A 57,671-nucleotide genomic window follows, 5' to 3' on the forward strand; every position below is an offset into this window, starting at 1 on the left:
CGCGCGGATCAATCGAGACAGCTGCTCCCCATCTATCGCCGCGTCCGTCCGCACGACGACGTCGCCAATCGCAATCTCGAGCTTGACTGCCGGAACGTGACGCTCCTCTAACGGCCCGTCCACGACCAGCGGCGCGAACGGCGGCTGCGGAGCCTCGCACGACGGTAATTCGCCGCGCTGTCGGAAGCGTCGTCGCCAATCGTAAATTTGCCAGCGCGTCGCTCCGTGCTTGCGCGCTACCTCCGCCACCTGAGCGCCGGGCAGCAGACTTTCGCCGACGATCCGAGCCCACTCGGCATCTGAACGCACACGACGCCCGGACGGTCCCTCAAGCACTTCAAGCCGACTGACTGCTCCAGACCCAACTGTTGAGCTGTCCAAATGGGCGTCTTTTTTGCCGTCCAAACCCATCCCAAACCTCCGTTCAAGCCGGAGGCTTCTTCGCACATCTAATCCAATCCCGAAGCCAGGGTATTGGCTGAGCGCTTACCGTCCTCAATAACCGAAGGATTTTTCGGAGAAGCCCGGTTCAGCCGTTTCCTGCCGACTCGCAGGATGCCGCGAGCTAGGACCTCGTCCCGTCGCCCACCTTGACCGCAGGCGATGGCGGCCCCTCAATTTGGTCACTGCGATATTCCTCCCCGTCAATCGGGGACGACCGGCCGCCTGCACGGCCGGCCTGTGCCCAGTGGGGGCCTAGGTGGACCTGAGCACGCCGTTCATTCCGTTCGGATAGAAGCCGCCTTTGCTGACGCCCTGCTTCTCGGTCAAATAGACGATATGCAGCACCTCCTGCGGTGTGCGGCGGAAGGCAATGGCATCGGGTGTTGACGGAACGACGTTGGCTTTGCCGTTCATCCGGATGCCCTGGTCCTTGTCCTGACCACCATCGAGCTGGTCGCGGGCGTCGGAAATGCCGTTGGCCGCATTCCAGGCCTTTTCACCCATCAAATACAGCTGCGAGCGCGCCATCCCCATGTGGTACGCCTCGACAGCCAAAATGCCCGCCGCAGCTTCGACGAACTCCTTGCTCTTAATCAGCGGCGCTGCCCCGGCATACGCCGTCACGCCGACGTCCTCAAACAGCATGCCGCCCAGCAGGACACTCATGTCATCGGCAAACGGATCGAAGTCGGCGGGGAGACCGGCTGCCTGGGCGGCTGCCTTGATACCCGCATCGAAATCGATGGCCGGGCGCGATACCGCCGTCCTGCCCAGCGTCTTGCGATAGAAGCGCACATGGGCAAGCTCGTTTTCGGCTAGTCGCGGGACCGCAGCGGGCGGATCCAGTTTGTAGCCGGGCGGAAGCGGCGGCAATGGTGGTTGCGCAGGCACTCCGTAATGCTTTCGAAGCGCCGTTGTCATCTCCTCGTGCGAGGTGCCGGCCGGAAATTCGACGATCGCGCCATCGGGCCCTTGCACTTGAATTGGTCCGTCCACGCCTGATACGCGAGGCATTGACCTCAACGCGCGCTGGATTTCCGCTTGCGTGAAATCGTCCGGAAACCATGGCGCTTCCCTCCGAACTCGGATGAATCCTACCCCGCATTGGCCTTTAATCCCGCAGCCTGGATGCCCCCGACCGCGCAGGCCTCGTCATTGTCGGAGGTGTCACCGGAGACGCCGACGGCGCCGAGCAGCGTCGTGCCATCCATGATCAGCACGCCGCCGGGGACCGGCACCAGCGCGCCCTTGGCGATGGTGTTCACGGCGTCGATGAAAAAGGCCTGCTCCTGCGCGCGCTGGAATAGAGCGCGCGAGCCCATGCCCATCGCAAGTGCGCCATAGGCCTTGCCGTGCGCGATCTCGGCGCGCATCAGGCTGGTGCCGTCCTGCGCGGCTGCGAGCTTGAGCACGCCGCGCGTGTCCAGGATGGTGACGACCAGCGGCTTCAGCTTGAGCTCGCCGGCCTTTGCGAAGGCGGCGTCGAGGATCTTGCGAGCGGTGTCGAGCGTGACGTCAGCCATGGCTGGTTTCCTTTGCAGCTGGAGAAGCGGAATTGGTTTCGGCGCGATCGAGGCTCATCGTCAGCACGCGCGCGACGTGAAGGGCCTCGCGCTCGGTGCAGTCGTGGATCTGGTGCCGGCAGGAGGTGCCGTCGGCAACGACCAGTGTCGTCTGGTCCGCGCGCCGCACGGCGGGCAGCAGCGACAGCTCGGCCATCTCGATTGAGGCATCGTAGGTGTCGGCGCCATAGCCGAAGGCGCCGGCCATGCCGCAGCAGCTCGATTCGATGGTCTCTACCCTGAGGCCAGGGACGAGGCGCAGCACCTGCTCGACCGGCTTGAACGCGCCGAAGGATTTTTGATGACAATGGCCGTGCACAATGGCTTTGTCGGCGACGGTACCGAGCGGCAATTGCAGCCGGCCGGCCTCGGCCTCGCGCACCAGGAATTCCTCGAAAGTCAGCGCGTGGGCGCCGACGGCCTTGGCATTGTTGTCCTTGCGCAGCGAGGTGAGCTCGTCGCGCAGCGTCAAGAGGCAGCTCGGCTCGAGACTTATGATCGACACACCACGCGCGGCGAAGGATGCGAAGGTGGCCACGAGACGATCGAGCTCGGCCCTGGCCTCGTCGACGAGGCCGGCTGATAGGAACGTGCGGCCGCAGCAGAGCGGCCGGCTGCCGCTCGCAGGCTTCGGCAGATGGACGCGATAGCCGCCGGCCGCGAGCACGCGCAGAGCGGCCTCGAGATTTTCGCGCTCATAGATGCGGTTGAACGTATCAGTGAAGAGAACGACCTCGCGGCCACTCTCCGGTCCCACGCTTGCGGCCGGCGGCACGAAGACATCGTTGCGGAAGGCGGGCAGGGCGCGGCGCGCGCTGATGCCGGCAATGCGCTCGAACAGCTTTCGCAACAGCAGGCTGCGGTTGCGCAAATTCGCCAGCGGCGCGAAGCGTGAAGCAAGGCCGGCATAGCGCGGGAGGTAGCCGACCAAGCGATCGCGCAACGTGAGGCCATGGGACTCTGCGCGCGCGGCCAGCACTTCGATCTTCATCTTGGCCATGTCGACGCCGGTCGGGCACTCGTGGCGGCATGCCTTGCAGGAGACGCAGAGTTTCAGCGTCTCCATCATCTCGTCGGAGGAGAGCGCGTCAGGACCGAGCTGGCCGGAGATCGCGAGCCGCAGCGTGTTGGCACGGCCGCGCGTGACATCCTTCTCGTTGCGCGTCGCGCGATAGGACGGGCACATCACGCCGCCCTCGAGCTTGCGGCAAGCGCCGTTGTTGTTGCACATCTCGACTGCGCCCTGGAAGCCGCCGCCGGCGCCGGGATAAGCGGACCAGTCGAGCCTGGTCTTCAGCTCGGTGACGCGGTAGCCGGGCCGGTAACGGAACAGCGAGCGGTCGTCCATGTCAGGCGCATCAACGATCTTGCCGGGATTGAGCACGCCGTCGGGATCGAAGCGCTGCTTCACTTCCTTGAAGTCGGCGACGAGGCGTTCACCGAACATGGTTTCGTGGAATTCGGAGCGCACAAGGCCATCGCCATGCTCGCCGGAGTGCGAGCCCTTGTACTCGCGCACCAGCGCAAACGCCTCTTCGGCGATGGCGCGCATCGCCTTGACGTCCTTCTCGAGCTTGAGGTTCAGCACGGGCCGCACATGCAGGCAGCCTTCGGATGCATGCGCATACATGGTGCCGCTGGTGCCGTGCTTGGCAAACACCTCGTTTAGCCGCGCGGTGTAGTCGGCGAGGTGCGGCAGCGGCACGGCGCAGTCCTCGACGAAGGAGACGGGCTTCCCCTCCTGCTTCATCGACATCATGACGTTGAGGCCGGCGGCGCGGAAATCGGCGATGCCGCTCTGGAGCGCCGGCTCAGTGATCTCGACCACGCCGCCCCATTTGCGCTTGTCGTTGGTCCAGCCGAAGCCGAGATCGCCCATGAGCTGGCCGAGCTGCTTCAGACGCGCCAGATTGTCGGTCTGGTCTTCCTCGGCGAACTCGACCACCAGCACGGCGTCTGGATCGCCCTTGATCGCGGCGGAGATGATCGGCTTGAACATCGCGATGTCGCGGCCGAGCGCGATCATGGTGCGGTCGACCAGCTCGACGGCAATCGGCTTGAGCTTGACCAGATGCTGGGCCGCGTCCATCGCCTCATAGAAGCTGCCGAAATGGCAGACGCCGAGCGCCTTGTTGCGGATGACAGGCCACAGCTTCAGCTCGACCTTGGTGGTGAAGGCGAGGGTACCTTCGGAGCCGACCAAGAGATGCGCCATGTTGTTCGGCGCATTGCGCGGCACCAGCGCATCGAGATTGTAGCCGCCGACGCGGCGCTGCACTTTTGGAAAGCGCGCGGCGATCTCGTCGGCCTCGCGCGTGCCGAGATCGAGCATGTCGCGGAAGAGGGCGCGGGTGCTGTCGCCGGCCTCAACATCGGAGAGATCGCGGGAGACCTCGCCGAAGCGGCTCAGCGTGCCGTCGGCGAGCGATGCCTCCATCGACAGCGTGTTGTCCCGCATGGTGCCGTAGCGCAAGCTACGGCCGCCGCAGGAATTGTTGCCGGCCATGCCGCCGATGGTGGCGCGCGAGGCCGTGGAGACGTCGACCGGAAACCACAGGCCGTGCTTGTTGAGCTGGCGGTTGAGGTCGTCCAGCACGATGCCGGGTTCGACCACGCAGGTCCGGCCCTCGACGTCGAGCGACAGGATCCGGTTCAGATGCTTGGAGAGATCGACCACGAGCCCGCCATTGACGGTCTGGCCGCATTGCGAGGTGCCGCCGCCACGCGGAGTGACCTTCAGCCCCTCGTCGCGGGCGATGGCGAGCGACAGCAAGGCCTCATCCATGCTCTTGGGCACGACCACGCCGGCCGGCATGATCTGATAGAACGAGGCGTCGGTGGCATAGCGACCGCGGCTAAAACCGTCGAACAGGACGTCGCCGGTCATTTCCGCGCGCAGGCGCCGTTCGAGCGAGGAGGCGTTTGTCATCCCTGATCCCGGACCGATCCAGCGAGGTGGTCCAGCCTTGCTGAGTTATTCACTATGTTTCGCATTCGATTATATTGTGAATTCAAAATGAGCAGTCCGGCCGCCGTCAGGACGAGACCGGCGCGTCCTCTTGAGGCTCGGTCAGATGCTCGATCGCGGCCGCCCGCTTGTTGCGCAGGTGCTGGAACAGGATGTCGCTGAGCTCGCTTGCGGCCCGGCGGCGCAGCGCATCGAGGATGGCCTCGTGCTCGCGCATCGCCTCGGCCCAGCGCTGCCGCTTGCGGGCGAAATTGGCGGAGTAGCGGACGCGGCGGATCCGGCCGGCGAAGTTGGCGTAAGCCGTCTTCAGCGCCTCGTTGCGCGCGGCCGCGACGATGCTTTCATGGATGCGCTGGTTGGCCTGGAAATAGCCGTGCATGTCGCGATGCAGGTAGTGGCCGTACATCTCGTAATGCAACTGCTCGATCGCGGTAATTTCCGCGTCGGTAATGGCCTCGCAGGCGAGGCGCCCGGCGAGGCTCTCCAGTCCCGCCATCACGTCGAACAGCTCTTCGAGGTCGCGCTGGCTGAGCTGGCGCACCCGCGCGCCGCGGTTCGGTAGAAGTTCGATCAATCCCTCGGCAGCGAGCACCTTCAAGGCTTCGCGCAGGGGTGTGCGCGAGATGCCGAGCATTTCGCAGAGCTGCCGCTCGGGAACGCGTCCGCCTTCCGGAATGTTGCCCTCGACCACGTAGTCGCGCAGCCGCAGCAGGATCTCGCGATGAAGCGAGGCCTCCTGGCGGTCGCCGCCATTTGCGGCGGGCGGGGCAATCGGAACCCCGGTGTCGGGAATCGTGGATTTCATTTGCAGCACAGTAATTTGCTCATTCGGTCGCGTCGACGACCACAATCGAATACCAAATTTCGATTGAAAGGACAAAAAATGAATGCAAAATAGCCGACAAGGCCGGCCAGAATCCCACCGAGAGGGAGGTTTTCATGCATCAGGGACGCCATTTCCTCCAGATTCCGGGCCCGAGCCCGGTCCCCGAACGTATCCTGCGCGCCATGGACATGCCGGTTATCGACCACCGCAGCCCGGAATTCGCCGAGCTCGGCCGAACCGTGCTGGAAGGCAGCCAGAAGATTTTCCAGACCAAAGCTCCCGTCGTGATCTTCCCCTCGTCGGGGACCGGCGCCTGGGAGGCCGCGATCGTCAACACGCTGTCGCCGGGCGACAAGGTGCTGATGGTCGAGACCGGCCATTTCGCCACGCTGTGGCGGCAGATGGCCGGGCGCTTCGGCATCGAGGTCGATTTCGTTCCGGGCGACTGGCGCCGCGGCGCCGATCCCGCCGTGATCGAGGCCAGGCTCACCGATGACACCGCGCGCGCGATCAAGGCTGTCATGGTCGTGCACAACGAGACCTCGACCGGTGCGACCAGCCGCATCGCCGACATCCGCGCCGCGATCGATCGTGCCTCGCATCCGGCCCTCTTGATGGTCGACACCATCTCCTCGCTCGGCTCGGTCGATTACCGCCACGACGAATGGAAGGTCGACGTCAGCGTCAGCTGCTCGCAGAAGGGGTTCATGCTGCCGCCCGGACTCGGCTTCAACGCAATCTCGGACAAGGCCCGCGCCGCATCGAAGACCAACAGGATGCCGCGGTCCTATTTCGACTGGGAGGAGATGCTCAAGCCCAACGCAAAAGGCTTCTTCCCCTACACGCCCGCGACCAATCTGCTCTACGGCCTGCGCGAGGCGATCGCGATGCTGCTGGAAGAGGGCCTCGACAACGTCTTTGCCAGGCACCAACGGCTCGCGGCCGCGACGCGTGCTGCCGTCAACCATTGGGGCCTCGAGGTCCTCTGCCAGGAGCCGGCCGAGTTCTCGCCGGTGCTCACGGCGGTGCTGATGCCGCCGGGGTATGACGCCGACGAGTTCCGGAAAGTGGTGCTCGACAATTACAACATGTCGCTCGGCTCGGGCCTGTCGAAGGTCGCCGGAAAGGTCTTCCGCATCGGCCATCTCGGCGAATGCAACGCGCTGACGCTGCTCGGCGCGCTGACCGGCGTCGAGATGGGCCTGTCGGTCGCCGGCGTGCCGCATCGCGCCGGCGGCGTCGATGTCGCGATGAAGCTGTTGGAGCAGCGTCTGCCGGGCAATGCATCGCCGCATCTGAAGGTCGTCGGCACGTAAGGGTGGGCGCGATGGAGGGGGGCGGCAGCCGAGGGCAGGCCGGCCCGTTATGCACGGACGGGCCCTCTTGGAGGAGGGGACAAGCCGGTCAAATGGTGCTATTCGGCGCCCACCAAACCAAGGCTAGACCGGGAAGGACGCCGATGACCGTGCATACTGGAAGGCATTTCTTACAGATTCCAGGACCGACCAATGTGCCCGACCGGGTGCTGCGGGCGATGGACATGCCGACGCTGGACCATCGCGGTCCGGAGTTCGCCGAGCTCGGTTTTGCCGTCCTCGCCTCGATGCAGCGGGTGTTCCGCACCAAGCAGCCCGTGATCATCTTCCCCTCGTCCGGCACCGGCGCCTGGGAAGCGGCGATGGTCAACGTGTTCGCACCCGGCGACAAGGTTTTGATGTGCGAGACCGGCCAGTTCGCCGTGCTCTGGCGCGGCATCGCCGACAAGTTCAAGCTCGACGTCGACTTCATCCCGAGCGACTGGCGCCATGGCGCCGACCTTGCCGAGATCGAGAAGCGCCTTGCCGCCGACGAGCAGCACGCGATCAAGGCGGTCTGCGTCGTCCACAACGAGACCTCGACCGGCTGCGTGACGCCGCCGCTCGACGTGCGCAAGCTGCTCGACCGCGTCAAGCATCCGGCGCTGCTGATGGTCGACACCATCTCCGGCCTCGGCTCGATGGAATACGAGCACGATGCCTGGGGCGTCGACGTCTCGGTCGCCGGCTCGCAGAAGGGCCTGATGCTGCCGCCGGGGCTCGGCTTCAACGCCGTCTCGGAGAAGGCGCTCGCTGTTGCCAAGGCCAACCCCGGCATGCGCTCCTACTGGGACTGGCAGGAGGTCATCAGCTTCAACAAGCTCGGCACCTTCCCCTATACGCCCGCGACCAACCTGCTCTACGGCCTGCGCGAAGCGGTCAAGATGCTGGAGGAGGAGGGGCTGGAGAACGTCTGGTCCCGCCACAAGCGCCACAGCGCGGCGACACGTGCCGCGGTGAAGGTCTGGGGCCTGGAGACGCAATGCGCCGACCCCGCCGCGCATTCGCCGGCGCTGACAGGCGTGCGCGTGCCAGAAGGACACGACGCCGACGCTTTCCGCAAGGTGGTGCTGGAAAACTTCGACATGTCGCTCGGCACCGGCTTGAACAAGGTCAAGGGCAAGGTGTTCCGCATCGGCCATATCGGCCATTTCAATGATCTGATGCTGATGGGCACGCTCGCCGGCGTCGAGATGGGCCTTGATCTGGCAAAGATCCCGCACCGGAGCGGCGGCGTGTTGGCGGCCATGGACGTCCTGAAGGGACGCGACATGATGCCGATGGCGAAGGCCCAGGTGGCTTGAACTAACTCTAAGAAGAAGTGAGCGCGCGATGAACGCACCGACTGCCAACGAAGACCTGCTCTACTCCGTCCAGGACGGCATCGCGCGGATCACCTTCAACCGCCCGCAGGCGCGCAACGCAATGACCTTCGCCATGTATGACCGCATGGCGGAGATCTGCCAGGAGATCAACGCCGATCGCTCGATCAAGGCGCTGATCCTGACCGGCGCCGGCGACAAGGCGTTCGCCTCCGGCACCGACATCTCGCAGTTCCGCGCCTTCAAGTCCGCGCAGGACGCGCTCGACTACGAGGCCCGCATCGACCGCGTGCTCGGCACGCTCGAGCAGTGCCGCGTGCCCGTGATCGCGGCCATCGCCGGTGCCTGCACCGGCGGCGGTGCCGGCATCGCGGCCTGCTGCGACCTCCGCATCGGCACCGAGACGACGCGGATGGGCTTTCCGATCGCGCGCACGCTCGGCAACTGCCTGTCGATGTCGAATATCAGCCGCGTCGTCGCGCTGGTTGGTCCCGCCCGCACCAAGGATTTGATCTTCAGGGCGCGCCTGGTCGAGGCGCCCGAAGCCCTCGCGCTCGGCCTGCTCAACGAGGTCGTGCCCGACGTCGAGACGTTGCAGCGCCGCGCCGAGGAGACCGCAAAGCTCGTCGCCAGCCACGCGCCGCTGACGCTGGAAGCGACCAAGGAAGCGGTGCGCCGTATCCGCCGCACGCTGTCGCGCGAAGAGGGCGAGGACCTGATCCTGAAGGCCTATATGAGCGAGGATTTCCGCGAGGGCATGGACGCCTTCCTCAACAAGCGCACGCCGAACTGGAAGGGCAGGTAAAGTCTCATGAGCTCTCGGCTTCGTCAGTCGAAAGTCATATGCGCTGAATTGCCCGTCTGCTTGAACTCGTCGGTATTAGTCCGCACAATGCAGGGATAGAATTTTCCGCACTACAACTCAAAAAAACATCAGGGGATGAAACTCGTGCGAATTCCAGTAAAAGCCGTCGGCGCTGCGACGGCGCTGTTGTTGAGCACGCCGGCCTTCGCCGGCTGGGAACCGGCAAAGCCCGTCGAGATCGTGGTGGCGGCGGGCGCGGGTGGCGCCTCCGACCAGATGGCGCGGATGATGCAGGCCGCGATCCAGAAGAACAATCTGATGAAGCAGCCGATGGTCGTCTCGCTCAAGGGCGGCGCATCGGGTGCGGAAGCGCTGATGTACATGAAGTCCAGCGAGGGCGATCCGAACAAGGTGCTGATTGCCTATTCGCTGATCTACATGCTGCCGCTGTCGGCGAAGATCCCGTTCAACTGGCGCGAGCTGACCCCGGTCTCGGTGATCGCGCTCGACCAGTTCGTGCTGTGGGACAACAGCGCAGGTCCCAAGACGGTGAAGGAGTTCGTCGCGGCCGCGAAGGCGGCGAGCTCGCCGTTCAAGATGGGCGGCACCGGCTCCAAGCGTGAGGATCACGTGCTGACCGTCTTCCTCGAGCAGAAGACCGGCGCGAAATTCTCCTATCTGCCCTACAAGTCCGGCGGCGAGGCCGCGACCCAGCTGGTCGGCCAGCACACCGAAGCCAACGTCAACAATCCATCCGAGAATCTCGAAGTCTGGCGCGCAGGCCAAGTGCGACCGCTCTGCGTGTTCGACAAGGAGCGCATCGCCTACACCAGCAAGGTGACAGAGACGCAGTCCTGGGCCGACATCCCGACCTGCAAGGAGGAGGGCGTCGACGTCCAGTACCTGATGCTGCGCGCGATGTTCCTGCCCGGCAAAGTCACGCCGGAGCAGCAGGCGTTCTACGTCGATCTCTTCCACAAGGTGACGCAGACCGCCGAGTACAAGGACTACATGGAGAAGCAGGCGTTGAAGCCGATCTTCCTCACCGGCAAGGACATGGTGCAGTTCCTCGAGGAGGACGACGCCATCAACAAGTCGCTGATGACCGAAGCCGGCTTCGTTGCGAAGTAGCTGCTCGTCACCTCGCCCCGCTTGCGGGGAGAGGTAGGATTGCATCGAAGATGCGATCCGGGTGAGGGGGACTCTCCGCGAGTCCAACTCTCACCGGCCTCGCGGAGACTCCCCTCACCCCGACCCTCTCCCCGCAAGCGGGGAGAGGGGGAATTGAACGCACTCCGTCCCTGACAGCTGATGTCCCAAACCGATCTTGAAATCGTCGTCGACGATCCGACCGCGCCCGAGGACGACTCCCCCTCCGTCGTTTCCTCCGGCACGATCGAGATCGTCGTCTGCCTCCTGCTGCTGGCCCTTGCCGTCACGCTCGGCTACGACAATTGGCGCACCGGCGCGTCCTGGGATGCGACCGGGCCCGAGCCCGGCTATTTCCCGTTCTATCTCTGCGTCATTCTCGGCGGCGGCAGCCTCTACGGCCTGATCGTGGCGCTCCTCGCGCACCACGCGGCGCGCGAGACCTTCGTCACGCGGGCGCAAGCTCGCCGCGTGATGGCGGTATTCGTGCCGACGCTGCTGTTCTGCCTGGTGACCCAGTTCCTCGGCCTCTATGTCGCGAGCTTCCTCCTGATCTCGGGCTTCATGCGCCTCGTCGGCAAGATCGCGCTGTGGAAGTCGCTGCTCACCGCCTTCGTGTTCACGGCGATCATGTTCGTCACCTTCGATATCGCCTTCGACGTCATCCTGCCGAAAGGGCCGCTCGAAGCGGCCCTCGGCCGCTAGGACGGATCGCGATGGAAGCGTTTGGTCTCCTGCTTCACGGCTTCGCGGTCCTGCTGACGTGGAAGACGCTCGTGCTGATGATGGTCGGGCTGGTGCTCGGCATCTTCGTCGGTGTGCTGCCGGGGCTCGGCGGCCCCAACGGCGTTGCGATCCTGTTGCCGCTCACCTTCACGATGGACCCGACCTCGGCGATCGTGATGCTGTCCTGCATCTATTGGGGCGCGCTGTTCGGCGGTGCGATCACCTCGATCCTGTTCAACATTCCCGGCGAGGCCTGGTCGGTCGCGACCACCTTCGACGGCTATCCGATGGCGCAGCAAGGCAGGGCGGCGGAGGCGCTGACCGCGGCGTTCACGTCCTCCTTCATCGGCTCGCTGGTCGCGGTGATGCTGATCACCTTCCTCGCGCCGATGATCTCGTCCTTCGCGCTGAAGTTCGGCCCGCCCGAGTTCTTCGCGGTGTATCTGCTCACCTTCTGCTCCTTCGTCGGATTGGGGCGCGAGGCCAAGCACAAGACCGTCATCTCGATGTCGCTGGGGCTGCTCCTAGCCGGCATCGGCATGGATACCGTCTCGGGCAATCTCCGCATGACCTTCGGGTCGCCGGAGCTGCTGCGCGGCATCAACTTCCTGGTCGCGGTGATCGGCCTGTTCGGCATCAGCGAGATATTGCTGACGATGGAGGAGCGACTGGCGCTGCGCGGACATGCGGCGAGCATTTCGCTGCGCGTCGTGCTCAGCGTCTGGAAGGACCTGCCGAAATATTGGGTGACGCTGCTGCGCTCCTCCTTCATCGGCTGCTGGCTCGGCATCACCCCGGGCGGCGCGATCGCGGCGTCCTTCATGGGCTACAATCTGGCCAAGCGCTTCGCCAAGGAGCCCGAGAGCTTCGGCAAGGGCCGCATCGAGGGCGTGTTCGCGCCTGAGACGGCGGCGCATGCCTCCGGCACCTCGGCGCTGCTGCCGATGCTGGCGCTCGGCATTCCCGGCTCCGGCACCGCGGCGATCCTGCTCGGCGGCCTGATGGTATGGGGGCTCAATCCGGGGCCGCTGCTGTTCGTCGAGCATAAGGATTTCGTCTGGGGCCTGATCGCCTCGATGTATCTCGGCAACGTCGTCGGTCTCGCGCTGGTGCTGACGACGGTACCGATCTTCGCCTCGATCCTGCGCGTGCCGTTTGCGGCAGTGGCGCCGATGATCGTGGTGTCCTGCGCGATCGGTGCCTATGCGATCCAGAACGCGATGTTCGACATCTGGCTGATGCTCGGCTTCGGAATCGTCGGCTACGTCTTCAAGAAGATCGGCATTCCCCTGGCGCCGTTCACGCTCGCGCTCGTGCTCGGCAACCGCGCCGAGGATGCCTTCCGTCTGTCCATGATCGGCTCCGGCGGGACCTTGAAGGTGTTCTGGTCGAACGGGTTGGTCGGCTCGATCACGACGCTGGCGATCGTGCTGCTGTTTTGGCCCTTGATCGATGGTTTGCTGGGCCGTCTCTGTTGGAGGCAGCGGGGCAGAACGGCGACACCATGAGAAATGAATTAGATCAGTGCCTTAGTTCTATGATGTCGCGGTAGTCCTACCCGGGCGCCTAGTCATTGTTTCCAAATGTTGCCGTTGCGCGACAGCCTAGGCCGGGCCCTGGCGCGTATGTTCCTCGTGGAACTTTTTTATTTTTCACGAGGGATTTGCAATGAAGCGGGTTGTGATGGGAATTGTGGCAGCGTCGCTGGTCGCGAGCAACGCACTGGCCGCTGATCTGGCGTCCAAGCCCTACGTGAAGGCGCCGGTCGTCGTCGATCCGGTCTGGAGTTGGACAGGCTTTTATGCCGGATTGAACGCTGGGTACAGCTGGGGCCGGGCGAACACGACCGTGGCGCCGATCGCGCTGCCATTCCCGGCCGTACAATTCGGTTCGTTTGGTCAGAATGTCGATGGTTGGCTGGCCGGCGGTCAGCTGGGCTACAACTGGCAGGTCGATCCCAAATGGGTCGTTGGCCTCGAGGGTGACATTCAGGCGACCGGCGAGCGGTCGTCGCGGACGGTGACCACGACGAGCGCGCGTTACGGTTCGAATCTCATCGGCCTCCCAATCGGCAATGACTTCAACTCCATTGCGACGCTCACTGCAAATCTGTCCTACGACCTGCAGTGGTTCGCGACGTTCCGCGGGCGCGTCGGCGTCCTGTCGGATCCGCAGACTCTCTGGTATGCGACCGGTGGTCTGGCTGTTGGTGAGTTCAAGTATTCGTCCGCGACCGCTCTCGGAATTCAAGTCTTCGGGCCGGGTCTCGGCGGCACGACTCCACTCGGCGCATTCAACTTTCCGATCGGTGCGGGGGCGAGCAGCACCGATACCCGAGTCGGCTGGACGGTGGGGGCGGGCGTCGAACGCAAGTTCACCCGGAATTGGTCGGCGAAGCTCGAATACCTCTACATGGATTTCGGAAGTAAGACTTACTTCGTCGGAACCGCTAACCAGGCGGACGTTAGCTTCCACGATCATATTCTGCGTGCCGGCTTCAACTATGCGTTCACGCCAACGCCGGTCGTTGCAAAATACTGAGCTGCGTTCGCGCGAACTCCCTTCGATGCCCGGCAAACTTGCCGGGCATCGTCGATTCTGACCTGGCTCACACCACCTTGGCGTCCCTGAGCTTGGCAATCTCGTCGGCGCCGAAGCCGAATTCCTTCAGCACCTCCTCGGTCTGCTCGCCGAATTCCGGCGGCCGCGCCACCATCTTGCTCGGCGTGCGCGAGAGCGTCACGGGCTGGCCGACCAGGCGGATGTGGCGGTCCTGGTCGTTCGGCACATCCTGCGCGATGCCGAGATGCTTGACCTGCGCGTCCTCGAACATCTGGTCGATGGCATAGATCGGCCCGCAGGGCACGCCGGCCTCGTTGAGCTCACGGACCCAGGTCTCGGTCGACTTCGTCACGGTGCGCTTCTCGATCTCGGCGTTGAGCGCGTCGCGGTTCTTGGAGCGGGCAGGGGCCGTCGCGTAGTCGGGATGGCCAAAGAGCTCGGGCGCGCCGATCGCCTGGGCGCAGCGCTCCCAGATCCGCCCGCCCGTGGTGGCGATGTTGATGTAGCCGTCCGAGGTCTTGAACACGCCGGTCGGGATGCTGGTCGGGTGGTTGTTGCCGGCCTGCTTGGCCACCTCCTTCTCCATTAGCCAGCGCGCGGCCTGGAAGTCGAGCATGAAGATCTGGGCCTGGAGCAGCGAGGTCTGCACCCATTGGCCCTTGCCCGAGACCTCGCGCTCGAGCAGCGCGGTGAGAATGCCCATGGCGCAGAACAGGCCCGCCGTGAGGTCGGCGACGGGAATGCCGACCCGCATCGGTCCTCCGCCCCGCGCGCCGGTGATCGACATCAGCCCGCCCATGCCCTGCGCGATCTGATCGAAGCCCGGACGCTTGTGATAGGGACCGTCCTGGCCGAAGCCGGAGATGCTGCCATAGACGATGCGTGGGTTGATCGCGGCGAGGCTCTCATAGTCGATGCCGAGCTTCTTCTTCACGTCGGGGCGGAAATTCTCGACCACGACGTCGGCCTTGGCGGCAAGGCGCTTGAACACGGCGAGCCCGCGCTCGTCTTTCAGGTTGAGCGTCATGGCCCGCTTGTTGCGGTGCAAATTCTGGAAGTCGGAACCCCGCCTAGGTCCGCCCGGCTGCTCGCCACCAGCATCCTCGGTCAGCGCGTCGATCTTGATGACATTGGCGCCCCAATCCGCGAGCTGCCGCACGCAGGTCGGCCCGGATCGGACCCGGGTCAGATCGAGCACGGTGAAGCGCGACAGGGCTTCCGAGGCATGCGGAAAGGGCATCGTGAAAGGCTCCGGGACAGATTGCGGGCCCACCATAGTGCCGAAAGGCCCCGCGACAAGTCTGGGCCGGCGCGCATGCCGCCTGTCGAAATGCAATGGCTGGCGCGGTTTGCCGCGCTGCATAAAGGAATCAGCGCGACAGGCGCTTAAGTTCCGCGCGCGCCTTCTCGGCCAGGGGATCATCGCCGTGGCGCGCAATGAAGAGTTCGAACGCCTCCCGCGTTCCCTTCTGTCGGGCCGCTTCGTATTCCTCGGCCACGGCAACGGCAGGATCGCGGGCCATTGGCATGGTGGGCGAGCGTCCCGCCTTGCCGCCGTCATCCGCATTGGCCTTCTCCACCATGACGGGCAGTCCTCCGAAGGGCGTCCGATCGAATCCAGCGAGCGCCGCAAGGGCGCCAAACAGGCCGGCAGCGAGTGAACGTCGTTTCATGAAACCCTGCAAATCACGGGCGCTGCGGGAACCGAGGTTCCTTGCTCGCGCCCGTATGAGTACTGGATCTCATAGCTAAACAGCGCATTATGGCATAGGTCCGAACGGTCTCGCCCCTTTTAAACCAAACGCTTAACCCTCTAGCTAGAATAATCTGTTAACGCCTCGAATTGGATGAGGCCAACTGCTTCGGAGATTCGCTTTGGCAACCGCAGTTACGGTCACCAAGACCAACAACGCCGACATCGATGGTCTGCTGTCAGGCTACAAATGGTCTGGCGCGATCACCTACAGTTTCCCGGATTCGTCCAGCGACTACGCCAATCCGTACACTGGCGGCAGCAGCGAGCCGACCACGTCGGGCTTCGCCTCGGCGCCGACCCAGATGCAGGTGGCGATCAACTACGCCATCGGATTGATCAACGGCTACACCAACGCCAACATCCAATACGCAGGCACGAACGGCGCCGACATCATGATCGCGCAGTCGCCGTCGGCCAACCCGACCTCCTACGCGTACTATCCCGGCAACTATGCCTCCGGCGGCGACGTCTGGTTCGGGACTCAATACAATTACTCGCTGGCCAAGCTCGGCAATTATTACTTCGTGACCGCGCTTCACGAGCTTGGCCACGCCATAGGCCTCAAGCACAGCCAGGAGACCGGTGGGCCGGCCAACGTCGCAGTGCCGACCGCGCACGACGACAGCGAATATACCGTCATGAGCTATCGCAGCTATGTCGGCGCTTCGACCACGAGCGGATACACCAATGAGGCCTACGGATATCCGCAGACCTATATGGCCAACGATATCCTCGCGCTGCAGACGATGTACGGTGCGAACTTCACGACCCAGAGCAGCAACACGGTCTACACCTGGAATCCGACCACGGGGCAGGAGTTCATCAATGGCGTAGGGCAGCCCGCGCCCGGCGGTGGCGTCGGCGGCTCGGCCAATCGAATCTACGAGACGGTCTGGGACGGCGGCGGCGTCGATACTTACGACCTGTCGGCCTACACGACGAACCTGAGCATCAACCTCAACCCCGGCGCGTCGTCGGTATTCTCCTCCATTCAACTGGCCTATCTTGGCGACGGCCATTACGCATCCGGCAACGTCTACAACGCCTATCTCTATAACGGTGACGCGCGTTCCTATATCGACAACGCCATCGGCGGATCCGGCAACGACACCATCCTCGGCAACGCCATCGCCAACACGCTGAACGGCGGCTCGGGCAACGATACGCTCACCGGCGGCGGCGGCAACGACACCATAATCGGCGGTTCGGGCACCGACATCGCGCTGTTTTCGGGCAACCAGTCCAACTACGCCGTTTCGTACAATTCGGCGACGCAGACCTTTACACTCGTCGATCAGCGCTCCGGTTCGCCCGACGGGACTGATACGGTAACGGGCGTGGAGAGTTTCCAGTTCGCAGACGGCACGGTGACGAGTGCGGCCTTGATCAGTCTGATTGGCCCAATCGTGATCGAAGCAATGGGAACGACGACGCTGACGCAACAAGGCGCCAATTATTTCCTCAATCCGGTCGGTGGGGGGACGGGACCCCAACTCAAGTATGGAGGTTCAGCAGTCGTTGCGGGTCAATTCAGCCCCTGGACGCTGATCGGTGCGGAGCAGACCGCAACGGGTTATGAGATCGCCTTCAAGCAGCCCGGCACTGACTATTTTACCATCTGGAACACGGACAGCTTTGGAAATTACCTGGGCAACCCGACTGGCATCGTGCTTGGCACAAGTTCTACTCTTGAAAGTCTTGAGGCTAGCTTTCATCAGGATTTGAACGGAGACGGCGTCCTTGGAATTCCGACCACCGTCATCGAAGCGTTTGGTTCAACAAGCTTGGTGCAGATCGGAAGCAACTACTACCTGAATCCAACTGCTGGCGGTTCGGGTCCGGAACTCATGTATCACGGCGCGGCGGTCGTAACAGGTCAGTTTAATCCGTGGAGTTTGATTGGCGCGGAGCAAACGTCCACTGGATATGAGATCGCCTTCAAGCAGCCCGGCACTGACTATTTTACCATCTGGAACACGGACAGCTTTGGAAATTACCTGGGCAACCCGACTGGCATCGTGCTTGGCACGAGTTCTACTCTTGAAAGTCTTGAGGCTAGCTTTCATCAGGATTTGAACGGAGACGGCGTCCTTGGAATTCCGACCACCGTCATCGAAGCGTTTGGTTCAACAAGCTTGGTGCAGATCGGAAGCAACTACTACCTGAATCCAACTGCTGGCGGTTCGGGTCCGGAACTCATGTATCACGGCGCGGCGGTCGTAACAGGTCAGTTTAATCCGTGGAATTTGATTGGCGCGGAGCAAACGTCCACTGGATATGAGATCGCCTTCAAGCAGCCCGGTACTAGCTATTTCACGATCTGGAACACGGATAGCGCTGGCAATTATCTCGGCAATCCAACGGGCATTGTGCCCGGGACTAGTTCGGCGCTTGAAACTTTCGAGCCGAGCTTTCATCAGGATCTGAATGGGGATGGCGTCATTGGCGTCCCGGCTGGTACGGCGCCCGCGGTTTTTGCATCATCTCACAATTTCAACTTCGATAGCTTGGCGGCCGCTGTAGGGACGGCAGTAGGGGATGGGAAAGGTGGGGCGAATCTGATTGACATCGCACAAGCGTGGAGCGGTGGCGCACGACACGATCCAGTCCCGTTTTCAATCACCCATGCGCAAGTCGAGCACGGTGACCTACCTAGCATCCATGTCGCGGATTTGCACTGGACTGATTTCATCATCCGATAAGCTTCGGACGCGTATGACAATCGGGCCAAGCGGGGGCTTCGAACTTCTCACGTGTACGAATACTGACCTTTGTACAAGAACTGTTGCCCAAAAAGCGGTTTTCAGTGTCGGATTCCTGTGGAATGGTTTTTGTGCATGTTGAGAGGTTGTGGGTACCTGCACTGCTTCGCGACGGAGCCCGTCGCTAAAGCGCATCCGGGAAACTGCGCAGCGGTTTTCCGAAAGGATCATGGGCGTTGATGAATTTACCCAACCTCATCGAGCTTTAGGGGCCGGCACAACGCGCGTAACCACGCTGCAGCGGCTCGGCGAATACGAAAGCTTGTGGCCGAACGCTACTAATTTTCTTTCCACGAATCGGTACGAAGCAGCGGACAATAAGAGCGTGGCCAGCATGGCTGCTGCGAGCAGAGCCGCGTCTGAAAAAGACCCCAGCTCTTCCCTTTTCCCCGCTGCGATAAAAGCTAAGCCGATAAACAGGGGATGAAAGAGATAAGTCGTGTATGATATCGAACCAAGTTGCCTTAGCGGTTTGGATCGCAAGGCGCCGGTGATCCTCGCTCCTGGAGTTTGTAGCACTGCTGTCAGCACGAGTGAGTACAAGATTGTCAAATAGGTGTGCCCCCAGAAAAACATTGTCGCCGCCGGACTTCGTTGGAGCGCAACCAGGAATATCGGCACAAGGGCAATGAAGAACACAGTGGCTTTCAAAATCATTAAGCGAAGGGCGCTCAGTTTCTGCCAGACTTTGGCATCGCGACGTATTACGGCGAGAAGACCTCCAGCGCATAGACCGTCCAGACGCAGGCATGTCGCAACGTAAGGTGCATAGGGATTTTGAGGCAATAGCATGAAACAGCTTGCTCTCGCCACGATTGAGCAAAAACCTATGGAGAGCAAGAGTGGAATGATGAAACGAGTAGGGGTCAGATACACGATTATCGGGAAAACGAGATAGAATTGTTCCTCGATTGCGACAGACCATGTGACTGATGATGCGGCCGGTCCCCAGCTATTCAATTTGATGATGTACCAGTTCTGGGTGAACGTCGCATAACTCCACCACGGGATCTGCGTCCCAAAATAGTAGTTATCTGAGACGAGAGCGGAAAGCGCCCAAAAAGCAATTAGTAGCAGCGAGTATGGCGGCAGTATTCGCAACGCGCGCCGCGCGAAGAAGACGATGAAGTAATTATTGCAATTTCGGCGATCTACGAGGATTCCTATTATTAGGAACCCAGAAAGAACGAAAAATAGATCGACCCCCGTGCGACCAAAAATCAGGATCGCGCCCATTGCTTTGGCCGCAGCCCCCAGCGTGGGGGAGATTACCGCCCCAACAAAATGCCACATCAATACTAGCAATACTGCAACGCCTCGAAGTCCATCGATTTCGGAAATTCGAATATCGGAGAGCGGTGCCAATTCTGGGTTGCGCAACGGCGCGTGCGTATCGTCTATTAATGATGCATGCATTTGATGTCGCACGTTGGATCGCTCTGTGCCTTGCTGTTGCTATGCTCGAAGGAAGCGAAAGATCTTATTGAGCCTGCCTGGTCCCCCCCAGTCTGCTGCCAAGGCAAGAGACCAAACGTCATTGAAGTAGTCATAGTTCGATCCGGCGAGAATCCAAAGCCTATCTGAATGGCAGAGTGCTGAGTGTGCGAGGCGCTGGCTCCATACTTTCCTTGCGAGGTACGGATACCAAGTCCTTCCATCTTCAGAGTACCAAATATCGTTTGAACCATCTCGTCGAACCAAACCTCCCATCGTCCACAGGTGACCGCGAAACGACGCGCTAGACGCCCAGAGTCGGCCGGGCCATTCTGCTGCCGTTGTCCTCCTTTCCCAGGTAGTCCCGTCGCTGCTACACCACACGTCGTTGAGGAAGGTGGGGTCATTGCCCCAGTGTCCGCCACCCAAGATCCAGAGCTGTCCGTCGTGAGCGAGCGCGTTATGAAAAGCTCGAGGCTGCCAGGGCGCGTCCTGAAGGGCTTGAGTCCAGGTGATCCCGTCCTTGCTGAACCAAACGTCGTTAAGAGCCTGCCGGCTTCCCTCGCTTCTCAGGCTTTGAGCACCACCAAGCAGCCATAGTCGTCCTTCGAATGCAACAAGGGCGCCTCCACCGCGCGCGGGCCACTGTGCCTGTGCTGTAGCACGGGTCCAACCCCTTCCATCCTGGGAGAACCAAATCTCACCCGCTGGAACGAAGGTGTTTCCACTGTGAATGAAGCCGCCCATTCGCCAGAGCCGTCCCGAGAATGAAACAACCATTGACTGGACTGTCGGCGTCCATGGAGCCTGTTCGAGTTCCTTTGTCCAAGTCAGACCGTCCAACGAACTCCAGCAGTCCGTGAGGCCGGTCTTCTGGTCATCAGCAGTGCCGCCAACGAGCCAAATTCGGTCATCGTGAACAACGAACCCTGCGCTGTCCCTGCGGGACCAGGGAGCGCTCGCAGTGGCCTGGGTCCAGGATGGATCCGAAGTTGGTCGGTAGGAGGCTAGCCAAACCGCCAGACTGATTAGGCCGCCGCCAAGCACAGCGCGACGGGTGGGTAGTTGGCCATGCATCATATTATCCTCCCGCCGACGGTACGTGTCGGGCATTGCGACCATCTTTGGTTGAACCATAGTTCCCTTGCTATAGCCGAATGGATGCTGCTAGAACAACAACGCATCATTTTGGCCTTGGGGTGGCCAATCTATCCATCTGAGAAAACTAGGATAAATGCGGCATGATTAGATTTGGCCTGCTTGGCTGTGGGCGCATAGCCAAGCGTCATGCGGATCTGCTAGGCGGGGGGCATATCCAAGGAGCGACTCTTGCAGCCGTTTGCGATGAGTTGCCGGAACGCGCAAATGAAGTTGCGGCTCGGTACCATGTGCCAGCTTGCTACAACGTTGCGGAGCTTCTTGCGCGGGCAGACGTGGATGTTGTTTCCGTTCTAACACCGAGCGGGTTACACGCCTCGCATGCCATAGCAGCGGCCAAGGCGGGAAAGCACGTTGTGGTCGAAAAGCCGATGGCGCTACGTCTCGAAGATGCCGATGCCATGATTCAAGCCTGCGATGTGGCGGGCGTGAAGCTTTTCGTGGTCAAGCAGAATCGTTTCAATGTTCCGGTGGTAAAGGCCCGTGAAGCACTGGAAGCGGGCCGATTCGGGCGCCTTGTTCTCGGCACCGTTCGAGTTCGATGGTGCCGAGATCAGGCCTATTATGATCAGGATGCATGGCGCGGCACGTGGGCCTACGACGGGGGCGTGCTCACGAACCAAGCCAGTCACCACATCGACATGCTCGAATGGTTCTTCGGAGACGTGGTGAGCGTTCATGCTCGGGCAACGACCGCTCTGGTCAAGGTTGAGACCGAAGATACGGCGGTGGCAACGCTGAAGTTCCGGAACGGCGCGTTGGGAGTTATCGAGGCTACCACCGCGGTGCGACCCCGGGACCTCGAAGGCTCTCTTTCGATACTCGGCGAAAAGGGCGCCGTTGAGATCGCGGGCTTCGCCGTCAACCAGATCAGGCATTGGCAGTTCGTCGATGCGCTGCCGAGCGATCAGGTTGTCGTTGAGAAGTTTTCGGTCAATCCGCCCAACGTGTACGGCTTCGGTCATCAGGCCTATTACCAGCACGTCCTCGATTGCCTATTGCACCAAAGCGCCGCGCTGGTCGATGGGTTAGAAGGCCGCAAGAGCCTCGAGCTAATCTCAGCGCTTTACGAGTCGATCGAGACGGGACAGGAAGTCGCGCTTCGCTTTCAGCCGCGGCGGAGCAAGCTCGGAGTGCTTTCGTGAGCGGCAAGCCGCAGGTGCACCAGGCGGGCATCCGCGACGTCAAGTTCGGTCAACGCGTCAAGCTCGTCGAGCCCTGCAACCTTTACAGCTGCGACATCGCCGATGACTGCTTCGTCGGTCCTTTTACGGAGATCCAGTCAGGCGTCGTCGTCGGTGCGCGCACCCGAGTGCAGTCACATGCCTTCGTCTGCGAGCTGGTCTCGATCGGGGAAGATTGCTTCATCGGCCATGGCGTGATGTTCATCAATGACACGTTTTCGACCGGTGGACCGGCGCGGGGGCGCCGCGAATTGTGGCGCGCAACGAAGATCGGTAACCGAGTCTCGATCGGATCGAATGCGACCATCATGCCGGTCTCAATTGCCGACGACGTCGTGATCGGAGCAGGCTCAGTGGTCACGAAAGACATCGCCAAGCCCGGCATCTATGCCGGAAATCCCGCTCGCCTCCTCAAGAGCAAGAACTAAGGAATAGCATCATGCCGGTGCCTTATGCGGATCTCGGGCTCCAGTACCAGTCGATCAAGGACGAGATCGACGGTGCGATCGCCGCGGTCATTCGCGACAGCGCGTTCATCCGTGGACCATATGTCGATGCCTTCGAACGCGAGTTCGCGGCGGCGGCAAGCGTCAAGCACTGCGTATCCTGTGCTAACGGCACCGACGCGCTCTACCTTGCGATGACCGCGCTCAAGGTAAGGGCGGGCGACGAGGTCATCACTACCGCGCATTCTTGGATATCGACCTCTGCTATGGTCACGCATGCGGGCGCTCAGGTCGTGTTCTGCGACACTGACCGTGAGACCTTTACGATCGATCCCGCCGCAATTGAGGCCGCAATTACTCCGCGCACCGTCGGCATCATCCCCGTGCATCTCTATGGGCAGCCGGCCGACATGGATGCGATCATGGCTATCGCGAAGAGGTACGGATTGTGGGTGATTGAAGACTGCGCCCAGGCGCATTTGGCGCGGTACAAAGGACAGATGGTCGGGACGTTCGGAACGGCCGCGAGCTATTCGTTCTATCCCGGCAAGAATCTTGGTGCGATGGGCGATGCGGGCGCCGTCGTAACCAATGACTCGGTCCTTGCCGAGCGCATAACCATGCTAGCACGTCACGGTGGACTCGTGAAGCATCAGCATAGTGTAGAGGGCATCAACAGCAGGTTGGATGGGCTGCAGGCAGCGATTCTTTCAGTCAAGCTCCGCCATCTCTCGAGGTGGACAAAGGCACGCCAAGCGGCTGCACGAATCTATGACACAGGTCTCAATCAGCTCAAGGATCTTGCAGTCCCATATGTCGCGGCCGGAAGAGAGCACGTCTATCACTTGTACACCGTACAGCATCCTCGTCGCGACGAGTTGGCAGCATACCTGAAGTCATACGGCGTGCAGACGGCTGTAAACTACCCGACCGCGTTGCCCTTCCTCGAAGCCTATCAACGTTTTGGTGCGCGGCCCGATCAGTTTCCGAACGCGCACAGTCATCAGAGCCGCATTCTTTCGCTTCCAATGTTTGCCGAAATCACTTCTGGTCAGCAGGCTGCTGTGATCGATCTGATCCATGCATTTAGCCGGTCATAAAACCTCTGATCGCCTAGGCAGAAGCCTGATCGCGTCTGGAGTTGGGCCGTTCGCGTCTCAGGTCTTTGCCATTGCTCTTATTCCACTGCTATTCAGGCTTTACACGCCGGACGATTTCGGCGTTTGGGCGGCTATCCAGGCGGTGGCAATAACAGGGGGATCGCTACTCTCGTTCCGCTTCGATCTTGGCCTAATGCTTGAGCGGAATGTTGAAGCAGCGAGCCATCTTCTCATGGCAAGCATCAGTGTTGTTTGCCTCATGTCTGTCGTCGTTGGCGTCTTTGCCGGCATATCCGTCAGGGCGCTTGCGCAATTCGGCATCGGACCGATGTTTACGGTCCTAGGTTGGGCATGGCTATCGCTGGTGGGATTGGGTGTTGTGCTCCAAGCCTGGTTGATGCGCGACGGTGCTTTTGCACATCTATCGATTGGCCTCTTGCTCAACGCAACCGTAGCCAATCTCGTCCAGCTCGGCGGTGGTCTGAGCGGCAATGGCGTCTGGCTGGTCATAGGCAGTCTCGCCGGACAGGCCGTAGCTACGCTCTTTTATGCTCAAGGCATTCGGCGGTGCGCGGACCGGCCTATCTGCTCGATTGACCGGAAAGAAATGCTGGCGGCATTACTCCGCAACCGACGCTTCGTGCAGTTTTCATTGCCATTTACAGTGATGTCTTTGGTGCGTGAGCGCGTGCCCGTCTTCATTGTCGGCAGTTTCTGTTCCGCGGCTTTGGTCGGCCTGTATAGCCAATCGTGGAGACTGACGCATCTTCCCTCAGCGCTTACTAGCGCTGCTTTGAGGCCGGTCTTCTTTCACCGGGCAGCTACCTACGGTCTTGCCGCGCAAGTTCAAGCTGTCGATCAAATCGTAAGGGGGCTGCTCATAGCAAGCAGCCCCTGGATTGCCCTTCTCGCATTCGGGGGAGACGACCTTTTTGTTATTGTTCTTGGACGTCAGTGGAATGGAGCCGGTTGGTTCGCTGGTATGCTTTCTGTCCCTGCTGCTTTCTTCATGACAACCAACTGGATGGATCGGTTGCTCGATGTAATTGGCCGCCAAGACCTCAATCTAAAACTCGAGGCTGTCGCCGGTATTAGTTCCGTCGGAGGCCTTTGCCTCGTACTTGCGGCGGGACATTCGCTGGCCGAGGCTATCGCGATGCAAGCCACAATGCTGACGTTGAGCTATCTCGCCTTCCTCGCGGTCTGCTATCAGGCGGCGGGCTGGCCGCGATTAGGCTTAGCAGCGGCCATTTCCGCTGCAAGCATACTGGGGGCAATCATCTATCTTACGTTAAGTGTTCTAGGCAGCTTTCTTGACAGGATACAATTGCTTGGGATGGGCGCGACCGCAGCAGGTCTCATGACCGCTACCGTCCTGTGGAAGGCAAGGAGAGCGATATGAACATCACGATTGTCAATTACGGAGTCGGAAATCCGGGTGCTCTTGTCAATATGTTCGAATTCATTGGTTACGAAGCTTGGATAACTGACCAGCCTCAGGCCATTCTTCAGGCGAGCCACCTGGTACTGCCGGGGGTTGGCGCATTCGATGCCGCGATGCAAATGCTGAGGGAATCGCGCCTCATTCACACGCTAGAGAAAGCTGCTTTCGGGCTGAAAGTACCATTCTTGGGAGTATGTCTCGGAATGCAGCTACTTGGCCGCCGAAGTGAGGAGGGAACTTCCTCCGGGCTTGGTTGGATTCCAGCTGATGCCGTAAGGATGTGTCCCGATCCCACGCTTAAGCTCAAGGTGCCGTTCATGGGCTGGGCCGATGTCGAAGCTACGCCACGGGCTAAGCTATTCAATAAAGGCGATGAGAACCGATACTACTTCTCTCACAGCTATCGGATGCAATGTGACGACCACGACGATGTGGCTGCTACATATGAGTTCGATGGGCCGGTGGCTTGCGCGGTGCAGCGCGAGAATATTTACGGCGTTCAATTTCATCCCGAAAAAAGCCATCGGTTCGGCATGCGGCTACTAAGGAACTTTGTCGAGAGAACCTCGAAATGAGACCGCGAGTCATTCCTGTTCTGCTGCTTGATAGTAGATGCCGTCTGGTAAAAACCCGCGGCTTCCGAGACGAGGTTTACGTAGGCGATCCATTCAACGTCGTTCGGATCTTTAATGAAAAAGAAGTGGACGAGATCTGCGTACTCGACATCGATGCCACGGTCGACGGTCGGCAGCCTGACGTTGGCTTCATTAGGGAGTTGGCTAGCGAATGCTTCATGCCACTGAGCTATGGTGGTGGAGTCAGGTCAGTGGCGGACGCAACGCCCATATTTGCAGCCGGCGTAGAGAAAGTTGTGCTCGGTCGCGCCGGTAGTGATGATTGCATCATACGGGGTATTGCTGACAGTTTCGGATCTCAAGCCGTGACAGTTTGTATTGACTACAGGCGCGTGAATACGGACCTGCGGGTCGTAACGGATCGCGGCCGCAAGGTTACAGATTCCGATCCTGTCACACGGGCAAGAAGGGCGGAGGCTGCCGGCGCAGGCGAGATCTTACTGCAAAGTTTAGACCGCGATGGTACACGCGCTGGTTATGATCTGGACATGATCTCTGAAGTTGCGCAGGCAATCGAGGTCCCATTGGTAGCACTTGGTGGAGCAGGGAATGTGCGACATTTGGCGGAAGGCCTCGCTGCGGGCGCCAGTGCGGTGGCATCAGGGAGCAGTTTCGTCTTTCTTGGTCGTCTTCGAGCAGTCCTACTAACCTATCCCGCTGGTCAAGAACTGGAGCGCATGCGCACGAGCGTGCGGGGAGAGGCCTAATGCTGCAGACTAGCCGAAAGTATCAAGTCTGTTCGTTCTGCGTGATGGACAACCGAAATCCCGGCGTAACTTTTGATGAGCGGGGCCAGTGTGTTTGTTGCCAAGAGGCTTTGAAGCGCAAACCATATGAATGGTGGCCCACGAATGACGGGCGGAGGAGACTCAAAGAAAAAGTCGAAAGCATCAAGCGAGAAATGGCAGTTAGACCTTATGACGTGATGATCGGCTTAAGTGGAGGTGTGGACAGCGCTTATCTGGCCCATTTTCTAAAGAGTCAATTCGATCTCCGTATTCTAGCGGTTCACGTGGATGGAGGCTGGAACACTGAGGCTGCAGTCCGCAACATCGAACTGCTCGTCCGGAAACTTGATATTGACCTGTACACACATGTCGTTGAGTGGCAGGAGATGAAGGACCTTCAGCTGGCTTATTTGAAGGCTTCGGTAGTCAATCAGGACGCTCCGCAGGATCATGCCTTTTTTTCTACATTGTACCGCCTATCAAAGAGGTTCGGTCAAAGGTACTTCTTTAGTGGTGTTAATTTTAGTGGCGAGAGCGTCCATGTTCCGGGAGCCGGTTACCCCGCAATGGATGCACGTAACCTGCGCGCCATCCATCGCGCGCACGGCGTAGGTTCGCTTCCGACTTTCCCCACGCTCGGGCCGATCCAATATCTTTGGATGTCGCGAATTCGCAAAAGCATCGAAATATTCAAACCACTCAACTACCTTCCTTATGACAAAGAAGATGCAAAGCGCGAGCTAGTTGCAACGTACGGTTTTGTCGACTACGGAGCAAAACACCAAGAAAGTCGATTTACTAAGTTTTATCAGGAGATTTACCTGCCGGCGCGCTACGGCTTCGACAAACGACGGCTACACTGCTCGGCACTCATAGTCGCCGGACAAATGGCGCGCGCTCGAGCTCTTGAGGAACTTGAGCAACCCTTAACAACCCCGGAGCAGGCCGCCCGCGACAAGCGGTTCGTTGCCAAAAAGCTCGGAATATCAGTGGCGGATCTAGATCGCTTTATTGGGCTGCCCCCAGTCGCTCACGAGGATTACGCCAACAGCCAAGCTCTTTACCGAGCAAACGGCCTGTTGCGCAAAATTCTGAAGGTGCGCTCATGATAGTATCAGCCACTTACGTTCTTGCCGCGCTATCAATGTATAGCGCAGCTCTCTATCTAGTTTATCGCCTGAGGTTGCATCTCACTACGAGCTCGTTTTTGCTCGCGTTCTTGCTGCTGGTCCATGGACCAGCGTATCTCGTCTATATGCTTTTTCGGGGAGGCGGATCGATTATTTACGAGCGTATTGCTCACGAGGCAAACTTTGAATCGGTAGTTGTCTCGCTGAATGTGTCGATCGCATTGATGTTTCTTTGTATTATCATCGGCATTGAAGCTGTGGATCGCTTAATGCCGGCAGGAGCCAAGCAGCTTTGTCTCGGTCTGAGCGCTTGGAAAGACCAGCGCCTTGAATCAGGAAGGCGCCGGCCCTGGCTGCTTCTGACGGTCATTACGTTGACAGCGGCGTTCATGGCGATTGTCTCTCTCAAAGAGCATCATTTATCCGTCATCAAAGGCTATCTAGCCGTCGCCGGTGACGAGCTTGAAAAGATTGCTTACAGGCAACAATTTGGAGGCAGCCAAAGCTACTCTTATCGAGTCCTTCTCGCTTCGATCGCTCCCATGTTAATTGTGTGGGGTGGGTTTTCGGCTTGGATCCAGAGGTGGTGGCCACTCCTTATCGCGACTGTGGTGCTGGTCGCGCTAACACTCGTCGGCAAGCTCGAGACGCTCAGCAAAGCGCCGGCCGCGCTCTTCATAATTCAGCTTCTTCTAGTGGCGTACCTAGCTCGCCGGAACGATGTCACATGGAGAGTTGGATTTGCAGGTCTTGTCATTGTCAGCCTCGTGTTCTATCCGATCATTCGCGTGGCAGTCCCCGAGACTCAGGGCTTGGACGCTTTTGGCTTTCTTTACTATCGAATATTCGATAACTCGAACGAGGCGGTGTTGGAGTTCTTTGCAACATTTCCCCACCGCATGCCGCACAGCTGGGGAGCAAATATCCGGCCTCTCGCGTTTCTTTTGGGGATGGAATATGCGCCTTCATACTTTGAGGTCCTAAGGCTTTGGCATGGCGCCGGCGGATCAAGCGTGACCGGCATGTTTATTGCTGATGCTTGGGTAGATTTCTCGTATGTCGGGGTGATTTTGTTCAGCAGCTTGGCTGGAGCAATCTGTAGGGCTATTGACATAGTCTTTTTGGCGCGAGGCAAGACCGTCGTTTCTCTTGCAGTCCTCGGGAGTGCGTTCATCGGAGCTTACAATTTGACGATCTCCGCGCTTCCGGCAGCCTTTCTCTCAGGCGGCCTGGTGACCGCGCCTTTGATAGCGGTCGCGATCCTGAAGTTGCAGCACCTCCTGGAGGGGCGTTCGCAGGTCGCAAGTGTCGCGCCGCGACGCATGGCAAAAGGGGAATTGGGCTAGCTCAATCTTAAAGCGGTTCAGCAAATGAATCTGGATTACTGGGCTCAGCGTATCCTGAAGCGTGCAACATGCGAGCTCGATCGTGGAGCTCGGCTGACCGGTAAAGCGCGCGTACGCAACATTGCGGGCGACAGTTCGCTCATTACCATAGGCCGAGGCAGCATAATCCAGGGCGAGCTTCTCACATTCGCGCATGGGGGAAGGATACGGCTCGGACAATGGTGTTACGTCGGCGAGCACTCCCGCATTTGGTCCGCGGCGGAAATTGCCATAGGCGACAGAGTGCTGATCGCGCATTCGGTTAACATATTCGACAATCTTACCCATCCCATTCATGCAGCGGCCCGTCACAGCCAATTCAAGATGATCGCGCAAACGGGCCATCCACGTGAGCTCAACCTTGGCGAGAAGCCGGTCAGAATTGAGGATGATGTCTGGGTTGGGGCGGGATCCTTCGTTCTGCGGGGTGTAACGATAGGACGGGGTGCGATCGTGGGGGCGGGAGCCGTCGTTACAAGCGACGTCCCTGCTTACTGTATCGCGGCTGGCAACCCGGCTGCCATCGTGCGGGAGCTCTCGGCGGATGAACGCTGACGGGAGTTGAAGAATGCGGTTATTCCAGAATATCGGGCTCGGTCCGGCGTACTCGAACGTATTTCGTCGGTTTGTATCTCCGCGGTCGTTTGAAGAAGGTATTAGGCTCTTTCTAGAGCATCGCTATGGAGCCCCGCACATTCTCGAGCCCATTGAAACGCAGCAGTCGAACGCATTTTGCGCCTTGGGAGACGAGCCGCGCCTGCAATCATTGTGGGCCTCGGAACAAGGGCTAGCGACTCGAGATCTTGAGCAAATATTGCTCGCGCAGATCGAGCACCACAGGGCGGAAGTCTTCTATAATCTCGATCCGATGCGTTACGGCAGCGCGTTTGTCCAAAGGCTGCCGGGCTGTGTGAAAAGGACCGTCTGTTGGCGTGCTGCCCCATCCGGTAATGCCGACCTGAGCCAGTACGATCTCGTCGTCTGCAACTTCCCGACGATATTAGCCGACTGGCGGAACAAGGGCTGCCGCGCCGAATATTTCTATCCTGCGGTGGACCGTGTGATGGGAGAGTATGGCTGTCGCGATCGTCCCATCGACGTGCTGTTTTTCGGCAGCTATTCCCGTCACCATAAGGCGCGTGCTAAGGTTTTGGAAGAAGTTGCCCAGTTGTCAAGTGAACGGAAGATTATCTACTGTCTGGATGCATCTCGTTCGACCCGGCTCGCAGAAGCTTTTCCGGCGGGACTTATCAGATATCTCGACAAATACCGTCGGCCACCGGCGATCGTTGCCGTTGCTCGCGCCCCGGTCTGGGGCAGGCAGGCTTACGAACTCCTGGGGCAAGCGAAAATCGTGCTCAACGGAGCCATTGATATGGCGGGAAACGACAGAGGAAATATGCGCTGCTTTGAGGCAATGGGATGTGGTGCGTTGCTACTGTCGGATGAAGGCCAATACCCGGATGGGATGCAGGACGACACTACGATCGTAACATATCGGACACCGGAGGAGGCCAGAACTTTGGCTCATACCTACATCTCCGACGGAGAAACGCGCTCGAAAATCGCGGAGCGCGGCCGAGAAGCTGTAAACAGGCTGTACAACAAATCAATGCAGTGGCAGCGATTCAACGAACTCCTATCAAATATGTGAACCAATGCATCTTCATCCTCTGGTTTACCGAATTAAGCGCGCCGTAGATGCAGCGGCCACTCCGCTCTATCGGCTACGGGGCTCCCGGCCTTGGACGGTCGGTTATCACACGACGAAGCAACGCGCGATCGAAGTCGCACTCGAGACTGGTGCGGTGAGCGTGGGTAAAGAGCTTCCGCCGCTCTTCGGAATGGCTCTGGACGAGCGGGTCGTTGAATATGCCTGGGTGTTTGGTCACCTTCGCCGGGCAGGGACGGTCGGCCGGCTGCTCGACGCTGGCTCGATCTTTAATCACGACTATCTTCTCAATCGAGCGCCCCTGAAGGGAAGCGACCTCACAATCATGACCCTCGCGCCCGAGAAGCATTGTTTCTGGCACGATGGGATTTCTTACGTCTTTGGCGACCTGCGTGACAGCTATTTCAAGGACGGAGCCTTTGACACGATCGTCTGCATTTCCACGATTGAGCATGTGGGGCTCGACAACACGTTGCTCTACACGGCGGACCGCGAGCGCGACGAACGCGATGAAAGGGGTTTTATCGCCGCGGCGCGGGAGTTCCGCCGCATCATCAAACCGGGAGGAGTGTGCTACATTTCGTTTCCGTATGGAGAGCGGCGCAATCTGGGGTGGTATCAGGTTTTTGATGGTGCGATGGTAGAGCAGATCGTCGAGGCGTATGCGCCGAGCGCGCACAGCATTGAATATTTCGGTTATTCGGCCAAAGGCTGGCGTCGAGCTTTGGCTGCTGAAGTCGCACATGCCGTTCCGTTCGACGTGCATAGCGGAACCGGAAAAGGTGATGACCGTGCAGCGTCTTCGAGGGCAATTGCTTGCCTGCGCCTTGTGGCGTAGAGCCAACGTTGATCTTCTGAACCCGAGAATGCCATGAGCGTCGATCAAAAGTTTTCATCTTGGGAGGAGGCCGTGCTGTGGCTGCGGGACCAGCCCGATCGCCGGCAGCTGGTCCTTGACGCTTATTATGACGACCCTCTGCTCGAGGCGGCCGAACGTTATCGTTCGAGCGAGGAGTGGCGACACATTTCCTCGTATTTGAAGGGCCGAGGCGGAACCGCGCTGGAAGTCGGGGCCGGACGGGGTATTGCCAGTTATGCCCTCGCACGGGAGGGATTCGGCGTCGTTGCATTGGAGCCCGATCCAGGTCGCGTCGTCGGCGCAGGAGCCATACGCGATCTGGCTTGTCGAAGCGGGCTTTCTATCGAAGTCGTCGAGGAATTCTCGGAGCGCCTGCCGTTTGATGATGCCTCTTTCGATGTGGTTTTTGCCCGAGCGGTACTGCATCACACCCGGGATCTGAATGTGGCCTGCAAGGAGATGCATCGGGTTCTCAAGCCGGGAGGAGTTTTCGTTGCCGTACGGGAGCACGTCATCAGCCGGGAATCCGATCTCGACACTTTCTTGAGGCAGCATCCGCTGCATCATCTCTACGGAGGCGAGCATGCCTTCTTGTTAAGTCGCTACGTCGACGCTCTAAGCGGAGCCGGCTTTTGCGATACGACCATTCTCACGCCGCTCCGGAGCCCGATCAATCTCTTCCCATATACGGCCGACGCGTTTCGCGAAGCAATCGTCGAAAGGCTCTCTCGAGTGCTTCCGCTCCGGTCGGTATGGCAAACGATCCTGAGATCCGATCGGCTTTTTCGTATGATGCTGTCGGTTGCAGAACGTTTTGATCATCGGCCGGGACGCCTCTATTCGTTCATCGCGCAGAAGGCGGCGGTATGACTATTTGGGTCACCGGCGCGAATGGCTTTATTGGACGGTATCTCGCCAGATCACTCGCTGATGCCGGCCATGCCGTATCTGGCGTAGGCCATGGTGCGATTGGGGAGCCCGACAAGCAAAACCTCGGTATGCGCCATTGGCTCAATGGCGAGATCGAAGCTGCAAATCTTCATGCATTGGCTGCGCGGACCGGTATGCCAACGGTAGTATTTCATTTGGCCGGCGGATCCTCGGTGGGATTGTCTATCATCCAGCCATACGAAGACTTTTCGCGCACGGTGGCGACGACCGCGCGCCTGTTGGATTGGCTGCGAACCACCGCACCGGGATGCCGGCTCGTGGTCGTTTCTAGTGCGGCAGTCTACGGCGCCGCATACGAGGGCCCCATTTCGGAAAGTGCCGCGACGCAGCCGGTATCTCCGTATGGAGAGCACAAGCTGATGATCGAGAACCTTTGCCGCAGCTACGCGACTACGTTTGGGTTGCGCAGCACGATCGTGCGGCTGTTTTCTGTCTACGGAGCGAACTTGCGCAAGCAGCTCCTATGGGACCTTTGCGTGCGCCTGCGTGACGGTGCGCGTTCGTTGACTCTTGGAGGAACGGGCAGAGAGAGGCGCGATTGGACCGAAGTACGTGATGTGGCGCGGCTGCTGGCGTATGTTGGCAGCAACTCTCCCGTGCAGCCAGTTGACATCCTGAACGGCGGATCGGGCGTTGCGACCACTGTTGCAGATATCGCGCAAACCGTTGCGGACAGTTGGGATGAGGGAATTTCGGTCGCCTTTTCAGGCTCGGTCCGGACTGGTGACCCCTTCAGCCTGGTCGCTGATCCTGCACGATTGAACGCTCTGCCCTTCGAGTGGAATATTCCGTACGATGCCGGCGTTGCCGAGTACGTGGCTTGGTTCAAGGAGCAATTCCGTTGAGCCGGGCGTCCCTGAGAGTTGCATTCACGTTCATTCCGCGCCGTCTCCATGCCGGCGGATTCAACTACCTCCGGAACCTGCTTACTTCGCTGGATAGATTTCGTCCCGGGGAATTGGAGCCCGTGATGTTTGCGGGGTTGTCCGATGACAACGATGAACTGGCGAGCTTTGCGGCAATCCCGGGCGTCAGGGTTGTGAAGGACAGGGCTTTCGAACGCAATCATTCGGGCGTGCCGAACGCCCTCCTTGCAGGGATCGATTTCGCCGCCGTGGCCGCCTTCCGATCGGCGAACGTTGACGTCGTGTTTGAGCACGCGCGCTTCTTTGGCTGGCGGCTTCCACTCCCCGCTGTGGCCTGGTTTCCGGACCTGCAGCACAGGAGTCTTCCTCATCTCTTTTCGAGAGCGGCATGGTGGCGTCGCGAGATTGGTTTCCGCGCGCAACTCGCGTCGGGACGCTCCGTCGTCCTAAGCAGCCAAAGCGCCCTCGACGACTGTCGGCGCTTCTATCCGCGTGCTAGAAACCAGATGTCGGTTGTCAGATTCGCCAGCCGCCCGACGGATGATCTTCTCGCGGCGAACCCGCACGAGGTCATCCGTCTCTACGATCTGCCCGAGCAATACTTCTATTTGCCCAATCAGTTCTGGCGACACAAGAATCATCAGTTGGTTCTCGATGCACTGGCACTTTTGGCGAACCGGGGGATAAAGGCCGTCGTGGCGGTATCAGGTGGTCCCGACGAGCCACCCGAGTATTTCAAAGCGATCATGCGGGAAGTTGAGGAACGCGGGCTCAAGGAGAATTTCCGATACCTCGGGATGCTTCCTCTTGAACATGTTTATGCGCTGCTCCGGTCTTGCACGGCCCTCATGAATCCCTCGCGCTTCGAAGGCTGGAGCACGACGGTGGAAGAAGCGAAATCGTTCGAAGTGCCCATGATCGTTTCGGATCTGGCGGTACACCGCGAGCAGACGGGTGGCGCGGCGCTCTACTTCAACGTTGAAGATGCCGCGGCTCTTGCCGGGTATCTTGCAGAAACCGTCTCCAGGGATGAGCCGCTCCGTGTGAGGCAGTTGGGATCTTCCGTCGAAACCCGAGTTGCCAAGTTCGCAGAAGATTTTACGGATGCCATCAAGCGCGCAGCTGCGAAGGATTCTGCGCCTTCCCGAGCCGTCGAGTAGGCGCGCCGACCATCCTGTCGGCGCCTTTACGGCCCGTGTGCTTGTGCTTCGGTTAAGCCCGCCTGACGCTGCTCACGACGCGACGATAGCGAGCAAGCGCGACTTCCTCGGAGTATTTTCGGGCAACTTCGGCTGCACGAAGGCCCTTGTCTGTTGTCGACTGGCGGTCTCTGGCGGCCTCGCGGATCGTGCGGGCAAGCTCTGCCGGGCTTTCCGGCGGAACGACCCATCCGATTGTCTCTTCATTGAGCACGAGAGCTCCCTCCGAGTTTGGTTCGGAGGCCATAATCACGGGCCGGCCCACAGCGAGGATGTTGTAGAGGCGGCTAGGTATCGAAGCGCCGGCCACATTGCGGCGATAGGGAATGATCCAGAGATCAGCGGCGGACAGGAATTCGACGAGTTCATTCTCGGCGACCGGGCTCAGAATGGTAACGTTCTCGAGTCTGTCCTTCGCGAACAGATCGTTCAGGTCCTTCCAACCCACGCCCCATCCGGACAGGATGAAGTGGATATTTTCGTCGTCGCGCAGCAATCTTGCCGCCTCAAATACGGTCGCAGGATCGTGTGTGAAGCCGAGATTGCCGGATAAGCCGACGATGAGGCGCGACGCATGAGGCGCGCGAAATTGGTTGGCGGGATCAATCTGGCGATATCCGATTGGAATCAGCGCCCAATTGGGGATGTAGTGGATCTTGCCGGCATCGACACCTCGATACTTCTGGATAAGGGGAGGGACGTCCCGTCCAATGACGATGATGGCATCCAGGCGCCTGAACAACTGAGTATTTGCGGCGTGAATTAGCCGGGCCGGAAAAGACTTGGACTGCACGATGCCGGCCGCTTCAAGAACCTCGGGATAGAGGTCGTAGATGAGGAGCACGGTGGCAGCTTTCTTCAGCTTGGCTGCCAGGAGAACGGTATAGGGCAGAGTGAAGGGGGTCGTAACGCAGAGCACGATATCTTTCGGACCTGCGCGCTTGAGAACGGAGAAGAACATCCGCGCCGCAAGCAGGCAGATCGCCACGGAGCGCTGCACGAGAGCGGTGCCACTCGGATTCCAGGTCCCTATCTCGACGACAGCTGGTTTGCCCGGAGGGTTTACGCCGCCTGAACCGGGTGTTGCCGAGATGACGACCGCCTGATGGTCGACGGCTAGTGTGTCGGCAATCCTTCCGACATAAACTGCCGTTGTGCTCGTATCCGGCGGATAGAATTGTGCTGCGATGACCAGCTTCGCGGGCTTTTCCATGTGTCGATTGATCTTCGCCGTTCAATTTCGGGACGCTAAGGGCGCGTCGGCTCGTTGCTCCGTCAAGGACGCCGCATAGGCGCGACCAATTCCATCTTCGAGCGATGTCTGCGCGCGCCAGCCGAGGTTCGCGAGGCGGCTCACGTCCAGCAGCTTGCGCGGCGTCCCATCGGGCCGGGAGGCGTCGAACTTGATCTCGCCGTGATAGCCGACCACCCCGGCGACGACGCGCGCGAATTTGCCGATGGTGATATCCTCGCCGGTGACGATGTTGATCAGCGCCGCGCTCGAATAGGTCTTCATCAGGTGCATGCAGGCATCGGCCATGTCGTCGACGTAGAGGAACTCCCGACGGGGCGTGCCGGTGCCCCAGACGATGACGCTTTTCGCGCCGGAGACCTTCGCCTCGTGAAAGCGGCGGATCAGGGCAGCGACGACGTGGCTGAATTGGGAATGATAGTTGTCCCTTGGACCGTATAGATTGGTCGGCATCACGCTGATGAAGTCGCATCCATACTGGCTGCGATAGACCTCCGCCATCTTGATGCCGGCGATCTTGGCAATCGCGTAGGGCTCGTTGGTCGGCTCCAGTGGGCCGCTGAGCACCGAATCCTCGCGCAAGGGCTGCTCGGCGAGCTTCGGATAGATGCAGGACGAGCCCAGAAACATCAGCTTCTTCACGACGTTCAGATGCGCCGCATGTATCACATTGGCTGCGATCGCGATGTTGTCGTAGCTGAACTCGGCGCGTAGCGTATCGTTGGCAACGATGCCGCCGACCTTGGCGGCAGCAAGAAATACGACTCGAGGCCGCATCTTCGCGAACCAGCCGAACACGGCAGCCTGGTTGCAGAGATCGACCTCGCGACGATCGGCCGTGACGAGCTTCACGTCTTCCCGGGCCAGGCGGCGCACCAGCGCGCTGCCGACCATGCCGCGATGGCCGGCGACGTGGACGGTCTCGCCTGCCAGCTTAAACGGTACGTTTACCACCAGCCATGTCCCGCTTTGCCTCCGCCAGATCGCTCGCCACCATCTCCTCGACGAGCTGCGCAAACGTCCGCTTCGGTGTCCAGCCGAGCGCCGCGCGTGCTTTGCTGGCATCACCGACTAGCAGGTCGACCTCGGTGGGGCGGAAATAGGTCGGGTCCACGCGCACCACGGTCTTGCCGCTCTTGGCATCGACGCCGGTCTCGTCAATCCCGGAGCCACGCCATTCGACACGGCGGCCGACCTGCGAGAACGCCAACTCCACCATCTCCCGCACCGAACGCGTCTCCCCGGTGGCGAGCACGAAATCGTCGGGCTTCTCCGCCTGGAGAATCTTGTGCATGCCCTCGATATAGTCGCGAGCATGGCCCCAGTCGCGCTTGGCCGACAGATTGCCGAGATAAAGAATCTGTTCGAGCCCGACCTCGATGCGAGCCACGCCGCGCGTGATCTTTCGGGTGACGAAAGTCTCGCCGCGGATCGGGCTCTCGTGATTGAAAAGGATGCCGTTGCTCGCGAACATGCCGTAGGCCTCGCGATAATTCACCGTGATCCAGTAACCATAGAGTTTCGCCACACCATAGGGCGAGCGCGGATAGAATGGCGTGGTCTCCTTTTGCGGGATCTCCTGGACGAGACCGTAAAGCTCGGAGGTCGAGGCCTGATAGAACCGCGTTTCCTTCTCCATGCCGAGAATGCGAATCGCCTCCAACAAACGGAGCACGCCGATCGCGTCGGCATTGGCAGTGTATTCTGGGCTCTCGAAACTGACGGCGACGTGGCTCTGGGCGGCGAGATTGTAGATCTCGGTCGGCCGGATCTGCTGGACCAGGCGGATCAGATTGGTCGAATCCGTCATGTCGCCGTAGTGCATCTGGAACGGCACGTCGCCGACATGCGGGTCCTGATAGAGATGATCGACGCGCACGGTGTTGAACGAGGACGAGCGGCGCTTGATGCCGTGCACGACATAGCCGAGCGACAGCAGGTACTCGGCAAGGTAGGCGCCATCCTGGCCGGTTACGCCCGTGATGAGAGCAATGCGTCTTCCACGATCATTACTAACGGTATTCATCTGGCTCCGAACACGTTGGACCGCCGAGGGCAGGTTGCGAAACTCAAGCTGGATAGCCCAGCAGTTGGAAAAAATCCACTGGACCGAAGCGTGTGGCGTCACGATCAGGAGGAAAAGCGGCTACGATCACGTGGGCGCTGGTTCCCCAACGCCGATCGGACAGCCTCTGCTTTTTCCCGTTGCCGGACAGTTCTTTGGCGGATGTCTCGGAAATCGCTCCGGAACGGCATAGCCGGTTAAGCCAGCGGACTCAACTGCCTTCAAATCCCCTTCTCGCCAAGCACGGGGCGGGGCGAACATTCAGGAAGTGCGTTCGATCGGCGCACATGCCGGATTGCCGATCCACCTCGGCGAGCCGAGGAGGAGCCCCCCGGGCGCAGGCCGGCACCGCTCGCACCCCGTGAAAGTGCCGGTTATCGATACGAGATGGGTATCGCTGATGCCATCTAGGATTTCCATTTTTTGAGACCTCGGGTTTGGACAGCATCAATCCTGTGCCCGACAGATAACTTAAAATTGTGCTGCTTCCCACCAGGCAGTAATATCGGGAAGACCGTCGATTGCGGCAATAGCGAGTTTCTGTGCAGAAAGCCTTGAATCGTTCTCGATCCATTGGGCCGCTGTTCGTCGTTCCGGCGATTTACGTCTTTTTCGAAAGTGTCAAGACGGTCTCGCTGAAGGGCTCTTTTGGAGAGTTCGTCGATCCGGACGCTGCATATTACATCGCTTGCGTCAATCTGCTGGCGGGCAACAACCTCCATTTCGTGCTGCACCCCGGAATTGGCATCATATATTTCGGCGCAGCTGTTCTCGCAATCGCCAAAGCCGCCCTCTATCCGGGGTGGCTGGGCGCACAAGCGCTACTGCATTTCGATGAGCTCGCTCAAATCATCCGGCTGTCCTTGGTTCTCGCGGTAGCTGCCGCCACGATCGGTGCAGGATTGATCGTCCTGCGCGGGACAAGGGATCGCGGTTCCGGGATTGCCCTCCAGCTCGGACTTTTTGCAACGGCCGCCGCATTGACATATGGCGGCCGCATAATGCCAGAGTCGCTTCTGATCGCGATCGCCATCGTGCTCGTTGCGGTGACTTATTCGGCGGTCCGCGGCGAATTCACTCGCCGTCGCTTTGATGTTGCTGCCGGCGTGCTCGTGGGCATCGGCTTGTCGACGAAGGTCTTGTTCGCACCCTTTCTGCTCCTCTATCCGATAGCTGCCGGACTCCGTTCCCGGGCGCAGACGACCTATTGGATCTGTGTGTTGCTGAGTCTGACGTTGCTGGTTTGGCCGCTCCACTCCGAACTCGCGGTCTTCGGTACCTATATGAAGGACATCGTGAGGCACAGAGGGCCGTACGGCTCCGGTCTTCCCGGCTTCCTGGATTTCGACGCCGCCGCTGTCGCTTTGACCAATCTTGCCCGGGATTATGGCATCCAGATATCGGCGGCATTCATCTCATTTGTCGTCGCGTTCACCTTCCGCCGGTCCGACCAGGGAGCTTTCCGAATCTTGCTCGCCGTGACCGTCGTTCTGTGCGGTTCAATCGCGATGATCGCGAAGCAGTATACCGCATACTATCTTGTTCCCGGGCTGGCCATGGTGCCCTTCATGGTGGCCTTGGCCTTCACCCGTGCTCCCATCTCTTCGAAATTTGGATTCGTCGCCTGGCGGTTCTGCGCAGCCGTCCTCATCCTGGGCTGTGTTGCCGGTCCCGCGAAGCAGGCCTGGGGGTGGTATAAAGGAGCGCTGTCGCAGAACGCGGACGAAAGACGGGTGGTTTCGGGACTGGCCAAATTGCAGGCGGCTTGCTTTCTTGCGCCGTCTTACAGCGTCGGCATGTATAACTATCCGATCGTGTTCGGGTTTCTGTACGGAGCTCGGCTGGACGATCAGGTTGCCTTTTTTGATGCCGCGCTCAAGGAAGCATTTGGCGGAATGTTCCCAAATTACGAATATTTCGAGCAGAAGGTCTTCAGGCCGGGTGCGATGGTTGATTTCAACGAATTCGTAGGACCTGACGCGTGCGCGGCAGTTGTCAGCAGCTATCCTTTGAATCGAGATTCCGCCGTGTTCAGGGAACGCGCCACGGATCTATGCAAAGTCGGCCGGCTCAACATATTGTTGATCCGGCGCACTTGCGAGGAGGTAGACCTCCCCAAAAGCGAGGTGCAGACGCAGGTGCAGGGGCAATGAACACAGCGCAGAAAATTGCGATCGCTCGCAAGATTTACAAGCTCGTGCGATCGATGCGATCGGCGTTGGGGCTGAAAGATACGGTCGTTGTCTCGCGGAACGGCATTGTCTACGAGCTGGATTTGTCCGAAGGAATTGACTTGGCGATCTACCTTAACGATTATTTCGAAAGAAATACGCGTCGAGCGCTAGACCGGCTCGTGGTTCCTTCGAGTGTGGTTCTGGACATTGGCGCAAACATTGGGGCGCACACTCTCCATCTCGCAAAGCTCGTTGGCCCCGAAGGACGCGTTCTGGCATTCGAGCCGACGGACTTTGCGTATGGCAAATTGAGCCGGAACATTGAGCTCAATCCGACGCTCGCGCCCAGAATCAAGGCGTCGCAGTCGTTCGTGACCTGCGACACAGGAAGTAGCGTTCCGGAGGAGATCTACTCAAGCTGGCCCCTCGAATCTGGTGACCAACTGCACGCGAGGCACCTGGGACGCAAAATGACCGCCTCGCACGCAAATGCCGTGAGCGTGGATGGCTTGCACAGCGAGATTGGCGATCGCGTCGTAAATCTCATAAAGCTCGATGTTGATGGGTTCGAATGCGACGTGCTTCGTGGCGCGCGCGAGACCTTGAGGGGGCCGCGACCAGTCTTTGTAATGGAGCTTGCCCCCCACGTCTTGAACGAACGTGGCTCTTCGTTGGACGAGCTGGTGTCCTTTTTCGTGCCGAATGGCTACCTATTTCACGATGAGCGATCTTTTGAGGTGCTCCCATCCACGGCTGAGGGATTGAGTCGGATGATTCCGACGAATGGAAGCATCAATGTTGTTGCGCGACCGAACTAACCGAGCATTGACAAGCACCGGATCATGATGCGGCAATCGGACAGAAGCTCCACTCAGCATGGGCTGCTTTCGAATCGGAAACGGGAGCTGCTCCAGCACGTCGAAAGCACAGCTGATGACCAGGAGGACTGGCGGAAGCTAAATTCCGCTTACTACGAAAGCGACCGTAGCTTCGTGCAGTTCCTGATTCCGTCGGGCAAGAGAGTTCTGGAAGTAGGGTGCGGCCGGGGCGATCTTCTGAGTGCGCTGGAGCCGTCTCATGGTGTCGGGATCGATTTCAGTCCGACCATGATCGCCAAAGCGAAAGAGCGTCATCCACATCTCATTTTTTTTTGCGAGGACGTCGAGCAACCCGGCGCTTTTGAGAAGCTCGAGGGGACGTTCGACTACATACTGATCGCGGATACGATCGGGATGCTGGAGGATATAGACGGTACGATGCGTGCGCTGCATCGCGTGTGCTTGCCGTCCACCCGTCTCGTGATTGCTTACTACTCGCCGCTGTGGGAGCCGATTCTGAAGCTTGGGGAGCTTTTCAGGCTCAAGAGTCGTCAACCGGACATCAATTATCTCTCCGGCGCCGACTTCATCAACATGATGGATCTTGCAGATTTCGAGGTCCTGAAGCTCGAGCGGAAACAATTGCTGCCCCGCAGTTTGCTCGGGTTCGGCACCTTTGTTAACCGGTTTATCGCGCCGCTTCCCTTTATTCGTGCCCTCTGCCTTCGCACTTACGTCGTTGGGCGGCCGATCAGGCGAGACTCGGATCGATCCTTATCGGCAAGTGTCGTAATCCCTTGCCGGAACGAGAAGGGGAATGTCGAGAATGCCGTTTGCAGAATGCCGAAATTCGGCCTCCATCAGGAACTGATCTTCGTAGAGGGCAACTCGACGGATGGCACCTATGAGGAGTGCCTGAGAGTGCGAGATGCTTACAAGGATCAGTGGGACATCAAGGTCTTCAAGCAGGACGGGAAGGGCAAGGGCGACGCGGTACGAAAGGGATTCGCGGCCGCCAGTTGCGATGTCCTCATGATTCTGGACGCCGACCTGACCATGCCTCCAGAGGATCTGCCAAAATACTACTTCGCCATCGAGAGCGGAAAGGCCGAGTTCGTGAACGGGACGCGCCTTGTTTATCCAATGGAAGACGAAGCGATGCGTCCGCTCAACTTGTTGGCAAATCGCTTGTTCGCGTGGTTGTTCACGTTCCTGGTCAATACCCGTCTAACCGACACCCTGTGTGGTACAAAGGCATTGCTGCGCAGCGATTATGAAGAGCTGGCCCGGAATAGATCTTATTTCGGAGAGTTCGACCCGTTCGGAGATTTCGACCTCATCTTCGGTGCAGCGAAGCACAATCTGAAGATCATCGAGGTGCCGATCAAGTATAGGGCGCGTACTCTTGGTGAGACCCAGATATCGCGTTTCGGAGACGGCTGGCTGTTGTTCAAAATGGTATGGTTCGCCTATCGCAAACTGAAGGCTATTTGAGTCCTGCTATGAGTGCACTGCGTGAAGGACTTGATCAGCGACAGGTTGGCCATAGAGGCGTTTGGGCGCGCAAAGAGACCATCCGACGAATATACCGCGATTATCACCGCAGATTGCTGGAGTTCTGTCCCCAAGGAAGACTGCTCGAGGTGGGAAGTGGTACGGCACACATAAAAGAGATCAGAAGCGACGTCGTTTCGACCGACATCCTGGGGTTTCCCGGCATAGATGTCGTGGGGGATGCGCATTCTCTCCCGTTCGCGAACGAATGCTTTTCCGGTGTGGTGATGATCGACGTACTTCATCACCTGGAGCGTCCAATCGAGTTCTTGAGGGAGGCAGGTCGAGTTCTTCGACGTGGCGGCCGGTTGGCGATGATCGAACCGGCCATGACCATGGTGGCTTACCCGTTTTATCACTACCTTCACGAGGAACCGGTTGATCTGAAGGTCGATCCGTTCGCCGCAGTGAGTCACGACCCCCTCAGAGACCCTTTCGACGCAAATCAGGCCATTCCCACGCTATTGTTCGCAACAGACCAGGCGCGGAAGCGGCTCGAAGCAGAGATCGAAACATTTCGCGTCGTTGAGGTGGATTGGCTGAGCTTGTTTGCGTATCCCCTCAGCGGAGGCTTCAAAGAGTGGTGTCTGATGCCGCCGAAATTGTTGGATCCGTTGTTGACGGTTGAGTCGGTGATGCCGAAGTTTGTGCGAAGGAATGCCGGATTTCGCATTCTCGCTGTGCTAGAGAAAGTGTAGCCTAGAAAAGACTTGCCCTGGAGCGCTTCAGGGACGGCAGCCCGGACGAGATGCGTGATTTTGATTGATACTTTCTCCGGCGCCATCTGAGATGCGCCACGCAACGCCTCAGCCGCGTGTCCTGCGGTTTTTTGCGCCAGTCAGATCTAGAGGCTGGACCTCAACGGCATTTGCAAGATGAAGCCCGCCGTGTTTTTTGACCGCCCCAGGGAGCGCCACCGCGAGACCGAGTACGGGTATGCAGCAGATCCTCGACGTCGGCCGTGGGGCGCGCGGGCTCGAGGAAGGGCCGCATTGACGATCATGCCAACTGGCGCGGCTACATCAGGACGCAGCTCAGATTCGCATTTCGAAGCAACATAAAGGGGCTGGGGATTTCGCGCTGCCTTAGCGAAGTGAGCAATGACATTCGTCCGCCGACGGATAATTTCTTGTTAGATTCAAGCCGATCGCACTGATGAGCGGTCTACGCCAGAGTCGCCACGCGGCGATAATTCAGAACGAGCTTCCCCCACTTTCGTCGCCTTCTGTTGCGCGCGGTTCACAATGCCCCCGGCAACACCCACTCCAATGACGTACATCCAGCCCTCGTGGAAATCGAAGAGATGGGAGTTAAATAACGAGGTGAAGATGTTCTGTACTACCACCAGCAGACCGATCCAGTAGGCTAGTCCGTCACCACGAAACAGCAGCAGATGTAGTATCCAGATCGCGTATAGAACGACGATGCCCATTATGCCCCATTGCACAGCCACATGCAGCGTCTGGTTATGCGGGTTCGGAAACACCCTGACACCTGGAACCCATGAGGGCTCTTTCGAGGCCCTCTCGAATAGTCCCTGCGAGGAGCCGGTACCATGTGTTGCGAAGGTGGCCTCAACGTTGTTGTTTTCGCGAAACGCGTTGAACTCTTTCAATAGGGACAACCGCCGCAGCTGCGCCCCACTGAGTAGTGATTCGAACAATGAGAGGGACCTCCCGTGCCTGAACATAAGCTTCCATGCTGACGGCGTGTTGGTCGAACCCGTAGGCTTGAAGACGGGCGTCGATGTCAGCTGCGGCGATCGGGTCCAGCTGATGCATTCTGAACGGTGTAGAATTCGGCAACTCTTCGCAATTCGGGAGAGTTGCCTGCCACATCAATGCGGCGGAGGATTATCTCGATTGCCTTCTGGCGGTACGTCGTTAGTAGCCTGTGACGCAGTACCCGATAGCGCTGGATTTCCCAAGATAACTCAGCGATGTCGATAACGAGCAGACATTCAATCGCGGATTGCGGATCAACATCGCGGAAGATTGCAGCCTGGAGTGCGCGTGAACGTCGCCGGATGTTTCTGAAGGATGTTCCCAGGGTTGAGACCGTACGGCCGCTGACACAGGCTGCTGGTCTGCCCCGCCTCGACAAAGGTGTTCTTGAGAGGAAGGCTGATCTTTGCCCAAGGCGAGCAGTCCGTCGCCGCCCTCCTGTAAGGCTAGCTCGCCCAAGAGCCGGTCCAGGAGCTCGGCGGAGCGTTCGGGCGACACACTGGGGGCCGGTTCAGGACGCCCCCAGGCGGCTTTCCTTTCGGCCCCGGCGGGCTCTGAGGCTCGCGGGCCGCCGGAGGCCCCGCCACGACATCAGGCGCATCCAAATCGTCTTCCCCCCCCCGGCAATTCCAACGAGGGCGAATAGGGCATAACGGCGGGCATAGGTCAGCGCTGCCCCCATCCGGTGCGGCGCTTCGACGTCCTTCGAGGCGCAGACCGGTAGATCCGAGGAGATCCATTCTCCGGAGGGTGGGCAAGCAGGGTGGTCAGATGGATCTGGCCGGTGATCTGCTCGATCCGGGTGGTCTGGATGGTGGCGATTTCCTGCTGGCTTAGCGTCTTGCGGACGATGTCGAGGCCGGAGACCAACGACGCGTAGCGGAAGGTTCGATCTTCCTCCCGCGGGAATGGCGACCGGATCACGGCGGTCAGGGTCTTCTCGGGATTCGTCAATTCGGCCTTGGCCCGGGCGAGGGCTCCCGCGATGGTCCCGATGCGCTCACTGGATTGATGCATGGGGTCCCTCCATCGCCTCGGCCTCGAAGCTGACCGCGCCGGACTTGGAGCGCTTGGCTTTGATCCCGTGCCCGGTCGCTTCCTTGGCGTCTTCCGGCATGAGTTTCTTCAAGTCGGCCTTCGCTGCCTCATGCTGCCCGTGCGCGTCTCGGGTTCGCAGATAGGTAGCTGCCAGTTCGGCCCATTGGTTGGAGGTGGACATATCGACGACTTTGACGGCCTCCAGCCTTTGGGCGGGGCGTCTCGATGTTGAACAGAACGGGCGGCTCGCCGCTCTGGACGCAGAGCCAGAACTTCTTCTCGGCAGTGAGGAGGAGATGCTGGTAGAGCGGGTCGGCGTGGATCTTGATCTCGACCCATTTGCCGCCCCCGGTGATGATCGAGAGCACCCATTGCGGGCGGCGATGACCCACATATCGTGCTGCAGCTGAGCCATATGCTTCTCGGCCGCCGCCTCCTCCGTGAAGGCCCAAGGCAGCATGAATTTGGCTTCGAAGAGGACGCCGGTCTGCTCGATGGTCCCATCCAGCGTTGCGGCCATCCATCTGTGCACGGGATGGCGAACACGCTTCTGGATGTCCTTGACCGTGTGACCGCTTGCGCGCTGGTACCAGGCGCGGTTCAAGACCTCCGTCATGGTGCCGAGCTGAACGATCAAATTGTCTGAGAGATCCTGCGGCTCCGCTTCGCCGCGTTTTTCGCGCCAAAGGCGGATCAAGCTCTCTTGATCATCCCCCATGATGATGCGGGCGTCTGAACCGCCGATGAAATGGCGGCGGTCGTTCGGGTTGAACCTGATGATATGATTTGGCGCGTCTGCGCCATTCGTTTGAACGGTAGTCACCGGTATCTCCTACGCAAGAACAAGCGGCTTTAAATGCCGCACTGCCCGAAGCCCCGCGTCCGCGAGGCGAGATACCGGCGCTATGATCGGCGTTGGCGCCCGGCCGACTCAGTAACGCTCCAATCGCACCGGAATGCCAGTCTTTTCTGCAGCAATCTTATTGCTCGTCTTAGCGGCAGGAATGGCTCTTGTTCTCACGCGCTTAGGGCAAGGACAACGGGAGGCGGACCAGCATCAAAGCGACAAAACGAAGCCAATTTACGCTTCAACAGCAAACAGCTGGATGCAAGAGGCGCGGCGCAGAGAAGGATCCTGTCCAACCGCGCGACTTGTTGAAATGTAGCAGTGATTGTCGGAAGATCAGCAGTATTCCTCCGAACGTGGGTAAGTGAGCTTTGAAGCGTCCAGCAGTTTTCTTTGATCGTGATGGCGTCCTCAATGAGGACGACGGCTATGCTTTTGATCCGGACAAGGTCCGGTGGGTGGAAGGAGCCCAACAAGCCGTAAAGGCAGTCAATGACGTTGGGTATTTTGCGTTTGTCGTAACGAACCAATCAGGGATTGCGAGGGGCTTTTACGAGGAGCGGCATGTTCGCAATTTGCACGAATGGATGTCGCGTGAGCTTGCTATTGGTGGTGCGCATATCGATGCGTTCGAGTTCTGCCCACACCACCCCGATGGACTGATCGAGCGATACCGTGTCGTCTGCAACTGTCGCAAGCCGCAGCCGGGGATGATTAGAGCTCTGCTTGAGCGATACCCGGTGGATATCGATGCTAGCTTCATGATCGGGGATAAGCAGAGCGACCTTGCTGCAGCGCAGGCGGCCGGCATCGCGGCCTATCTGTTTGATGGGTCTAACCTCCATACCTTCATCGCCCCGCTGTTGACGGTTTGGTCCCACGATCCTCATCAATTACTGTCGCATCGCGGAGTTGCGGGAACAGAGGATTGATGGCGTCGATTCACGGTCGACGGATCGGTCGATTGCTAGCTAGCGAGATCAAGGAGGGAAGTTGGCGTCAAAGCGACAAATCGAAGCCAGTCATGCAAACGCAGCGAAGAGTACCGGCCCGAAAACAAGTGCTGGCAAAGCAATATCGAGCCGCAACGCTTATCGGCATCGTTTATCTCGTTGGGACGATTCCGATGGTTCTGGTTTCGCCGGGTTCGATGCAGTGTTTGCGGAGGAGTTCAAAGGCGTGGGTATGGAGATCGCGCTTCAAGATCTGGCTCAAGCCAGGAATCGACAGGATCGCCTGCGAGCTCCTCGGCTAGGTCTGATCTTAGCTGTGATCGAGGGCGCTGAAAAAAACAAATGAGGCTTCTGCAGAGCTTGGAACGCTATGAGAAGGCTGCCCTGTCGCGGCAGCGGCGAGGGCTCAAACGCATGAAGCGGAACAACGGAGAAGACCTCAAGCTGGGCTGGGTATCGAAGCAGGAATTCAACAGTTCGGGCTCAAGCCGGAGAATAGCATCCCGATTGGACAGCATATGCATCACTGCTAGCATTTAGTTCGAAGACTTGGACGCTGCATGAACTACATTTTTCCCCTGCTGGCGGTGGTCATCACCATCGGTCTTTTCCTGCTCTACGCGATGGTGCGGCCGAACCTGCGTCGATCCCGACCCGCCGATGAGGTTCCTCACCGGCCCGATTCTAGTCTGAGATAGCCGACCAAGCTACTTGGATCGGCACTTCGGCGGGGAGCGACTATACGAGGCATCCAGCGGCCGGCGACGCGCAGCGGTGCATCGAAAAAACCGAAATTAAACTTGCGTCGTCGGGCAAAACAGTGGTTTTCATAGGGTGTGTTCAGACAATTTACCGTTCGTCCGCGATCACCTTGCCGTCGTTCGGCAGCACGCCGGGGCTGACCAGCTCGACGTTGCCGCCGAGCTTCGTCACGGCACGCAAGGTGCCGGCGATCTCCTCGCGCAACGTGTCACTCGCAGCCGTCGTTTCCGCTTTCAGCGTCATTGCGTCGGTCTCGCCCTGGCGCGTGACGACGAGACGTAGTCGTCCGAGCTCGGAATGGCGCTTGCCGATCTCGGCGACCTGCTCGGGCCGGACGAACATACCCTTGACCTTGGTGGTCTGGTCGGCGCGGCCCATCCAGCCCTTGATGCGCATGTTGGTGCGTCCGCACAGGCTGACGCCCGGCAGGGTCGCGGTGAGGTCGCCGAGCGCGAGCCGGATCCAGGGATGGTGCGGGTCGAGCGAGGTGACGACGATCTCGCCGACATCGCCCGGCGCAACCGGATCCCCGGTGCCGGGCTTGACGATCTCCAGGATCAAGTCCTCGTTCACGACCATGCCTTCGCGGGCTTCGGTCTCGAAGGCGATCAGGCCGAGATCGGCGGTGCCGAACGCCTGGTAGGCGTCAATGCCGCGCGCCTTGATCTCGGCCTGGAGCGAGGGCGGAAACGCCGCGCCCGAGACCAGGGCGCGCTTGATCGAGGAGACGTCACGGCCGGCGCTTGCCGCGGCATCGAGCAGGATCTTCAGGAAATCCGGCGTGCCGCTGTAGCCGACCGGCCGGTAAGCCTCGATCAGCTCGAACTGTTGTTCGGTATTGCCGGGACCCGCCGGGATCACGGCGCAACCGAGCGCGCGTGCCGATGCATCGAAGATGAAGCCGCCCGGGGTAAGGTGGTAGCTGAAGGTGTTGAGCACGATGTCGTCGGGGCGGAACCCGGCTGCGAACAGCGCCCGTGCGCCGCGCCAGGGGTCGGCCTGGCGTCCCTCCGGCTCGAAAATGGGCCCAGGGGAGGTGAAGAGGCGGGCGAACGACCCCGGCGCGGCCGCCACGAAGCCGCCAAAGGGCGTGGAAGCCTTGTGCAGCGCCGGCAGTTCCGATTTGCGCAGCACCGGCAGGCTCGCCAGCGCCTCTCTAGACCGCACTGAGGCGGGGTCGAGGCCCCTCAGCCGCTCGGCATAAGCTGGAGCGGCCATCGCGCCGCGCAGGACCTCCGGCAGCCGGGAAAACAGCTCGGCCTCCCGCGCGCCCTGGTCGCGCGTCTCGAGGGCGTCATAATGGGCGGTCATGGCTGATCTTTCGGAGTTGGCATGGTCCGTTGCACGCCGCCGCTGGCATCGGTATCAGACGGCCATTGGCGAGGCTTGAAGGGGACCCGATGGCGGACGAAGGAATTATTGCGGCGAACGAGGCGACGGACGTCGCCGCGCGCCTGAAACGCCGCATGATCGAGGAGGCGCTGCCGCTGTGGTCGACCGTCGGCTGGGATCACGCCACGGGCGGTTTCATCGACCGGCTGCACCGCGATGGCACGGCGGACGTGGCCGCGCCGCGGCGCGTGTTCGTGCAGGCGCGCCAAATCTACTGCTACGCCAAGGCCGCACAGATGGGCTGGTACCCCGAGGGGCGCGCCGTCGCGCTGAAGGGGTTGGAGCATCTGCTGGCCAAAGCGAAGGCGCCTGACGGCCGGCCCGGCTATGTGCACCGGCTGACGCCGGAGGGGGCGGTGCTGGATGCGCGGCGCGATGCGTACGATCACGCCTTCATCCTGTTTGCCCTCGCGACGGTCTACGCGCTCGACCAGGATGCGCAGGTCCGCGCCGAGATGGACGCGCTGCTTGCCTTCCTCGACGGCCATCTGCGCTCGCCGCATGGCGGCGTCCACGAAGGACTTCCGGTCTCGCTGCCGCGCCGGCAGAACCCGCACATGCATCTGTTCGAGGCGATGGTCGCGTGCTTTGAGGCGACCCACGATCTGTCGTTCCAGAACCGCGCCGGCGAGTTCTTTGCGCTGTTCCTCGCCAATCTCTATGACAAGCGGAAGTGTGTGCTTGGAGAATATTTCGAGGAGGACTGGTCGAAGATCGAGCCGATCAGCGTCGAGCCGGGTCACCAGGCGGAATGGGTCTGGCTTCTGAAGGGTTTCGAGCGCATCACGGGATGCCCGACAGGGCAGCGGCGCGCCGAACTGCTGGCGACCTCGCTGCGCTACCGCGACGAGGCCACGGGCTGCCTGATCGACGTGGGCGATGACGCCGGCAACATCCGCCGCAGCACGCGTCGGCTGTGGCCGCAGACTGAGATCGCGAAGGCGTGGATCGCGCAAGCCGAGTCCGGCGAGGCGGGCGCGGCGGATGAGGCGCGCGCAGCGCTGGTGAGGCTCGAACGGCATTATCTCAGCCATCCCGTGAAGGGCGGCTGGTACGATCAGTTCGACCGCGACGGCAAATCGCTGATCGACACCATTCCTGCGTCGTCGTTCTATCATGTTCTCTGCGCAGTCACGGAAGCGGAACAGGTGCTGGGCTAGGCTCGTCGTGGATCACAGCCAGCGCTTGCGCCGCTTGAAGCTCTTCAGGTTCTTGAAGCTCTTGCGCTGGTCGCCGGCGCCGCCGAGGTAGAATTCCTTGACATCCTCGTTGTCGCGCAATTCGTCCGCGGTGCCGTCGAGCACGACCTTGCCTTGCTCCATGATGTAGCCGTGGCTCGCCACCGATAGTGCGGCGCGCGCGTTCTGCTCGACCAGCAGGATGGTGACGCCGAGGTCGCGGTTGATCTTCTGGATGATCGAGAACACCTCCTTCACCAGCAGCGGCGACAGCCCCATGGACGGCTCGTCCATCAAGATCATCTTCGGACGCGCCATCAGCGCGCGGCCGATCGCAAGCATCTGCTGCTCACCGCCCGAGAGATAACCGGAAAGGCCGGTGCGTTCCTTCAGGCGCGGGAAGTAGTTGAAAACCATGTCGAGATCGGCATTGACCTCGCGGTCCCTGCGCGTGAAGGCGCCGAGCCTGAGGTTCTCCAGCGAGGTCATGTCGGCGACGATGCGCCGGCCCTCCATCACCTGGAAGATGCCGCGGCGCACGATCTTGTCGGGATCGATGCCGTTGATGCGGTCGCCCTCGAACAGGATCTCGCCGCGCGTGACCTCGCCGTCCTCCGTCTTGAGCAGGCCTGAGATCGCCTTCAGCGTCGTCGACTTGCCGGCGCCGTTGGCGCCTAACAGCGCCACGATCGCGCCCTTGGGCACATCGAGGCTGAGCCCGCGCAGCACCAGGATGACGTCGTCATAGACGACCTCGATGTTGCGCACGCTGAGGAGGGGCGGGGCGGGCACGATGCTGGGGTTGGGGCGCGTTGCTTCGGCGGTCTGGGTCATGCAGTCTTCTCCGCTGTCGTCACCCGCGAAGGCGGGTGACCCAGTATTCCAGAGACGCCCAACGTTCCCCGAGAGGCCGCGGCGTACTGGATCCCCCGCCTTCGCGGGGGATGACGATGGTGCGTGAGGCGAGCCGCGGGCTCACCACCCCAGCAATTCCGGCTTGCGCGGCAGTTCGACGGTCTTGACCTTTTCGAGCTTGATCGTGCCCTTGGCCATGAGGTCGTTGAGGTCGCCGTCGGTCGCACCTGAGACCTTGGTGCGATAGAGATCGACCTTCAGCGTGCCGCGGTGATCCTTGTCGGTCCAGGTCGAAGGATTGCAGACGCCGTCCATCCCGGCCGGCACCCAGTCCTTCTTCTGGTAGAAGCCCTTGGCGACGTTCTCCCCGGTGGCGCCGCCGTTCTTGGCGGCCCAATCGAGCGCTTCTTTCATGTACAGCGCCGAGCAGACAGCCGCGACGTAGTGCACGGGGCGATAGACCCTGCCGGTGGGATCGGACATCTTGGAGATCTCCATCAGGGTCTTCATGCCGGGCGCATCGCCGCCCCAGCTCACAGCGGTGCGCAGCGGGAAGATCACGCCGTTCGCAGCATCGCCCGCGGTCTTGGCGGCGTTCTCGTCCATGCCCCAAACATTGCCGAGAAACTGGACCTCGACGCCCGCGGTCTTGCAGGCCTTCATCACCGAGATGTTGGAGGCCGCGGTGTTGCCGAGATAGGCGTAGTTGGCGCCCGAAGATTTCAGGCTGAGGCACTGCGCGCTGTAGTCACCGGGCGAGAGCGCGAACACCAGCGGAGGCAGCACCTCGAAGCCGAGCTCCTGTGCTATGGCTTCGCCGGCGGCCTTCGGCGCGTTCGGATAGGGATGGTTGGCGCCCATGTGCACGAATTTCGGCTTGCCGGACTTGCCCTTGGCCTTCCAGTCCTCGGCCGCCCACATCAGCATCGCGCGCAGCGAGTCCGAATAGCTCGGGCCGTAGAAGAAATTGTAGGGAGCGGGCTTGGCCTTGCCGCTGACGCCTTCGGGATCGGTCAGTGCGGCGGCATAGGAGCCGGACATGTCGGGAATCTTGTCCTGTGCGAGGAAGCCGGTCAGTGCCTCGGTGTCCGCGGTGCCCCAGCCCATGATCGCAGCGACTTTCGAGTCCGGCGCCGACCACTTCTTGTAGAGCGCGATCGCCCGCGGCACCTGGTAGCCATAGTCGTTGGTGTCGACGTTGAGCTGCTTGCCACCGACGCCGCCGTTCTTGTTGACCCAGGCGAAGGTATCGGTGACGGCCTGTCCATAGGGCGTGCCGACGTCGGAGGTGCCGCCGGAATAATCGGCAAGATGTCCGAGCGCGATCTGCGCCTGCGCGCTTGCCGAGAATGCGGCGATCGCAAGCGCGAGTGATGCGGTGCTCAAAAGGGACTTCATCGTCATGGGGTCGGTTCCTCCTGTTATTGTTTAAGTGAAGTTTCCGCGCTCAATGCGAGAACGGGTAGAGTTTCCAATAAGCCTTGATCTGCCGCCAGCGATGCGCGAGCCCATCGGGCTCGAACATCAGGAACGCGATGATGATCACCCCGATCGCGATCTCGCGCAGGAAGGTGATGTTGGTGTTGAGCGAGAGCGCCTTGTCGATCGCGCCGCCTTTCAAATGCAGACTGAGGAATTCCATCGATTCCGGCAACAGCACCACGAAGGCGGTCCCCATCAGCGTGCCCATGATCGAGCCGGTGCCGCCGATGATGATCATGGCCAGGAACAGGATCGAGCGCTCGATGCCGAAACCTTCCTGGGAGACCACGAGCTGGTAATGCGCATAGAGCGCACCGGCGATGCCGGCGAAGAACGCGGCGAGGCCGAACGACAGCGTGCGGTACTTGGTGAGGTTGATGCCCATGATCTCCGCGGAGAGATAATGGTCGCGGATCGCCACCAGCGCGCGGCCGTCCCGCGTGCGCATCAGATTGGTGACGAGGATGTAGCTCGCCAGCACATAGGCCAGCACCACGTAGAAATACTGCCTGTCGCCGCGCAGCGTATAGCCGAAGATCGAGAACGGCTCGGCGCTCGCCGGCACTGATCCGCCCGAGAACCATTCGGCGCGCGAGAAGAAGTCGAGCAGGATGTATTGCGCGGCCAGCGTAGCGATGACGAGGTAGAGCCCCTTCAACCGCGCCGCCGGAATACCGAAGATCAGCCCGACCAGCGCGGTGACAATGCCGGCGAGCGGGATTGCGAAGAACACCGGAATCGGCGCGTTGTTGGAGATATAAGCCGAGGTGAAGGCGCCGAGCAGGAAGAACGCGGCGTGGCCGATCGAGATCTGGCCGGTGAAGCCGACCAGGATATTGAGGCCCAACGCCGCGATCGAGAAGATGCCGATCTGGATCAAAATGCTGAGCCAGTAGCCGCTGAAGAATTGCGGTGCGAGGCACAGCAGCAGCACGCCGGCGATCGCAAAATTGCGGCTGGTCGTGGTCGGGAAGATCGTGGTGTCCGCGGCGTAAGTGGTGCGGAAATCACCAGCGGGGATGAGGGCAGGGCCGGCCATGGGTTAGATCCGCTCGATGTCGTGGGTGCCGAACAGGCCGTAGGGCTTGATCATCAGCACGATGATGAGGACGTAGAACGGCGCGATCTCGTAGAGATTGCCCCAGTGCAGGTACTCGCTGTCGACATATTGCGCGACGTTTTCGAGTAGCCCGATGATGATGCCGCCGAGCACGGCGCCGCCGACGGAATCGAGCCCGCCGAGGATCGCTGCCGGAAACACTTTTATGCCGTAGGCCGCAAGGCCGGAGGACACGCCGTTGACCACCGCAACGACGACACCTGCGACGGCCGACACCGTCGCCGAGATTGCCCAGGCCATCGCAAACACGCTCTTGACGGAAATGCCGAGCGACTGCGCGACCTGCTGATTGAATGCGGTGGCCCGCATCGCAAGGCCATATTTGGAGGCGCGGAAGAACCAGGCCATGCCGATCATCATCGCGACCGACACCACGAGGCTCATGACGTAGACGGTCTGGATCTGGAGTCCGAACAGGCTGACCGACTGGCTCTCGAACACGCGCGGGAACGGCTGCGGATTGACGCCGAACATCCATTTCAGCGTTGCCTGGAGCACGGTGGAGAGGCCGATCGTCACCATGATGACCGAGATGATGGGCTCGCCGATCATCGGCCGCAGGATCAGGACCTGGACCGCGATACCGAACACGAACATGAACACCAGCGTGATCGGCATGCCGATCCAGAACGGCACCTGGTATTTCGCCAACAGCGCCCAGCACACCCAGGCGCCGACCAGCAGCAGCTCGCCTTGCGCGAAATTGACGACCTGCGTCGCCTTGTAGATCAGCACGAACGACATCGCGACCACGCCATAGAGCGTGCCGACCACGAGGCCGTTGACCAGGAGCTGGAAGAGGAAGGCGGTGTTCATGTGATATGCTGTCCTTCGCCTCTCCCCGCGTGCGGCAGGGCTATCGCATATGATCTCTTGGAGCAGCCGGAGCAAGCGCCTCGTCCTTCGAGACGACCGCTCCGCGGTCTCCTCAGGATTAGGCTAATTGGCATCGGGCCCGTTGAAACTGCTGCTGCATACTCCGCCCTCATCCTGAGGAGCCCGCCAAAGCGGGCGTCTCGAAGGATGGGCCGCAGGGAAGCCGCTTCCATATGAGATTGCCCTGCCGCAAGCGGGGAGAGGCGAAGGGCAGCAGCGTGCGCATCGGTAGACTGTTTCACTCCGCAGCCTCCGCCATGTGCCCATGTCCGCCCAAATCCACCACACGCAACATCGTGCGCACGCGCTGTGTGGTGCCGTCCTGGAAGCGGATCACTGTGTCGACGGGGATGTCGGCATCGCCGCGGTAGATGGCGTCGATGATCCCTGCGTATTTCTCGTTGATGACCCCGCGGCGCACCTTGCGGGTGCGGGTGAGCTCGCCGTCGTCGGCATCCAGCTCCTTGTAGAGCAGCAGGAAGCGTGAGATGCGCTGGGCAGGCGGCAGCGTCGCGTTGACGGTCTCGACCTCCTTCTGAAGCAGCGCGTAGACCTCAGGCCGCGAGGCGAGGTCGCTGTAGGTCGTGAACGAGAGCCGGTTCTTCTCCGCCCATTTCGAGATGATGGAGTAGCGGATGCAGATCATGGCGGCGAGCGCGTCGCGGCCGGCGCCCAGCACCACGGCCTCCGCGATATAGGGCGAGAATTTCAGCTTGTTCTCGATGAACTGCGGCGAGAAGCGCTCGCCGCGTGAGGTCTCGGCGAGATCCTTAATGCGGTCGATGACGACGAGCTGACCGTTGTCATTGAAATAGCCGGCATCGCCGGAACACATCCAGCCGTCCTTGATGTCGGCGACGCTGGCCTCGGGGTTCTTGTAATAGCCGAGGAACATGTTGGGGTGCCGCACCACGATCTCGCCGACGCCGTGCACGTCGGCATTGTCGATCCGGATTTCGACGCTGTCGGCCATCGGTACGCCTGTCGTGTCAGGATCGACCTTGCCCTCGGGATGCAGCGTATAGGCCCCTAACAGCTCAGTCTGGCCGTAGAGCGTGCGCAGCGGCACGCCCATCGCCTGGAAGAACTTGAAGGTATCAGGGCCGAGCGCCGCGCCGCCGGTCGCGGCCGAGCGCAGACGGGTGAAACCGAGCCGGTCGCGCAGCGCGCGGAACAGGATCGCATCGGCAAAACCCGAGCGCTTACCCTGCGCGAGTGCGGCGAGACCCGATTTCATTCCGACGTCGAACAGACGCTGCTTCAACGGCGTTGCGTCCATCACCTTGGCACGGACATCGGCGGCGATCGATTCCCAGACGCGTGGCGCGAACAGCACGAACGTCGGCGCGATCTCGCGCAGATCGTTCATCATGGTGTCGGGCTCTTCGACGAAGTTGATTTTCATCCGGCACAACAGGCCTTTGCCGAGCACGTAAACCTGTTCCATGATCCAGGGCAACGGCAGCACGGAGACGTACTCGTCGTCAGGTCCCTTAGGGTCGAAGGCGAGATAGGTCGCGCAATGGCCGAGCACGCGGCCGGCGGCGAGCATCGCGAGCTTCGGGTGCGAGGTGGTGCCCGACGTCGTGCAAAGGATCGCGACGTCCTCACCGTTGGTTGCATCCACGAGCCGGTCGTAAAGCTCCGGCTCCCGAGCGGCGCGCGTGCGGCCGAGCTCGGCGAATTTTTCGGCTGACATCAGCCTGGGATCGTCATATTTCCGCATGCCGCGCGGATCGGAATAGATGATGTGCTTCAGCTTCGGCACGCGCTCGGCAAGCGCGAGCAGCTTGTCGACCTGCTCCTCGTCCTCGGCGAAGACGAGCTGTGCCTCGCCATAGGTCAGGAGATAGGCGGCTTCCTCGTCCAGTACGTCGCGATAGAGCCCGAGGCTCAGCCCGCCAACGGCATGGGTCGCGACTTCCGCCGCGACCCAGTCCGGCCGGTTGTCGCCGATGATGCCGATGACGTCGCCGCGGCCGAGGCCGAGCTCGACGAGCCCGAGCGCGAAGTCGCGCACCCGCGTCTGGTAGTCGTTCCAGTTGAACAGGCGCCAAAGCCCGAGATCCTTCTCGCGCAGCGCGATCTCGTTGCCATGCTCCTTCGCGTTGAGCCGGAGCATCTTGGGATAGGTGTCAGCCTGCGCGACGCGTCCTGCGTAATCCATCATGCCGCGCTCTCCTGCGCCGGCGGGGCGTCGTCCGGATCGACCAGCACCTCGTCTTCTTCCCCAAGGTAGGCGCGCTTGACGTGAGGATCGGCGAGGACCGCCGCGGGATCGCCCTCGGCGATCTTCTTGCCGAAATCCAGCACCATGACGCGGTGGGAGATGTCCATCACCACGCCCATGTCGTGCTCGATCATCACCACCGTCATCCCGAACTCCTCGTTGAGATCGACGATGTAGCGGGCCATATCTTCCTTCTCCTCGAAGTTCATGCCGGCCATGGGCTCGTCGAGGAGGATGAGGCGCGGCTCCAGCGCCATGGCGCGGGCGAGCTCCACGCGCTTGCGCAGGCCATAGGAAAGGGTGCCGGCGGTGGCTTTTCGCACCGATTGGAGATCGAGGAAGTCGATGATCTCCTCGACCTTGCGGCGGTGCTCGAGCTCCTCCTTGCGCGCGCCGGTGAGCCAGTACAGCGAGCCCGTGAGGAAATTGTTCTTCAGCAGGTGATGCCGGCCGACCATGATGTTGTCGAGCACGCTCATGTGGTGGAACAGCGCCAGATTCTGGAAGGTGCGGCCGATGCCGAGCGAGGCGCGGGCAGTCGGCGTCAAACCGGTGATGTCGCGGCCCTGGTAGAAGAGCTGGCCTTCGGTCGGCTTGTAGCGACCGGAAATACAGTTCACGATCGAGGTCTTGCCGGCGCCGTTGGGGCCGATGATCGAGAACAGCTCGCCTTCCCTGATGGCGAAGCTGACATCGGTCAGCGCACGGACGCCACCGAATCGCAAGGACACGCCGCGCACTTCGAGACTAGCCACAAACAAATCCCTCCCGGTGATGGCGCATTCAGTGGCGCTCTTCATCCGTTGTTTTCGAACGATCCTAGTACGGTCGTCCCGGTGAGGCCATGCAGCCATTGGTCTCGACCGGACCCCGCGCCGCCTTCGTCCCCATCAGGGATCAAAAGCCGCATCGCCCAAGGTGGC

50 protein-coding genes and 2 pseudogenes are annotated in these 57,671 nt (G+C 60.4%); 30 read left to right on the forward strand and 22 right to left on the reverse strand.

Annotated features, from left to right (window positions below; genetic code table 11):
* From BLV07_RS26430 to BLV07_RS26450, 5 genes are all read right to left on the reverse strand, one after another.
* A partial coding sequence (locus BLV07_RS26430) for a transposase (RefSeq protein WP_143035497.1) occupies nucleotides 1-411 on the reverse strand: 411 nt, incomplete at its 3' end.
* A 285-nt stretch (nucleotides 412-696) separates the two neighbouring features.
* The gene (locus BLV07_RS26435; protein ID WP_244551220.1) at nucleotides 697-1,422 is read right to left on the reverse strand and encodes a ferritin-like domain-containing protein; all 726 of its coding nucleotides are present in this window, start codon (nucleotides 1,420-1,422) and stop codon (nucleotides 697-699) included.
* 116 nt (nucleotides 1,423-1,538) lie between these two features.
* Nucleotides 1,539-1,967: a GlcG/HbpS family heme-binding protein gene (locus BLV07_RS26440; RefSeq protein WP_091891744.1), complete on the reverse strand. Its 429-nt coding sequence runs from the start codon at nucleotides 1,965-1,967 to the stop codon at nucleotides 1,539-1,541.
* Entirely contained in the window at nucleotides 1,960-4,935 is a 2,976-nt protein-coding gene (locus tag BLV07_RS26445; RefSeq protein ID WP_091891747.1) for an FAD-binding and (Fe-S)-binding domain-containing protein, read from the reverse strand. The genes BLV07_RS26440 and BLV07_RS26445 overlap by 8 nt, the downstream gene beginning before the upstream one ends.
* 106 nt (nucleotides 4,936-5,041) lie before the next feature.
* Nucleotides 5,042-5,779 carry a GntR family transcriptional regulator gene (locus BLV07_RS26450; protein WP_176945765.1) on the reverse strand — a complete coding sequence of 246 codons (738 nt, stop codon included), beginning with the start codon at nucleotides 5,777-5,779 and terminating at the stop codon, nucleotides 5,042-5,044.
* Nucleotides 5,780-5,913: 134 nt separating this feature from the next.
* On the opposite strand from BLV07_RS26450, the gene BLV07_RS26455 reads away from it, so the two are divergent.
* The 7 genes from BLV07_RS26455 to BLV07_RS26485 all read left to right on the forward strand — a co-directional run bounded on the left by BLV07_RS26455 (nucleotide 5,914) and on the right by BLV07_RS26485 (nucleotide 13,698).
* A complete protein-coding gene (locus tag BLV07_RS26455) occupies nucleotides 5,914-7,116 on the forward strand; it encodes a pyridoxal-phosphate-dependent aminotransferase family protein (RefSeq protein ID WP_091891753.1) in 1,203 nt (400 codons plus the stop codon).
* Between the two features lie 143 nt (nucleotides 7,117-7,259).
* Entirely contained in the window at nucleotides 7,260-8,459 is a 1,200-nt protein-coding gene (locus BLV07_RS26460; RefSeq protein WP_091891756.1) for a pyridoxal-phosphate-dependent aminotransferase family protein, read from the forward strand.
* Between the two features lie 28 nt (nucleotides 8,460-8,487).
* Entirely contained in the window at nucleotides 8,488-9,282 is a 795-nt protein-coding gene (locus tag BLV07_RS26465; protein ID WP_091891759.1) for an enoyl-CoA hydratase/isomerase family protein, read from the forward strand.
* A gap of 135 nt (nucleotides 9,283-9,417) precedes the next feature.
* The gene (locus BLV07_RS26470; protein WP_091891763.1) at nucleotides 9,418-10,413 is read left to right on the forward strand and encodes a Bug family tripartite tricarboxylate transporter substrate binding protein; all 996 of its coding nucleotides are present in this window, start codon (nucleotides 9,418-9,420) and stop codon (nucleotides 10,411-10,413) included.
* 180 nt (nucleotides 10,414-10,593) lie between these two features.
* A complete protein-coding gene (locus BLV07_RS26475) occupies nucleotides 10,594-11,136 on the forward strand; it encodes a tripartite tricarboxylate transporter TctB family protein (protein ID WP_091891766.1) in 543 nt (180 codons plus the stop codon).
* An 11-nt stretch (nucleotides 11,137-11,147) separates the two neighbouring features.
* Nucleotides 11,148-12,665, forward strand: coding sequence for a tripartite tricarboxylate transporter permease (locus BLV07_RS26480; protein WP_091891770.1), 1,518 nt, complete (start codon nucleotides 11,148-11,150; stop codon nucleotides 12,663-12,665).
* Between the two features lie 160 nt (nucleotides 12,666-12,825).
* A complete protein-coding gene (locus tag BLV07_RS26485) occupies nucleotides 12,826-13,698 on the forward strand; it encodes an outer membrane protein (RefSeq protein WP_091891773.1) in 873 nt (290 codons plus the stop codon).
* Between the two features lie 67 nt (nucleotides 13,699-13,765).
* Here BLV07_RS26485 and BLV07_RS26490 read toward each other — a convergent pair whose 3' ends face one another.
* Both BLV07_RS26490 and BLV07_RS26495 read right to left on the reverse strand, forming a co-directional pair.
* Nucleotides 13,766-14,959 carry a CaiB/BaiF CoA transferase family protein gene (locus tag BLV07_RS26490; protein WP_176945766.1) on the reverse strand — a complete coding sequence of 398 codons (1,194 nt, stop codon included), beginning with the start codon at nucleotides 14,957-14,959 and terminating at the stop codon, nucleotides 13,766-13,768.
* A 130-nt stretch (nucleotides 14,960-15,089) separates the two neighbouring features.
* Entirely contained in the window at nucleotides 15,090-15,302 is a 213-nt protein-coding gene (locus BLV07_RS26495; protein WP_349525461.1) for a type 2 periplasmic-binding domain-containing protein, read from the reverse strand.
* 292 nt (nucleotides 15,303-15,594) lie between these two features.
* On the opposite strand from BLV07_RS26495, the gene BLV07_RS26500 reads away from it, so the two are divergent.
* Entirely contained in the window at nucleotides 15,595-18,177 is a 2,583-nt protein-coding gene (locus BLV07_RS26500; RefSeq protein ID WP_244551221.1) for a M10 family metallopeptidase C-terminal domain-containing protein, read from the forward strand.
* 255 nt (nucleotides 18,178-18,432) lie between these two features.
* Here BLV07_RS26500 and BLV07_RS26505 read toward each other — a convergent pair whose 3' ends face one another.
* Complete coding sequence (locus BLV07_RS26505) at nucleotides 18,433-19,653, reverse strand: acyltransferase family protein (protein WP_091891779.1); 1,221 nt, start codon at nucleotides 19,651-19,653, stop codon at nucleotides 18,433-18,435.
* A 1,259-nt stretch (nucleotides 19,654-20,912) separates the two neighbouring features.
* Between BLV07_RS26505 and BLV07_RS26510 the strand changes: the two genes are divergently transcribed.
* From BLV07_RS26510 to BLV07_RS26575, 14 genes are all read left to right on the forward strand, one after another.
* Nucleotides 20,913-21,974, forward strand: coding sequence for a Gfo/Idh/MocA family protein (locus tag BLV07_RS26510; protein WP_091891781.1), 1,062 nt, complete (start codon nucleotides 20,913-20,915; stop codon nucleotides 21,972-21,974).
* The gene (locus tag BLV07_RS26515) at nucleotides 21,971-22,441 is read left to right on the forward strand and encodes an acyltransferase (protein ID WP_091891784.1); all 471 of its coding nucleotides are present in this window, start codon (nucleotides 21,971-21,973) and stop codon (nucleotides 22,439-22,441) included. Before BLV07_RS26510 ends, BLV07_RS26515 begins: the two co-directional genes overlap by 4 nt.
* An 11-nt stretch (nucleotides 22,442-22,452) precedes the next feature.
* A complete protein-coding gene (locus tag BLV07_RS26520; RefSeq protein ID WP_091891787.1) occupies nucleotides 22,453-23,559 on the forward strand; it encodes a DegT/DnrJ/EryC1/StrS family aminotransferase in 1,107 nt (368 codons plus the stop codon).
* Nucleotides 23,540-24,961: an oligosaccharide flippase family protein gene (locus BLV07_RS26525; protein ID WP_091891792.1), complete on the forward strand. Its 1,422-nt coding sequence runs from the start codon at nucleotides 23,540-23,542 to the stop codon at nucleotides 24,959-24,961. Before BLV07_RS26520 ends, BLV07_RS26525 begins: the two co-directional genes overlap by 20 nt.
* A complete protein-coding gene (hisH, locus tag BLV07_RS26530) occupies nucleotides 24,958-25,578 on the forward strand; it encodes an imidazole glycerol phosphate synthase subunit HisH (protein ID WP_091892010.1) in 621 nt (206 codons plus the stop codon). The genes BLV07_RS26525 and hisH overlap by 4 nt, the downstream gene beginning before the upstream one ends.
* The gene (locus tag BLV07_RS26535) at nucleotides 25,575-26,345 is read left to right on the forward strand and encodes a HisA/HisF-related TIM barrel protein (RefSeq protein ID WP_091891796.1); all 771 of its coding nucleotides are present in this window, start codon (nucleotides 25,575-25,577) and stop codon (nucleotides 26,343-26,345) included. Before hisH ends, BLV07_RS26535 begins: the two co-directional genes overlap by 4 nt.
* Nucleotides 26,345-27,475 carry an N-acetyl sugar amidotransferase gene (locus BLV07_RS26540; RefSeq protein ID WP_091891799.1) on the forward strand — a complete coding sequence of 377 codons (1,131 nt, stop codon included), beginning with the start codon at nucleotides 26,345-26,347 and terminating at the stop codon, nucleotides 27,473-27,475. The genes BLV07_RS26535 and BLV07_RS26540 overlap by 1 nt, the downstream gene beginning before the upstream one ends.
* Before the next feature lie 98 nt (nucleotides 27,476-27,573).
* Nucleotides 27,574-28,842, forward strand: a complete 1,269-nt coding sequence (locus tag BLV07_RS26545) for an oligosaccharide repeat unit polymerase (RefSeq protein WP_176945767.1) — start codon at nucleotides 27,574-27,576, stop codon at nucleotides 28,840-28,842.
* A 24-nt stretch (nucleotides 28,843-28,866) separates the two neighbouring features.
* The gene (locus BLV07_RS49775) at nucleotides 28,867-29,436 is read left to right on the forward strand and encodes an acyltransferase (protein WP_091891805.1); all 570 of its coding nucleotides are present in this window, start codon (nucleotides 28,867-28,869) and stop codon (nucleotides 29,434-29,436) included.
* Nucleotides 29,437-29,449: 13 nt separating this feature from the next.
* A complete protein-coding gene (locus tag BLV07_RS26555) occupies nucleotides 29,450-30,535 on the forward strand; it encodes a glycosyltransferase family protein (protein WP_091891808.1) in 1,086 nt (361 codons plus the stop codon).
* A 4-nt stretch (nucleotides 30,536-30,539) separates the two neighbouring features.
* The gene (locus BLV07_RS26560; protein WP_091891811.1) at nucleotides 30,540-31,391 is read left to right on the forward strand and encodes a methyltransferase domain-containing protein; all 852 of its coding nucleotides are present in this window, start codon (nucleotides 30,540-30,542) and stop codon (nucleotides 31,389-31,391) included.
* 33 nt (nucleotides 31,392-31,424) lie between these two features.
* Nucleotides 31,425-32,282 carry a class I SAM-dependent methyltransferase gene (locus tag BLV07_RS26565; RefSeq protein ID WP_091891814.1) on the forward strand — a complete coding sequence of 286 codons (858 nt, stop codon included), beginning with the start codon at nucleotides 31,425-31,427 and terminating at the stop codon, nucleotides 32,280-32,282.
* Nucleotides 32,279-33,208, forward strand: a complete 930-nt coding sequence (locus tag BLV07_RS26570) for an NAD-dependent epimerase/dehydratase family protein (RefSeq protein ID WP_091891817.1) — start codon at nucleotides 32,279-32,281, stop codon at nucleotides 33,206-33,208. The genes BLV07_RS26565 and BLV07_RS26570 overlap by 4 nt, the downstream gene beginning before the upstream one ends.
* 125 nt (nucleotides 33,209-33,333) lie before the next feature.
* The gene (locus BLV07_RS26575) at nucleotides 33,334-34,389 is read left to right on the forward strand and encodes a glycosyltransferase (protein ID WP_244551222.1); all 1,056 of its coding nucleotides are present in this window, start codon (nucleotides 33,334-33,336) and stop codon (nucleotides 34,387-34,389) included.
* Nucleotides 34,390-34,441: 52 nt separating this feature from the next.
* On the opposite strand, the gene BLV07_RS26580 is transcribed toward BLV07_RS26575, so the two are convergent.
* From BLV07_RS26580 to gmd, 3 genes are read right to left on the reverse strand one after another with little or no spacing between them, the layout of a single operon-like run.
* Entirely contained in the window at nucleotides 34,442-35,641 is a 1,200-nt protein-coding gene (locus BLV07_RS26580; RefSeq protein ID WP_091891820.1) for a glycosyltransferase family 4 protein, read from the reverse strand.
* A 21-nt stretch (nucleotides 35,642-35,662) separates the two neighbouring features.
* Nucleotides 35,663-36,634: a GDP-L-fucose synthase family protein gene (locus BLV07_RS26585; protein WP_091891823.1), complete on the reverse strand. Its 972-nt coding sequence runs from the start codon at nucleotides 36,632-36,634 to the stop codon at nucleotides 35,663-35,665.
* Complete coding sequence (gene gmd, locus BLV07_RS26590; protein ID WP_091891826.1) at nucleotides 36,615-37,706, reverse strand: GDP-mannose 4,6-dehydratase; 1,092 nt, start codon at nucleotides 37,704-37,706, stop codon at nucleotides 36,615-36,617. Before gmd ends, BLV07_RS26585 begins: the two co-directional genes overlap by 20 nt.
* A gap of 581 nt (nucleotides 37,707-38,287) precedes the next feature.
* Between gmd and BLV07_RS26595 the strand changes: the two genes are divergently transcribed.
* From BLV07_RS26595 to BLV07_RS26610, 4 genes are read left to right on the forward strand one after another with little or no spacing between them, the layout of a single operon-like run.
* A complete protein-coding gene (locus BLV07_RS26595; RefSeq protein WP_143035498.1) occupies nucleotides 38,288-39,898 on the forward strand; it encodes a hypothetical protein in 1,611 nt (536 codons plus the stop codon).
* Complete coding sequence (locus BLV07_RS26600) at nucleotides 39,895-40,737, forward strand: FkbM family methyltransferase (protein ID WP_091891832.1); 843 nt, start codon at nucleotides 39,895-39,897, stop codon at nucleotides 40,735-40,737. The genes BLV07_RS26595 and BLV07_RS26600 overlap by 4 nt, the downstream gene beginning before the upstream one ends.
* Before the next feature lie 24 nt (nucleotides 40,738-40,761).
* Nucleotides 40,762-42,231 (forward strand): glycosyltransferase, encoded by a 1,470-nt coding sequence (locus BLV07_RS26605; RefSeq protein WP_244551223.1) that lies wholly within the window; start codon nucleotides 40,762-40,764, stop codon nucleotides 42,229-42,231.
* Between the two features lie 8 nt (nucleotides 42,232-42,239).
* On the forward strand, nucleotides 42,240-42,989 hold the full coding sequence (locus tag BLV07_RS26610) for a class I SAM-dependent methyltransferase (protein WP_176945768.1): 750 nt from the start codon (nucleotides 42,240-42,242) through the stop codon (nucleotides 42,987-42,989).
* 440 nt (nucleotides 42,990-43,429) lie between these two features.
* On the opposite strand, the pseudogene BLV07_RS26615 reads toward BLV07_RS26610, so the two are convergent.
* The 4 genes and pseudogenes from BLV07_RS26615 to BLV07_RS26630 form a co-directional block, all read right to left on the reverse strand.
* Nucleotides 43,430-43,867, reverse strand: a pseudogene (locus BLV07_RS26615) (O-antigen ligase family protein); the annotation flags it as partial.
* Nucleotides 43,868-44,526: 659 nt separating this feature from the next.
* Nucleotides 44,527-44,751, reverse strand: a complete 225-nt coding sequence (locus BLV07_RS50380) for an ERF family protein (protein ID WP_502690223.1) — start codon at nucleotides 44,749-44,751, stop codon at nucleotides 44,527-44,529.
* Nucleotides 44,682-45,032 (reverse strand): hypothetical protein, encoded by a 351-nt coding sequence (locus BLV07_RS50385; protein ID WP_502690222.1) that lies wholly within the window; start codon nucleotides 45,030-45,032, stop codon nucleotides 44,682-44,684. The genes BLV07_RS50380 and BLV07_RS50385 overlap by 70 nt, the downstream gene beginning before the upstream one ends.
* Nucleotides 45,016-45,834: pseudogene (locus tag BLV07_RS26630) on the reverse strand (YqaJ viral recombinase family protein). The gene BLV07_RS50385 and the pseudogene BLV07_RS26630 overlap by 17 nt, the downstream one beginning before the upstream one ends.
* A gap of 437 nt (nucleotides 45,835-46,271) precedes the next feature.
* On the opposite strand from BLV07_RS26630, the gene BLV07_RS26635 reads away from it, so the two are divergent.
* From BLV07_RS26635 to BLV07_RS47745, 3 genes are all read left to right on the forward strand, one after another.
* The gene (locus BLV07_RS26635; RefSeq protein WP_091891841.1) at nucleotides 46,272-46,832 is read left to right on the forward strand and encodes a D-glycero-alpha-D-manno-heptose-1,7-bisphosphate 7-phosphatase; all 561 of its coding nucleotides are present in this window, start codon (nucleotides 46,272-46,274) and stop codon (nucleotides 46,830-46,832) included.
* 61 nt (nucleotides 46,833-46,893) lie between these two features.
* On the forward strand, nucleotides 46,894-47,199 hold the full coding sequence (locus BLV07_RS26640) for a hypothetical protein (protein WP_143035499.1): 306 nt from the start codon (nucleotides 46,894-46,896) through the stop codon (nucleotides 47,197-47,199).
* Nucleotides 47,200-47,413: 214 nt separating this feature from the next.
* Complete coding sequence (locus tag BLV07_RS47745; RefSeq protein ID WP_176945769.1) at nucleotides 47,414-47,551, forward strand: hypothetical protein; 138 nt, start codon at nucleotides 47,414-47,416, stop codon at nucleotides 47,549-47,551.
* Nucleotides 47,552-47,702: 151 nt separating this feature from the next.
* On the opposite strand, the gene BLV07_RS26650 is transcribed toward BLV07_RS47745, so the two are convergent.
* Nucleotides 47,703-48,926 (reverse strand): phenylacetate--CoA ligase family protein, encoded by a 1,224-nt coding sequence (locus BLV07_RS26650; protein ID WP_143035500.1) that lies wholly within the window; start codon nucleotides 48,924-48,926, stop codon nucleotides 47,703-47,705.
* 89 nt (nucleotides 48,927-49,015) lie between these two features.
* On the opposite strand from BLV07_RS26650, the gene BLV07_RS26655 reads away from it, so the two are divergent.
* A complete protein-coding gene (locus BLV07_RS26655; RefSeq protein ID WP_176945770.1) occupies nucleotides 49,016-50,167 on the forward strand; it encodes an AGE family epimerase/isomerase in 1,152 nt (383 codons plus the stop codon).
* A gap of 12 nt (nucleotides 50,168-50,179) precedes the next feature.
* Here BLV07_RS26655 and BLV07_RS26660 read toward each other — a convergent pair whose 3' ends face one another.
* The 6 genes from BLV07_RS26660 to BLV07_RS26685 all read right to left on the reverse strand — a co-directional run bounded on the left by BLV07_RS26660 (nucleotide 50,180) and on the right by BLV07_RS26685 (nucleotide 57,548).
* Nucleotides 50,180-51,019 (reverse strand): ABC transporter ATP-binding protein, encoded by an 840-nt coding sequence (locus BLV07_RS26660; protein WP_091891852.1) that lies wholly within the window; start codon nucleotides 51,017-51,019, stop codon nucleotides 50,180-50,182.
* 141 nt (nucleotides 51,020-51,160) lie between these two features.
* Nucleotides 51,161-52,444: an ABC transporter substrate-binding protein gene (locus tag BLV07_RS26665; protein WP_091891854.1), complete on the reverse strand. Its 1,284-nt coding sequence runs from the start codon at nucleotides 52,442-52,444 to the stop codon at nucleotides 51,161-51,163.
* A gap of 43 nt (nucleotides 52,445-52,487) precedes the next feature.
* Nucleotides 52,488-53,561, reverse strand: a complete 1,074-nt coding sequence (locus BLV07_RS26670; RefSeq protein ID WP_091891857.1) for a branched-chain amino acid ABC transporter permease — start codon at nucleotides 53,559-53,561, stop codon at nucleotides 52,488-52,490.
* 3 nt (nucleotides 53,562-53,564) lie between these two features.
* The gene (locus BLV07_RS26675; protein WP_091891860.1) at nucleotides 53,565-54,458 is read right to left on the reverse strand and encodes a branched-chain amino acid ABC transporter permease; all 894 of its coding nucleotides are present in this window, start codon (nucleotides 54,456-54,458) and stop codon (nucleotides 53,565-53,567) included.
* Between the two features lie 298 nt (nucleotides 54,459-54,756).
* Complete coding sequence (locus tag BLV07_RS26680; RefSeq protein ID WP_091891863.1) at nucleotides 54,757-56,688, reverse strand: long-chain fatty acid--CoA ligase; 1,932 nt, start codon at nucleotides 56,686-56,688, stop codon at nucleotides 54,757-54,759.
* Complete coding sequence (locus tag BLV07_RS26685) at nucleotides 56,685-57,548, reverse strand: ABC transporter ATP-binding protein (RefSeq protein ID WP_091891866.1); 864 nt, start codon at nucleotides 57,546-57,548, stop codon at nucleotides 56,685-56,687. The genes BLV07_RS26680 and BLV07_RS26685 overlap by 4 nt, the downstream gene beginning before the upstream one ends.
* Nucleotides 57,549-57,671: the final 123 nt, after the last annotated feature.

The organism is Bradyrhizobium sp. Rc2d, assembly GCF_900099855.1.
GTDB lineage: Bacteria > Pseudomonadota > Alphaproteobacteria > Rhizobiales > Xanthobacteraceae > Bradyrhizobium.

Bases quoted from the DNA above. Each gene is read 5' to 3' on its own strand.
- BLV07_RS26440 (WP_091891744.1), bottom strand. From the start codon at position 1,967: ATGGCTGACGTCACGCTCGACACCGCTCGCAAGATCCTCGACGCCGCC.
- BLV07_RS26445 (WP_091891747.1), bottom strand. From the start codon at position 4,935: ATGACAAACGCCTCCTCGCTCGAACGGCGCCTGCGCGCGGAAATGACC.
- BLV07_RS26450 (WP_176945765.1), bottom strand. From the start codon at position 5,779: ATGAAATCCACGATTCCCGACACCGGGGTTCCGATTGCCCCGCCCGCC.
- BLV07_RS26455 (WP_091891753.1), top strand. From the start codon at position 5,914: ATGCATCAGGGACGCCATTTCCTCCAGATTCCGGGCCCGAGCCCGGTC.
- BLV07_RS26460 (WP_091891756.1), top strand. From the start codon at position 7,260: ATGACCGTGCATACTGGAAGGCATTTCTTACAGATTCCAGGACCGACC.
- BLV07_RS26465 (WP_091891759.1), top strand. From the start codon at position 8,488: ATGAACGCACCGACTGCCAACGAAGACCTGCTCTACTCCGTCCAGGAC.
- BLV07_RS26470 (WP_091891763.1), top strand. From the start codon at position 9,418: ATGAAACTCGTGCGAATTCCAGTAAAAGCCGTCGGCGCTGCGACGGCG.
- BLV07_RS26475 (WP_091891766.1), top strand. From the start codon at position 10,594: ATGTCCCAAACCGATCTTGAAATCGTCGTCGACGATCCGACCGCGCCC.
- BLV07_RS26480 (WP_091891770.1), top strand. From the start codon at position 11,148: ATGGAAGCGTTTGGTCTCCTGCTTCACGGCTTCGCGGTCCTGCTGACG.
- BLV07_RS26485 (WP_091891773.1), top strand. From the start codon at position 12,826: ATGAAGCGGGTTGTGATGGGAATTGTGGCAGCGTCGCTGGTCGCGAGC.
- BLV07_RS26490 (WP_176945766.1), bottom strand. From the start codon at position 14,959: ATGCCCTTTCCGCATGCCTCGGAAGCCCTGTCGCGCTTCACCGTGCTC.
- BLV07_RS26495 (WP_349525461.1), bottom strand. From the start codon at position 15,302: ATGGTGGAGAAGGCCAATGCGGATGACGGCGGCAAGGCGGGACGCTCG.
- BLV07_RS26505 (WP_091891779.1), bottom strand. From the start codon at position 19,653: ATGCATGCATCATTAATAGACGATACGCACGCGCCGTTGCGCAACCCA.
- BLV07_RS26510 (WP_091891781.1), top strand. From the start codon at position 20,913: ATGATTAGATTTGGCCTGCTTGGCTGTGGGCGCATAGCCAAGCGTCAT.
- BLV07_RS26520 (WP_091891787.1), top strand. From the start codon at position 22,453: ATGCCGGTGCCTTATGCGGATCTCGGGCTCCAGTACCAGTCGATCAAG.
- BLV07_RS26525 (WP_091891792.1), top strand. From the start codon at position 23,540: ATGCATTTAGCCGGTCATAAAACCTCTGATCGCCTAGGCAGAAGCCTG.
- hisH (WP_091892010.1), top strand. From the start codon at position 24,958: ATGAACATCACGATTGTCAATTACGGAGTCGGAAATCCGGGTGCTCTT.
- BLV07_RS26535 (WP_091891796.1), top strand. From the start codon at position 25,575: ATGAGACCGCGAGTCATTCCTGTTCTGCTGCTTGATAGTAGATGCCGT.
- BLV07_RS26540 (WP_091891799.1), top strand. From the start codon at position 26,345: ATGCTGCAGACTAGCCGAAAGTATCAAGTCTGTTCGTTCTGCGTGATG.
- BLV07_RS49775 (WP_091891805.1), top strand. From the start codon at position 28,867: ATGAATCTGGATTACTGGGCTCAGCGTATCCTGAAGCGTGCAACATGC.
- BLV07_RS26555 (WP_091891808.1), top strand. From the start codon at position 29,450: ATGCGGTTATTCCAGAATATCGGGCTCGGTCCGGCGTACTCGAACGTA.
- BLV07_RS26560 (WP_091891811.1), top strand. From the start codon at position 30,540: ATGCATCTTCATCCTCTGGTTTACCGAATTAAGCGCGCCGTAGATGCA.
- BLV07_RS26565 (WP_091891814.1), top strand. From the start codon at position 31,425: ATGAGCGTCGATCAAAAGTTTTCATCTTGGGAGGAGGCCGTGCTGTGG.
- BLV07_RS26570 (WP_091891817.1), top strand. From the start codon at position 32,279: ATGACTATTTGGGTCACCGGCGCGAATGGCTTTATTGGACGGTATCTC.
- BLV07_RS26575 (WP_244551222.1), top strand. From the start codon at position 33,334: ATGTTTGCGGGGTTGTCCGATGACAACGATGAACTGGCGAGCTTTGCG.
- BLV07_RS26580 (WP_091891820.1), bottom strand. From the start codon at position 35,641: ATGGAAAAGCCCGCGAAGCTGGTCATCGCAGCACAATTCTATCCGCCG.
- gmd (WP_091891826.1), bottom strand. From the start codon at position 37,706: ATGAATACCGTTAGTAATGATCGTGGAAGACGCATTGCTCTCATCACG.
- BLV07_RS26600 (WP_091891832.1), top strand. From the start codon at position 39,895: ATGAACACAGCGCAGAAAATTGCGATCGCTCGCAAGATTTACAAGCTC.
- BLV07_RS26605 (WP_244551223.1), top strand. From the start codon at position 40,762: ATGATGCGGCAATCGGACAGAAGCTCCACTCAGCATGGGCTGCTTTCG.
- BLV07_RS26610 (WP_176945768.1), top strand. From the start codon at position 42,240: ATGAGTGCACTGCGTGAAGGACTTGATCAGCGACAGGTTGGCCATAGA.
- BLV07_RS50385 (WP_502690222.1), bottom strand. From the start codon at position 45,032: ATGCATCAATCCAGTGAGCGCATCGGGACCATCGCGGGAGCCCTCGCC.
- BLV07_RS47745 (WP_176945769.1), top strand. From the start codon at position 47,414: ATGAACTACATTTTTCCCCTGCTGGCGGTGGTCATCACCATCGGTCTT.
- BLV07_RS26650 (WP_143035500.1), bottom strand. From the start codon at position 48,926: ATGACCGCCCATTATGACGCCCTCGAGACGCGCGACCAGGGCGCGCGG.
- BLV07_RS26655 (WP_176945770.1), top strand. From the start codon at position 49,016: ATGGCGGACGAAGGAATTATTGCGGCGAACGAGGCGACGGACGTCGCC.
- BLV07_RS26660 (WP_091891852.1), bottom strand. From the start codon at position 51,019: ATGACCCAGACCGCCGAAGCAACGCGCCCCAACCCCAGCATCGTGCCC.
- BLV07_RS26665 (WP_091891854.1), bottom strand. From the start codon at position 52,444: ATGACGATGAAGTCCCTTTTGAGCACCGCATCACTCGCGCTTGCGATC.
- BLV07_RS26670 (WP_091891857.1), bottom strand. From the start codon at position 53,561: ATGGCCGGCCCTGCCCTCATCCCCGCTGGTGATTTCCGCACCACTTAC.
- BLV07_RS26675 (WP_091891860.1), bottom strand. From the start codon at position 54,458: ATGAACACCGCCTTCCTCTTCCAGCTCCTGGTCAACGGCCTCGTGGTC.
- BLV07_RS26680 (WP_091891863.1), bottom strand. From the start codon at position 56,688: ATGATGGATTACGCAGGACGCGTCGCGCAGGCTGACACCTATCCCAAG.
- BLV07_RS26685 (WP_091891866.1), bottom strand. From the start codon at position 57,548: ATGAAGAGCGCCACTGAATGCGCCATCACCGGGAGGGATTTGTTTGTG.